Origin of the sequence: Salmonella sp. 32120201201600049SM (genome assembly GCF_017572835.1) — a bacterium.
In the GTDB taxonomy this organism is placed as follows: Bacteria; Pseudomonadota; Gammaproteobacteria; order Enterobacterales; family Enterobacteriaceae; genus Salmonella; species Salmonella enterica.
On record NZ_JAGESA010000017.1, the window covers coordinates 1 to 49,469 of the forward strand.

At 53.4% G+C, this 49,469-nt stretch carries 46 protein-coding genes; 18 read left to right on the plus strand and 28 right to left on the minus strand.

Annotated elements, in window-relative coordinates:
- From J4650_RS21320 to J4650_RS21365, 8 genes are all read left to right on the plus strand, one after another.
- On the plus strand, positions 1 to 438 hold a 438-nt coding region (locus tag J4650_RS21320), incomplete at its 5' end, for a dihydropteroate synthase (RefSeq protein WP_031972817.1).
- Positions 439 to 565: 127 nt separating this feature from the next.
- A complete protein-coding gene (locus J4650_RS21325; protein WP_000376623.1) occupies positions 566 to 1,066 on the plus strand; it encodes a GNAT family N-acetyltransferase in 501 nt (166 codons plus the stop codon).
- Positions 1,067 to 1,572: 506 nt separating this feature from the next.
- Positions 1,573 to 2,337 (plus strand): IS6-like element IS6100 family transposase, encoded by a 765-nt coding sequence (locus tag J4650_RS21335; protein WP_001389365.1) that lies wholly within the window; start codon positions 1,573 to 1,575, stop codon positions 2,335 to 2,337.
- A gap of 347 nt (positions 2,338 to 2,684) precedes the next feature.
- Entirely contained in the window at positions 2,685 to 3,314 is a 630-nt protein-coding gene (locus J4650_RS21345; protein WP_001145449.1) for a hypothetical protein, read from the plus strand.
- Between the two features lie 309 nt (positions 3,315 to 3,623).
- Positions 3,624 to 4,811 (plus strand): MFS transporter, encoded by a 1,188-nt coding sequence (locus tag J4650_RS21350; RefSeq protein WP_000819615.1) that lies wholly within the window; start codon positions 3,624 to 3,626, stop codon positions 4,809 to 4,811.
- Positions 4,780 to 5,739, plus strand: coding sequence for an HTH-type transcriptional regulator YidZ (gene yidZ / locus J4650_RS21355; protein WP_000749366.1), 960 nt, complete (start codon positions 4,780 to 4,782; stop codon positions 5,737 to 5,739). Before J4650_RS21350 ends, yidZ begins: the two co-directional genes overlap by 32 nt.
- A 157-nt stretch (positions 5,740 to 5,896) precedes the next feature.
- On the plus strand, positions 5,897 to 6,652 hold the full coding sequence (locus J4650_RS21360) for a 4'-phosphopantetheinyl transferase superfamily protein (RefSeq protein ID WP_000190678.1): 756 nt from the start codon (positions 5,897 to 5,899) through the stop codon (positions 6,650 to 6,652).
- On the plus strand, positions 6,652 to 7,236 hold the full coding sequence (locus J4650_RS21365; RefSeq protein ID WP_001575173.1) for an NADPH-dependent FMN reductase: 585 nt from the start codon (positions 6,652 to 6,654) through the stop codon (positions 7,234 to 7,236). Before J4650_RS21360 ends, J4650_RS21365 begins: the two co-directional genes overlap by 1 nt.
- Positions 7,237 to 7,280: 44 nt before the next feature.
- On the opposite strand, the gene adeP is transcribed toward J4650_RS21365, so the two are convergent.
- Positions 7,281 to 8,618 (minus strand): adenine permease AdeP, encoded by a 1,338-nt coding sequence (gene adeP, locus J4650_RS21370; RefSeq protein WP_001519317.1) that lies wholly within the window; start codon positions 8,616 to 8,618, stop codon positions 7,281 to 7,283.
- A gap of 168 nt (positions 8,619 to 8,786) precedes the next feature.
- Here adeP and yieH point away from each other — a divergent pair, with 168 nt between their 5' ends.
- The gene (yieH, locus tag J4650_RS21375; RefSeq protein WP_001594165.1) at positions 8,787 to 9,452 is read left to right on the plus strand and encodes a 6-phosphogluconate phosphatase; all 666 of its coding nucleotides are present in this window, start codon (positions 8,787 to 8,789) and stop codon (positions 9,450 to 9,452) included.
- Positions 9,453 to 9,546: 94 nt separating this feature from the next.
- On the opposite strand, the gene phoU is transcribed toward yieH, so the two are convergent.
- The 7 genes from phoU to J4650_RS21410 all read right to left on the minus strand — a co-directional run bounded on the left by phoU (position 9,547) and on the right by J4650_RS21410 (position 16,579).
- Entirely contained in the window at positions 9,547 to 10,272 is a 726-nt protein-coding gene (gene phoU, locus J4650_RS21380) for a phosphate signaling complex protein PhoU (RefSeq protein WP_000377800.1), read from the minus strand.
- A 14-nt stretch (positions 10,273 to 10,286) separates the two neighbouring features.
- Positions 10,287 to 11,060, minus strand: coding sequence for a phosphate ABC transporter ATP-binding protein PstB (gene pstB / locus J4650_RS21385; RefSeq protein WP_000063118.1), 774 nt, complete (start codon positions 11,058 to 11,060; stop codon positions 10,287 to 10,289).
- 86 nt (positions 11,061 to 11,146) lie between these two features.
- Positions 11,147 to 12,037 carry a phosphate ABC transporter permease PstA gene (gene pstA, locus J4650_RS21390; RefSeq protein WP_000212199.1) on the minus strand — a complete coding sequence of 297 codons (891 nt, stop codon included), beginning with the start codon at positions 12,035 to 12,037 and terminating at the stop codon, positions 11,147 to 11,149.
- Positions 12,037 to 12,996: a phosphate ABC transporter permease PstC gene (gene pstC, locus J4650_RS21395; RefSeq protein WP_023993768.1), complete on the minus strand. Its 960-nt coding sequence runs from the start codon at positions 12,994 to 12,996 to the stop codon at positions 12,037 to 12,039. Before pstC ends, pstA begins: the two co-directional genes overlap by 1 nt.
- 135 nt (positions 12,997 to 13,131) lie before the next feature.
- The gene (gene pstS, locus J4650_RS21400) at positions 13,132 to 14,172 is read right to left on the minus strand and encodes a phosphate ABC transporter substrate-binding protein PstS (protein WP_000867131.1); all 1,041 of its coding nucleotides are present in this window, start codon (positions 14,170 to 14,172) and stop codon (positions 13,132 to 13,134) included.
- A 166-nt stretch (positions 14,173 to 14,338) separates the two neighbouring features.
- A complete protein-coding gene (locus J4650_RS21405) occupies positions 14,339 to 15,712 on the minus strand; it encodes a fructose-specific PTS transporter subunit EIIC (RefSeq protein WP_000162545.1) in 1,374 nt (457 codons plus the stop codon).
- 48 nt (positions 15,713 to 15,760) lie between these two features.
- Entirely contained in the window at positions 15,761 to 16,579 is an 819-nt protein-coding gene (locus tag J4650_RS21410) for a shikimate 5-dehydrogenase (RefSeq protein ID WP_000166718.1), read from the minus strand.
- Between the two features lie 94 nt (positions 16,580 to 16,673).
- Here J4650_RS21410 and J4650_RS21415 point away from each other — a divergent pair, with 94 nt between their 5' ends.
- On the plus strand, positions 16,674 to 18,431 hold the full coding sequence (locus tag J4650_RS21415; RefSeq protein ID WP_023993767.1) for an SgrR family transcriptional regulator: 1,758 nt from the start codon (positions 16,674 to 16,676) through the stop codon (positions 18,429 to 18,431).
- 150 nt (positions 18,432 to 18,581) lie between these two features.
- On the opposite strand, the gene glmS is transcribed toward J4650_RS21415, so the two are convergent.
- The 16 genes from glmS to asnC form a co-directional block, all read right to left on the minus strand.
- Positions 18,582 to 20,411, minus strand: coding sequence for a glutamine--fructose-6-phosphate transaminase (isomerizing) (glmS, locus tag J4650_RS21420; RefSeq protein ID WP_000334058.1), 1,830 nt, complete (start codon positions 20,409 to 20,411; stop codon positions 18,582 to 18,584).
- 188 nt (positions 20,412 to 20,599) lie between these two features.
- The gene (gene glmU / locus J4650_RS21425; protein ID WP_000934851.1) at positions 20,600 to 21,970 is read right to left on the minus strand and encodes a bifunctional UDP-N-acetylglucosamine diphosphorylase/glucosamine-1-phosphate N-acetyltransferase GlmU; all 1,371 of its coding nucleotides are present in this window, start codon (positions 21,968 to 21,970) and stop codon (positions 20,600 to 20,602) included.
- 319 nt (positions 21,971 to 22,289) lie between these two features.
- The gene (locus tag J4650_RS21430; RefSeq protein WP_000009904.1) at positions 22,290 to 22,988 is read right to left on the minus strand and encodes a Bax inhibitor-1 family protein; all 699 of its coding nucleotides are present in this window, start codon (positions 22,986 to 22,988) and stop codon (positions 22,290 to 22,292) included.
- Between the two features lie 229 nt (positions 22,989 to 23,217).
- On the minus strand, positions 23,218 to 23,637 hold the full coding sequence (locus J4650_RS21435; protein WP_001251971.1) for a F0F1 ATP synthase subunit epsilon: 420 nt from the start codon (positions 23,635 to 23,637) through the stop codon (positions 23,218 to 23,220).
- 20 nt (positions 23,638 to 23,657) lie between these two features.
- Positions 23,658 to 25,040, minus strand: coding sequence for a F0F1 ATP synthase subunit beta (atpD, locus tag J4650_RS21440; RefSeq protein ID WP_000190499.1), 1,383 nt, complete (start codon positions 25,038 to 25,040; stop codon positions 23,658 to 23,660).
- A 26-nt stretch (positions 25,041 to 25,066) separates the two neighbouring features.
- On the minus strand, positions 25,067 to 25,930 hold the full coding sequence (gene atpG / locus J4650_RS21445; RefSeq protein WP_000896506.1) for a F0F1 ATP synthase subunit gamma: 864 nt from the start codon (positions 25,928 to 25,930) through the stop codon (positions 25,067 to 25,069).
- A gap of 50 nt (positions 25,931 to 25,980) precedes the next feature.
- Entirely contained in the window at positions 25,981 to 27,522 is a 1,542-nt protein-coding gene (gene atpA / locus J4650_RS21450; protein WP_001176751.1) for a F0F1 ATP synthase subunit alpha, read from the minus strand.
- A 12-nt stretch (positions 27,523 to 27,534) separates the two neighbouring features.
- On the minus strand, positions 27,535 to 28,068 hold the full coding sequence (gene atpH / locus J4650_RS21455) for a F0F1 ATP synthase subunit delta (RefSeq protein ID WP_001288957.1): 534 nt from the start codon (positions 28,066 to 28,068) through the stop codon (positions 27,535 to 27,537).
- A gap of 14 nt (positions 28,069 to 28,082) precedes the next feature.
- Complete coding sequence (atpF, locus tag J4650_RS21460) at positions 28,083 to 28,553, minus strand: F0F1 ATP synthase subunit B (RefSeq protein WP_001052212.1); 471 nt, start codon at positions 28,551 to 28,553, stop codon at positions 28,083 to 28,085.
- A 59-nt stretch (positions 28,554 to 28,612) separates the two neighbouring features.
- Positions 28,613 to 28,852 (minus strand): F0F1 ATP synthase subunit C, encoded by a 240-nt coding sequence (gene atpE, locus J4650_RS21465; protein WP_000429386.1) that lies wholly within the window; start codon positions 28,850 to 28,852, stop codon positions 28,613 to 28,615.
- A gap of 46 nt (positions 28,853 to 28,898) precedes the next feature.
- A complete protein-coding gene (atpB, locus tag J4650_RS21470) occupies positions 28,899 to 29,714 on the minus strand; it encodes a F0F1 ATP synthase subunit A (protein WP_000135632.1) in 816 nt (271 codons plus the stop codon).
- Between the two features lie 8 nt (positions 29,715 to 29,722).
- Positions 29,723 to 30,103 carry a F0F1 ATP synthase subunit I gene (atpI, locus tag J4650_RS21475; RefSeq protein WP_000116685.1) on the minus strand — a complete coding sequence of 127 codons (381 nt, stop codon included), beginning with the start codon at positions 30,101 to 30,103 and terminating at the stop codon, positions 29,723 to 29,725.
- A 615-nt stretch (positions 30,104 to 30,718) separates the two neighbouring features.
- On the minus strand, positions 30,719 to 31,342 hold the full coding sequence (gene rsmG, locus J4650_RS21480) for a 16S rRNA (guanine(527)-N(7))-methyltransferase RsmG (protein ID WP_001519938.1): 624 nt from the start codon (positions 31,340 to 31,342) through the stop codon (positions 30,719 to 30,721).
- Positions 31,343 to 31,444: 102 nt separating this feature from the next.
- Positions 31,445 to 33,334 carry a tRNA uridine-5-carboxymethylaminomethyl(34) synthesis enzyme MnmG gene (mnmG, locus tag J4650_RS21485; RefSeq protein WP_000499872.1) on the minus strand — a complete coding sequence of 630 codons (1,890 nt, stop codon included), beginning with the start codon at positions 33,332 to 33,334 and terminating at the stop codon, positions 31,445 to 31,447.
- 378 nt (positions 33,335 to 33,712) lie between these two features.
- Positions 33,713 to 34,156 (minus strand): FMN-binding protein MioC, encoded by a 444-nt coding sequence (gene mioC / locus J4650_RS21490; protein ID WP_001531212.1) that lies wholly within the window; start codon positions 34,154 to 34,156, stop codon positions 33,713 to 33,715.
- A gap of 89 nt (positions 34,157 to 34,245) precedes the next feature.
- On the minus strand, positions 34,246 to 34,704 hold the full coding sequence (asnC, locus tag J4650_RS21495) for a transcriptional regulator AsnC (RefSeq protein WP_000433018.1): 459 nt from the start codon (positions 34,702 to 34,704) through the stop codon (positions 34,246 to 34,248).
- A 150-nt stretch (positions 34,705 to 34,854) separates the two neighbouring features.
- On the opposite strand from asnC, the gene asnA reads away from it, so the two are divergent.
- Positions 34,855 to 35,847, plus strand: a complete 993-nt coding sequence (gene asnA / locus J4650_RS21500) for an aspartate--ammonia ligase (protein WP_000845123.1) — start codon at positions 34,855 to 34,857, stop codon at positions 35,845 to 35,847.
- Positions 35,848 to 35,851: 4 nt separating this feature from the next.
- Here the strand turns inward: asnA and viaA are convergent, their stop codons facing one another.
- Both viaA and ravA read right to left on the minus strand, forming a co-directional pair.
- Positions 35,852 to 37,303 (minus strand): ATPase RavA stimulator ViaA, encoded by a 1,452-nt coding sequence (gene viaA, locus J4650_RS21505; RefSeq protein ID WP_023193363.1) that lies wholly within the window; start codon positions 37,301 to 37,303, stop codon positions 35,852 to 35,854.
- On the minus strand, positions 37,297 to 38,793 hold the full coding sequence (ravA, locus tag J4650_RS21510) for an ATPase RavA (RefSeq protein ID WP_000940975.1): 1,497 nt from the start codon (positions 38,791 to 38,793) through the stop codon (positions 37,297 to 37,299). Before ravA ends, viaA begins: the two co-directional genes overlap by 7 nt.
- A gap of 347 nt (positions 38,794 to 39,140) precedes the next feature.
- Here ravA and kup point away from each other — a divergent pair, with 347 nt between their 5' ends.
- The 7 genes from kup (at position 39,141) to rbsR (ending at position 47,109) form a co-directional block, all read left to right on the plus strand.
- Positions 39,141 to 41,009: a low affinity potassium transporter Kup gene (kup, locus tag J4650_RS21515; RefSeq protein WP_000102338.1), complete on the plus strand. Its 1,869-nt coding sequence runs from the start codon at positions 39,141 to 39,143 to the stop codon at positions 41,007 to 41,009.
- A gap of 217 nt (positions 41,010 to 41,226) precedes the next feature.
- Positions 41,227 to 41,646, plus strand: coding sequence for a D-ribose pyranase (rbsD, locus tag J4650_RS21520; RefSeq protein WP_000715945.1), 420 nt, complete (start codon positions 41,227 to 41,229; stop codon positions 41,644 to 41,646).
- A gap of 7 nt (positions 41,647 to 41,653) precedes the next feature.
- Positions 41,654 to 43,159 carry a ribose ABC transporter ATP-binding protein RbsA gene (rbsA, locus tag J4650_RS21525; protein WP_023993766.1) on the plus strand — a complete coding sequence of 502 codons (1,506 nt, stop codon included), beginning with the start codon at positions 41,654 to 41,656 and terminating at the stop codon, positions 43,157 to 43,159.
- 5 nt (positions 43,160 to 43,164) lie between these two features.
- Positions 43,165 to 44,130 (plus strand): ribose ABC transporter permease, encoded by a 966-nt coding sequence (gene rbsC, locus J4650_RS21530; RefSeq protein ID WP_000211345.1) that lies wholly within the window; start codon positions 43,165 to 43,167, stop codon positions 44,128 to 44,130.
- A gap of 24 nt (positions 44,131 to 44,154) precedes the next feature.
- The gene (rbsB, locus tag J4650_RS21535; RefSeq protein ID WP_001056260.1) at positions 44,155 to 45,045 is read left to right on the plus strand and encodes a ribose ABC transporter substrate-binding protein RbsB; all 891 of its coding nucleotides are present in this window, start codon (positions 44,155 to 44,157) and stop codon (positions 45,043 to 45,045) included.
- Positions 45,046 to 45,177: 132 nt separating this feature from the next.
- Positions 45,178 to 46,107, plus strand: coding sequence for a ribokinase (rbsK, locus tag J4650_RS21540; protein ID WP_023993765.1), 930 nt, complete (start codon positions 45,178 to 45,180; stop codon positions 46,105 to 46,107).
- Between the two features lie 3 nt (positions 46,108 to 46,110).
- A complete protein-coding gene (gene rbsR, locus J4650_RS21545) occupies positions 46,111 to 47,109 on the plus strand; it encodes a ribose operon transcriptional repressor RbsR (protein WP_000224491.1) in 999 nt (332 codons plus the stop codon).
- Here rbsR and mdtD read toward each other — a convergent pair.
- Both mdtD and J4650_RS21555 read right to left on the minus strand, forming a co-directional pair.
- Positions 47,075 to 48,502, minus strand: coding sequence for a multidrug transporter subunit MdtD (gene mdtD, locus J4650_RS21550; protein WP_000202072.1), 1,428 nt, complete (start codon positions 48,500 to 48,502; stop codon positions 47,075 to 47,077). The genes rbsR and mdtD overlap by 35 nt on opposite strands.
- Before the next feature lie 11 nt (positions 48,503 to 48,513).
- Positions 48,514 to 49,218 (minus strand): FadR/GntR family transcriptional regulator, encoded by a 705-nt coding sequence (locus J4650_RS21555; RefSeq protein ID WP_001131144.1) that lies wholly within the window; start codon positions 49,216 to 49,218, stop codon positions 48,514 to 48,516.
- Positions 49,219 to 49,469: the final 251 nt, after the last annotated feature.

The window sequence follows — 49,469 nt, forward strand, 5'->3', positions numbered from 1 at the left end:
ACCCGCACCGGTCACCTTCGACCCGAAGACGCGCTCGACGAGATTGTGCGGTTCTTCGAGGCGCGGGTTTCCGCCTTGCGACGGAGCGGGGTCGCTGCCGACCGGCTCATCCTCGATCCGGGGATGGGATTTTTCTTGAGCCCCGCACCGGAAACATCGCTGCACGTGCTGTCGAACCTTCAAAAGCTGAAGTCGGCGTTGGGGCTTCCGCTATTGGTCTCGGTGTCGCGGAAATCCTTCTTGGGCGCCACCGTTGGCCTTCCTGTAAAGGATCTGGGTCCAGCGAGCCTTGCGGCGGAACTTCACGCGATCGGCAATGGCGCTGACTACGTCCGCACCCACGCGCCTGGAGATCTGCGAAGCGCAATCACCTTCTCGGAAACCCTCGCGAAATTTCGCAGTCGCGACGCCAGAGACCGAGGGTTAGATCATGCCTAGCATTCACCTTCCGGCCGCCCGCTAGCGGACCCTGGTCAGGTTCCGCGAAGGTGGGCGCAGACATGCTGGGCTCGTCAGGATCAAACTGCACTATGAGGCGGCGGTTCATACCGCGCCAGGGGAGCGAATGGACAGCGAGGAGCCTCCGAACGTTCGGGTCGCCTGCTCGGGTGATATCGACGAGGTTGTGCGGCTGATGCACGACGCTGCGGCGTGGATGTCCGCCAAGGGAACGCCCGCCTGGGACGTCGCGCGGATCGACCGGACATTCGCGGAGACCTTCGTCCTGAGATCCGAGCTCCTAGTCGCGAGTTGCAGCGACGGCATCGTCGGCTGTTGCACCTTGTCGGCCGAGGATCCCGAGTTCTGGCCCGACGCCCTCAAGGGGGAGGCCGCATATCTGCACAAGCTCGCGGTGCGACGGACACATGCGGGCCGGGGTGTCAGCTCCGCGCTGATCGAGGCTTGCCGCCATGCCGCGCGAACGCAGGGGTGCGCCAAGCTGCGGCTCGACTGCCACCCGAACCTGCGTGGCCTATACGAGCGGCTCGGATTCACCCACGTCGACACTTTCAATCCCGGCTGGGATCCAACCTTCATCGCAGAACGCCTAGAACTCGAAATCTAACGTCCGTTCGGGCATCGAGGTCCATGTCGGGGTGGGACGGGCCCGTGGCTTCAAGATCACTTGCAGTCCGACCGCGATGTCTTGGTTGCGCGAGAGGTTGTCGATATCCTCCACTTCCATCATCAACCCTGGATAATGCCGCCGCCGTCATCGCCGCCGACGCCCGTGCCGGGCTTTTCGGGCCTGTCAGGCTTGCTCGGCCTTCAGCCTGCCTGGGCGAGATCTCCGGCGGACGGATTAACGGCGGAGCTTCGCCGCCTTTCGTGCGTGTGAAGGCCGAAGATAGTTCTCTCAAAAACATCCGTTTATGAGAGATACCAAATGTCATTTTCAGAAGACGACTGCACCAGTTGATTGGGCGTAATGGCTGTTGTGCAGCCAGCTCCTGACAGTTCAATATCAGAAGTGATCTGCACCAATCTCGACTATGCTCAATACTCGTGTGGGCTCTGTTGCAAAAATCGTGAAGCTTGAGCATGCTTGGCGGAGATTGGACGGACGGAACGATGACGGATTTCAAGTGGCGCCATTTCCAGGGTGATGTGATCCTGTGGGCGGTGCGCTGGTATTGTCGCTATCCGATCAGCTATCGCGACCTTGAGGAAATGCTGGCGGAACGCGGCATTTCGGTCGACCATACGACGATCTATCGCTGGGTCCAGTGCTACGCCCCGGAGATGGAGAAGCGGCTGCGCTGGTTCTGGCGGCGTGGCTTTGATCCGAGCTGGCGCCTGGATGAAACCTACGTCAAGGTGCGGGGCAAGTGGACCTACCTGTACCGGGCAGTCGACAAGCGGGGCGACACGATCGATTTCTACCTGTCGCCGACCCGCAGCGCCAAGGCAGCGAAGCGGTTCCTGGGCAAGGCCCTGCGAGGCCTGAAGCACTGGGAAAAGCCTGCCACGCTCAATACCGACAAAGCGCCGAGCTATGGTGCAGCGATCACCGAATTGAAGCGCGAAGGAAAGCTGGACCGGGAGACGGCCCACCGGCAGGTGAAGTATCTCAATAACGTGATCGAGGCCGATCACGGAAAGCTCAAGATACTGATCAAGCCGGTGCGCGGTTTCAAATCGATCCCCACGGCCTATGCCACGATCAAGGGATTCGAAGTCATGCGAGCCCTGCGCAAAGGACAGGCTCGCCCCTGGTGCCTGCAGCCCGGCATCAGGGGCGAGGTGCGCCTTGTGGAGAGAGCTTTTGGCATTGGGCCCTCGGCGCTGACGGAGGCCATGGGCATGCTCAACCACCATTTCGCAGCAGCCGCCTGATCGGCGCAGAGCGACAGCCTACCTCTGACTGCCGCCAATCTTTGCAACAGAGCCTCCGTCGCCATGCTCACCTCGCTTTGGTGCACACGAGTATTGAGCATAGTCGAGATTGGTGCAGATCACTTCTGATATTGAACTGTCAGGAGCTGGCTGCACAACAGCCATTACGCCCAATCAACTGGTGCAGTCGTCTTCTGAAAATGACAACTTGCTAAGTTATGAACTGTTAAGAAAATGGTGGTTTGTTGAACAAGAAAATAAAAGCTCGGCTCTTTCTCTGAAAAACTTGATCTATATAAATAATCATATATAGTTCTATATATAGTTAATCCTATGGAGGTATTAAGATGCCAGTCACTATTAGCATTTCCGATGATGTGTACCGCAGATTGGAAGCGTTGGCTGTCGGATTCGACACACCAGAGAGAGTTATCGAGCGATTGCTCGACTCGGTTGAGGAGGGCGGACCCAAGTCAAGCGAAAACAAACCGTCCCTAACCTTTGTCCCTGATGAGACTGCTTTCAAAAATGAGCTGATAGCTCGCAAGAAGGCACAGGTCGTTCTTCATTTGAAAAACGGTGAACGAGATGTCATTCATTGGAATGCGTCTAGATTCCAACCCAGTTCAAATCTTCGAGCTAATTTATGGTCTGGCATTCTGAGAAACTGGAAGGATAAAGGGATCACCTCTGCTGAACTTTCGGTTCTACCCAGGAGCCACAATCATCCCGACGACAATACAGATCTATTAATAGCTATTGCCGGAGAAGTTCATTGGACGCTCGAAGAGGTAGAGCAGTACTTCGTTGATTACGATCTGGTAGGCAGTGACGACGGCCATCCTTACTATTACCTAGCGACGTTCAGTGATGAGACACCTGACGAGCTGAAGCGAATTGCAGGGCTGAACAGCTCAAATCAACTTCACATGGGTCTAAACATAGTTCCGGATGAAGATCAGGGAGAATTCGAGTAGAGTAATATCTTCATATAATCAATACTTTATGTGTTTTGTGATTGGTAAGTTTTACTCCACATTTACTCCAAAAAACATATAATTTATTGATTTAAAATAACTAATTACTTTCTGTATTGGTAAGTAACGTTGTATTGCCCGGTGGCGCAATGCTTACCGGGCCTACAAAACCCGTAAGCCGGATAAAGCGTTTATGCCGCCATCCGGCAGCAATGATTTCCCATGCGGAAATCACTGTTGTCCAAATGGCAACTCGTCTCGCGCAACGTCGCCCCGTATTCTTAGCGCCACACTTTTCGTGAGGCCGCTATGAAACGTTTTCTACTGTGTAGTTTTGCCCTGGTTTTACTCTATCCTGCCGGTATTGATATGTATCTGGTCGGTTTACCGCGTATAGCCGCCGATCTGAACGCCAGCGAGGCGCAGTTGCATATCGCCTTCTCCGTTTACCTGGCCGGAATGGCGACGGCCATGCTGTTTGCCGGGAAGATAGCCGACCAGTCAGGCCGCAAGCCGGTCGCGATCGTCGGCGCGCTCGTCTTTATGATGGCCTCACTGCTTTGTTCACGGGCGTCGGAAGGCTCGCTATTTCTGAGTGGACGTTTTCTTCAGGGAGTAGGCGCAGGCGGCTGCTATGTGGTGGCGTTCGCCATTCTGCGCGACACGCTCGACGAGCATCGCCGGGCGAAAGTGCTGTCATTATTGAATGGGATTACCTGTATTGTGCCGGTACTCGCCCCGGTGGTGGGGCATTTGATTATGCTGCGTTTCCCCTGGCAAAGTCTGTTCTATACGATGTCCGCGATGGGCATTATTGTGGGCCTGTTATCACTGTTTATCCTGCGCGAGACGCGCCCGGCAAGGCTGGCTCCACGCGATTTATCACGATCGTCGCCCGCCGCCGAGTCGCTGGTTAACCGTTTTTTCGTTAGTCGACTGGCGATCACCACCCTTAGCGTGTCGGTGATCCTGACCTTCGTCAATGCCTCTCCAGTGCTGCTGATGGAGGTGATGGGATTTAGTCGTGGCGACTATGCCATTACCATGGCGCTCACCGCAGGCGTCAGTATGGTCGTCTCTTTTTCCACCCCTTTTGCGCTTGGGTTATTTAAGCCGCGAACCTTAATGCTCGTCTCACAGGGGCTGTTTTTGACGGCTGGCGTGACGTTAAGCCTTGCTCATACCAATACCGTCACACTCTTTGGCCTGACGCTTATCTGCGCCGGATTCTCGGTTGGTTTTGGCGTCGCGATGAGCCAGGCGCTGGGGCCGTTTTCGCTGCGCGCCGGAGTGGCCAGTTCCACGCTCGGTATCGCGCAGGTTTGCGGTTCATCACTGTGGATTTGGCTGGCGGCAATACTCGGTATCAGCGCGATGAATATGCTGATCGGGATTCTGATTGGTTGTAGCATAGTGAGTATTCTGCTGATCTTCTCCGTCACGCCCAACAGGTCCGTAGCCGAGCATGAAGAAATCCCTTACCAATCTCGACCTTAATTTGCTGTTATGCCTACAGTTACTCATGCAGGAGCGCAGCGTCACTAAAGCTGCAAAACGGATGAACGTAACGCCCTCAGCGGTCAGCAAATCGCTGGCGAAACTCCGGGCATGGTTTGACGATCCGCTGTTCGTCAATACGCCGCTGGGCCTGGCGCCGACGCCGCTGATGGTCAGTATGGAGCAAAGTCTGGCGGACTGGATGCAGATGGGGAATCAACTGCTTGATAAACCACATCATCAAACGCCGCGCGGTTTAAAATTTGAGTTGGCAGCAGAGTCGCCGCTGATGATGATTATGTTTAATTCACTGTCGCAGCAGATTTATCAGCGCTATCCGCAGGCTACCATTAAGGTTCGCAACTGGGATTATGACTCGCTGGAGGCGATTACGCGTGGGGAAGTCGATATCGGATTTACCGGACGCGAAAGCCATCCCCGCTCGCGAGAATTGCTCAGTCTGTTACCGCTCGCGATTGATTTTGAGGTGTTGTTTAGCGATTTACCGTGGGTCTGGCTGCGGGAAGATCATCCGGCGCTGCGCGAAGCGTGGGATCTGGACACTTTTCTGCGCTACCCACATATCAGTATTTGCTGGGAGCAAAGCGATACCTGGGCGCTGGACGATGTCCTGCAAGAAATGGGACGCAAACGCCATATCGCGTTGAGCCTGCCGGGGTTCGAGCAGTCGCTCTTTATGGCCGCCCAGCCGGGTCACACCCTGATAGCAACCGCGCCGCGCTATTGCCAGCACTACAATCAGCTCCACCAGCTACCGTTAGTGGCGCGCCCCCTGCCTTTTGATGCGCAACAGCGGGAAAAGCTGATGGTGCCGTTTACCCTATTATGGCACAAACGTAATAGTCATAATCCCAAGATTGTGTGGCTACGACAGGCTATCAACACGCTCTGCCGTCGCCTTATCTGACCACCTGCGTTGATAAATTAACCTTCCTCTTACCAGAAATGTCACCATCTGATTAAAGAACCTTCTGAAATTGAATTTTTAGCGCGTAAAACCTGTCCATAATTTACGTTAATGTTACTCTCGTCATTATCACGGCCCATTAATCACGGAGCGAAAAATGGCGACTCACTTTGCCAGAGGGATACTTACGGAGGGACAGTTGGTTTCAATTCGTCTCTCTTCGTCTTGCCATATTGAAGCCAGAAACCTGCCTGCTCACCGACGAACGCGTTTTCTCGCCTCCAGAGGCCTTCTTGCCGAACTGATGTTTATGCTGTACGGAATTAGCGAGCTGCCGGAAATCATTATTCAGGCGAAAGGTAAACCCGCGTTTCGTGACAAAAATCTGCCAGGCTTTTCTATTTCCTACGCCGGAAATATGGTTGGCGTGGCGTTGACCACCGAAGGAGAGTGCGGGCTGGATATGGAATTACAGCGCACCTCCCGCGGCTTTCACCATCCACATTCGCTCGAACGCCACCCTTTCTCCCGTAATGAAAACTTATGGGTAGCCAATCAAAACGATCCCAACGAAGCGCGAGCGCAACTCATTACATTGCGCCAGAGCGTGTTAAAACTCACCGGCGATGTCATGAATGACGATCCGCGGGAGCTGCAACTTTTACCCGTTGCCGGACGCCTGAAGTGCGCGCATGTCACGCAGCTTGAAGCCGTGTGCGATGCGGAAGATGTGCTGGTATGGTCCGTAACCGTTACGCCAGCGATAGAAAAATTAAAAGTGTGGGAGTTCGATGGCAAACTGGGCTGGAAAAGCCTGCCCGATATCCAGACGCGCGCCAATGAGCCAACCGGCCGTCTGATGCGATTCGCCCAACTCCCCGCCGCCAAATCGTATACGCTTAATCGTTCATAATGAAAAAAGGGGCACGTATGTCTGAAACGCTGAATGTGGTTACATTGCTGGGAAGTTTACGCAAAGGTTCCTTTAACGGGATGGTGGCGCGTACGCTGCCTAAAGTCGCGCCGGCAGGAATGACGGTATCGCCGCTGCCTTCAATCGGGGATATTCCGCTGTATGACGCCGATATCCAGCAGGAAGAGGGATTTCCAGCCAGCGTAGAGGCGCTGGCGGAGCAGATTCGCAACGCCGACGGCGTCGTCATTGTGACGCCGGAATATAACTATTCCGTTCCCGGCGGCCTGAAAAATGCCATCGACTGGCTATCCCGTCTGCCTGAGCAACCGCTGGCGGGTAAGCCCGTTCTTATCCAGACCAGTTCAATGGGGGCGATTGGCGGCGCGCGCTGCCAGTATCATCTGCGCCAGATTCTGGTGTTCCTTGATGCGATGGTGATGAATAAACCGGAATTTATGGGCGGCGTGATTCAGAATAAAGTCGACCCGCAGACTGGAGAAGTGGTGGATCAGGGAACGTTAGATCATTTGACCGGTCAGTTGACCGCATTTGGCGAGTATATTCAGCGCGTTAAAGCGTAAGTTCGTTAAAAACCCTCCCCCCGATGGGGCGAGGGTTCATTTCATCAGTGTGCGTCAATAAACACAATCTTCAGCACGAATAACAGCGCGACAATCACTACGCACGGGCTAAGGTCGCGCAGGCGACCGGTACCGATTTTCATCACGCAGTAAGAGATAAAGCCCAGCGCGATACCTTCGGTGATCGAGAAGCTAAACGGCATCATTACCGCCGTAATAAACGCCGGGACCGATTCGGTTAAATCCTGCCAGTTTACCCGCGCCAGGCTGGAGGTCATCAGCACGCCGACGTAAATCAACGCGCCCGCCGCCGCGTAAGGCGGCACCATGCCCGCCAGCGGCGACAGGAAGATAACCAGCAGGAACAAAATACCGACCACCACCGCCGTCAAACCGGTGCGACCGCCCACCGAAACGCCGGAAGACGATTCAATATAAGCGGTCACAGAAGAGGTTCCGACAAATGCGCCAGTGACGGAAGAGATACTATCAACAAACAGCGCCTGCTTCATGCGCGGGAATTTGCCTTTCTCATCCGCCAGGCCGGCTTTATCGGTCACGCCAATCAGCGTACCGGAGGAGTCAAACAGGTTTACCAGCATGAAGGAGAAAATAACCCCCGCCAGGCCAAGATTGAACGAGCCTGCCAAATCGACATGCCCTACCACGCTGGTGACGCTTGGTGGCGCGGAGACAATGCCGTTGTAGTGTACATCACCCATCATCCAGCCAAGCAGCGTCGTGACGATGATGGACACCAGCACCGCCGCATGAATGTTGCGCGAAGCGAGAATCGCAATAATAAAGAATCCGAGAACCCCCAGCAGCACGCTGTGCGAGGTCAGGTTGCCGATGCTGACCAGCGTTTCCGGGTTAGCGACGATCACGCCGGCATTTTTCAGCCCCATCATGCCGATAAACAGGCCGATGCCGCTGGTGATGCCCACGCGCAGGCTGACCGGAATGTTGGCGATCATCCAGTAACGCACGCGGAAGATAGTCAGCAATAAAAGACCAACAGCGCCCCAGAAAATGGCGCCCATGCCTACCTGCCACGGCAGTCCCATTGCCTGCACAACCACGAAGGCAAAGAACGCATTCAGCCCCATCGCGGGCGCCAGCGCCACCGGCAGGTTAGCGAACAGACCCATCAGAATACTGCCAAAGGCCGCAATCAGACAGGTGGTCACAAAGACGGCGCTGGTGTCCATGCCAGCTACGCCCAGAATTTGCGGGTTAACAAAAACGATATAAACCATCGTCAGGAAAGTGGTAAAACCGGCGATCACTTCGGTTCGTGCCGTCGTGCCATGTTCGCGCAGTTTAAACACGCGTTCCAGCATACCCTGACCAGAAGCCTGGGTGGTGTGTTGTTGACTCATTATCAATTTCCGGAGAAAGGAGGGAAAATTCGCCGTTATCCTATACCAAAATGCGACACCTGGCGCAGTTGTGTGGTAATTTTTTTCACTCAATTTGTTAGTACGGCAACGATTGCGTCCCCTCATTCAGCATTACGTAAACGTTAAACTTGTTAAAATGGAAATGACATGTCCCAAATCGAAGCAGTGTTTTTTGACTGTGACGGCACGCTGGTCGACAGTGAAGTGATTTGCTCGCGCGCCTATGTCACTATGTTCCGGCAGTTCGGCATTACGCTTGAGCTCACGGAAGTATTCAGACGCTTTAAAGGCGTAAAGCTCTACGAAATTATCGATACCATCAGTAAAGAGCATGGCGTTGCGCTGGCAAAGGCGGAGCTGGAGCCGGTGTACCGCGCGGAAGTGGCGCGCCTGTTCGATACCGAACTGGAAGCGATCGCGGGCGCAAATACGCTGCTGGACAGCATTAAGACGCCCATGTGCGTGGTATCCAACGGGCCGGTCAGTAAGATGCAGCATTCGCTGGGTAAACTGGGCATGTTGCATCATTTTCCTGATTTGCTGTTTAGCGGTTACGATATTCAACGCTGGAAGCCCGATCCGGCACTGATGCTCCATGCGGCGAACGCCATGAAGGTCAATGTTGAGAAGTGTATTCTGGTGGATGATTCCAGCGCAGGCGCGCAGTCAGGAATTGCGGCGGGAATGGAAGTGTTTTATTTCTGCGCCGATCCGCATAACAAGCCGATCGATCACCCTAACGTGACGACTTTTACCGATTTGGCGCAGTTGCCGGGATTGTGGAAAGCGCGCGGGTGGGAGATTACGCGTTAACTGAAATGCCGGATGGCGCTGACGCTTATCCGGCCTACAGCATCTGTACCTGTAGGCCCGGTAAGCGCAGCGCCACCGGGCAAAAGAATGAGATTTACTCTTTTGGGTCTTTCCCCGCCAGCAGCTTATCCAGCTCATCGCCGCCCACGTGACGGAAATCCTGCCCCTTCACGAAGTAGAAGATGTATTCGCAGATATTCTGGCAACGGTCACCGATACGCTCGATAGAGCGCGCGCAGAACAGCGCGGTCAGCACGCTGGGAATGGTGCGCGAGTCTTCCATCATGTAGGTCATCAGCTGACGCACGATGCCTTCGTACTCCTGGTCAACTTTCTTGTCTTCACGGTAGATACGCACCGCTTCGTCGAGATCCATGCGCGCGAACGCATCCAGCACGTCGTGCAGCATCTGCACGGTGTGGCGGCCCAGCGACTCCAGGCTGACCAGCAGCGGCTGGTGCTGCTGGGAGAATTTCTCCAGCGCGGTACGGCAGATTTTATCCGCCACGTCGCCAATGCGCTCCAGTTCGGCGATGGTTTTGATAATCGCCATTACCAGACGCAGATCGCTCGCCGTCGGCTGGCGCTTGGCGATAATACGCACGCAGGCTTCATCGATGGCGACTTCCATCATATTAACCTGATGATCGCCTTCTACCACGCGCTTCGCCAGCTCGCTGTCCTGGTTGTGCATGGCGGTGATAGCGTCAGAAAGCTGCTGCTCCACCATGCCGCCCATGGTCATTACCTGAGTGCGGATGCTTTCCAGTTCGGCGTTGAACTGGCCGGAAATATGTTTATTAAGGTTCAGACTGTCCATTACGCACTCCTGAATTAACCGTAACGACCGGTGATATAGTCTTCTGTTTGTTTCTTCGCGGGCTTGGTGAACAGATCGTCCGTGTTGCTGAACTCAATCAACTCGCCCAGGTACATAAACGCCGTATGATCGGAGCAACGTGCCGCCTGCTGCATGTTGTGGGTCACGATCACCACGGTGTAATCCTGTTTCAGCTCGGTGATCAGCTCTTCAATACGCCCGGTAGAGATCGGGTCCAGAGCTGAGCATGGCTCATCCAACAGCAGCACTTCCGGGCGAATGGCGATACCGCGCGCAATGCACAGGCGCTGCTGCTGACCACCGGAGAGAGAGTACCCGCTCTGGTGCAATTTATCTTTGGTTTCGTTCCATAATGCGGCTTTGGTCAACGCCCACTGCACGCGCTCGTCCATATCGGCACGAGACAGCTTCTCAAACAGACGCACGCCAAAGGCGATATTGTCATAGATGGACATCGGGAACGGCGTCGGCTTCTGGAATACCATCCCCACTTTTGCGCGCAGCAGCGCGATATCCTGGGTGTTGGTGAGAATATTGTCGCCATCCAGCAGAATTTCACCTTCCGCGCGCTGCTCCGGATAAAGCGAGTACATTTTATTGAAGGTACGCAGTAGCGTTGATTTACCGCAGCCGGATGGCCCGATAAATGCCGTTACCTGATTCTTCGCGATATCCAGATTAATGTTCTTCAGGGCATGGAATTTGCCGTAGTAGAAGTTCAAATCACGAACCTGAATCTTACTCGGGGCAGTTTCAACCATACTCATTTCACTCTTTTCCTCATCCAGCGCCGCATCCGTCACGCCGTAAAATAATGCCTGATGGCGCTACGCTTATCAGGCCTACAATGTCTTTAACCGTGTTTTTTCTTCGCGAAAACAACACGCGCCAGAATATTCAGCAGCAGTACGCACAGGGTAATAATCAGCACGCCCGCCCAGGCTAATTGTTGCCATTCGGCAAACGGACTCATCGCGAATTTAAAAATGGTCACCGGCAGGTTGGCGATCGGCTGCATCATGTCGGTGCTCCAGAACTGGTTCGAGAGCGCGGTAAACAACAATGGCGCCGTTTCCCCGGCAATACGGGCAATTGCCAGCAGAATACCGGTCATAATGCCGGAGATAGAGGCTTTCAGCGTAATCGCGGAGATCATCTTCCACTTCGGCGTACCCAGCGCATAAGCGGCTTCACGCAGGCTATCCGGTACCAGCTTGAGCATGTTTTCAGTGGTACGGATAACGATCGGTACCTGCAACAGCGCCAGTGCAATCACCCCAGCCCAACCGGAGAAGTGCTGCATCTGCGCCACCACGATGGTGTAAACAAACAGCCCCACAACAATTGACGGCGCGGAAAGCAGAATGTCGTTAATAAAGCGAATGACTTCGGCGAGCCAGGATTTACGGCCATACTCGGCCAGGTAAATACCCGCCATAATCCCCAGCGGCGTACCCAATACGGTAGCCCAGAGAATCAACAATCCACTCCCCGCCAGGGCGTTCGCCAGCCCGCCGCCCGCCGTGTTCGGCGGCGGCGTCATTTCGGTAAACAGCGCCAGCGACATACCATCAATGCCGCGCGTGATGGTGGACATCAAAATCCAGATCAGCCAGAACAGGCCAAATGCCATCGTCGCCATTGAGAGCGTTAGTGCGATACGGTTCTTCATGCGGCGACGCGCCTGCATCTTGCGACGGGATTCCGCGAGCTGCGCGGTGTTCTGCATATCAAGCGTAGCCATTAACGTGCTCCCTCGTTCTTCGCCAGACGCATAATCATGAACTTAGACGCCGCCAGGACGATAAAGGTGATCACAAACAGGATCAGCCCCAGCTCCATCAACGCTGCCACGTGCAGGCCCGATTCCGCCTCAGCGAATTCGTTCGCCAGCGCGGAAGTGATGCTGTTGCCCGGCATATACAGCGACGCGCTGTCGAGCTGGTAGGTGTTGCCGATGATAAAAGTGACCGCCATCGTTTCACCCAGAGCACGGCCCAGCCCCAGCATAATGCCGCCGATCACGCCATTTTTGGTGAACGGTAGCACGATGCGCCAGATAACTTCCCAGGTAGTACAGCCGATACCGTAAGCGGACTCTTTCATCATTACCGGTGTTTGCTCGAAGACGTCGCGCATAACCGCCGCAATGTAGGGGATGATCATGATGGCGAGGATGACGCCCGCCGCCAGAATGCCGATACCAAAGGCCGGGCCGGAGAACAGCGCGCCGACAAACGGAATGTTGGAAAGAATATTGCCGACCGGCTCCTGGAAGTACGTCGCAAACAGCGGCGCGAAGATAAACAGCCCCCACATGCCGTACACGATACTGGGGATCGCCGCCAGCAGTTCAATGGCGATGCCGAGCGGACGCTTTAGCCAGCCTGGCGCCAGCTCGGTTAAAAACAGGGCAATGCCGAAACTGACCGGAACGGCGATCAGCAGTGCGATTAAGGAGGTCACCAGCGTGCCATAAATGGGCACCAGAGCGCCGTAGATATCGTTTGGCGCGTCCCATTCCTTAGTCCAAAGAAATGAGAAACCAAATTTCTGAATACTTGGCCAGGAGGAGATGATCAATGAGACGATAATACCGCCCAACATCAATAGCACAATCAGCGCAGCCAGTTTTACCAGCGCGCTGAAAATCATGTCGCCTTTTTTACCCGGCGGGTTAAAAGCAGGCTTGGTTGCAGCCATAAATTACTCTTTCCATTAAACGCGTTTTACGACGTTGCCCCTGCCGGATGGCGCTACGCTTATCCGGCCTACAACGTGGGCCTGCGGTCGAAACCGTAGGGCGGATAAGCGTAGCGCCATCCGCCAATTCGTTAATTAATACAGCGCCTTACCGTTGCTGTCTTTTATACTGGTCTTCCAGGCGGTACGAACCTGCTCAACAACGTTATCCGGCAGGCTGGCGTAGTCCAGATCATTCGCCTGCTTAGCGCCATTTTTGTAGGCCCAGTCGAAGAACTTCAGCACTTCAGCACCCTGCTCAGGTTTCTTCTGCGCTTTGTGGACCAGGATAAAGGTGGTGGAGGTGATTGGCCACACATCGTCACCTTTCTGGTTGGTCAGATCCTGCGCGAAGGTTTTGCTCCAGTCTGCGCCTTTCGCCGCATTAGAGAAGCTCTCTTCCGTCGGGCTTACCGGTTTGCCGTCGGCAGAAACCAGTTTGGTGTAGGCCAGGTTGTTCTGCTTAGCGTAAGCGTATTCAACGTAGCCGATAGCGCCTGGCAGACGCTGTACAAATGCCGCGATGCCGTCGTTACCTTTACCGCCCAGACCGGTTGGCCAGTTCACGGTAGAACCCGCGCCCACTTTCGATTTCCACTCGTCGTTGACTTTCGCCAGGTAACTGGTGAACACGAAGGAAGTACCGGAACCGTCAGCGCGACGCACCACAGCGATGTTCTGAGAAGGCAGCTTCACGCCTGGGTTCAATTTGGTGATGGCTTCATCATCCCACTTCTTGATTTTACCGAGGTAGATGTCACCCAGCGTTTTACCATCCAGCACCAGTTCGCCGGATTTGAGGCCTGGAATATTCACCGCCAGCACCACGCCGCCGATCACCGTCGGGAACTGGAACAGGCCTTCCTGATTCAATTTTTCGTCAGACAGCGGCGCATCGGAAGCGCCAAAATCAACGGTATTCGCGGTGATTTGTTTCACGCCGCCGGAAGAGCCTATCCCCTGGTAATTGACTTTGTTACCGGTTTCTTTCTGGTAGGTATCCGCCCATTTGGCATACACCGGCGCAGGAAACGTTGCACCGGCACCTGTCAGGCTTGCTGCTGCAAAGGCAGAGAACGCGCTCATCGATAAGGTCGCGGCGACAACAGTTGCGACAGTGGTACGCATAACTTTCATAATGTCTCCTGCACGGTTTCGGTAAATCGTTGTTTGAGTTGCTACGATGAGCAAAATAGGACAAATTGATGACAGTTATATGTCTTGATTATGACGGTTTGATGACAATGGAAATAAAAAAAGCTGGCCCGGGGAGACACCAGACCAGCCTGCAGGGGGAGATGAATTAGACTGTTTGCGCAACCGCAGACGGTTTCAACAGCGCGTACATCAGACCGCAGACAATCGTGCCCAGGGCAATCGAGAGCAGGTACTGCATCACATGTTCTACCGCATGCGGGATCGCCAGGACAAAGAGACCACCGTGTGGCGCCATCAGTGTACAACCGAAATACATGGACAGTCCCCCGGCGATTGCGCCACCGACCATGGTGGAAGGGATCACGCGCATCGGGTCACGCGCGGCGAAGGGAATCGCCCCTTCAGAGATAAAGCATAGCCCCAGGATAAAAGATGCATTACCCGCTTCATGCTCAGCGGCATTGAATTTCGCTCTTGCCGCCCAGGTTGCGACGCCCATTCCTAATGCCGGTACCATCCCTGCCGCCATAATAGCCGCCATTGGCATATAAGAATGAGAAGCCAGTAAACCGACGCCGAAGGTATACGCAGCTTTATTCACCGGCCCGCCAAGGTCAAAACCTTGCATTGCGCCCAGCAACATTCCCAGCAAGATAGCATTCGTAGAGGTCATATTCCCCAGGAACGTCGTCAGCCCTTCCATCACCGCAGACACCGGGCCACCCACCACGTAAATCATGATTAGGCCGGTAATCAGCGTAGACAGTAGCGGCAGAACCAGTACCGGCTTAAGCGCTTCCATTGACGCTGGCAGCTTAATATTTTGCGCCAGAAACCGTACGCTGTAACCGGCCAGAAAACCGGCCACAATCCCTCCCAGGAAACCAGCGCCGCACAGGCTGGCCAACATCCCGCCAATAAGCCCCGGGGCCAGACCCGGACGATCGGCAATTGAGAAGGCAATAAACCCAGCCAGTACCGGCACCATCAGCGCAAAGGCCGCCTTACCACCGATTTGAAATAACGCAGCCGCCAGCGTGCCCGGCTCATTGAAGGCCTGGATACCGAAGACAAAAGAGAGCGCGATACATAACCCTCCCGCCACCACCAAAGGAAGCATATGGGATACGCCGGTCATTAAATGCTTATAAACGCCGGGTAGCTCTGTTTTACCAGCTGAAGAAGAGCGCCCGGCACTCCCCTGATAGACCTCGGCGCTATTGAAAGCATTATCCATTTCCTGCGCACTCTTTTTTAGCGCCGCGCCGGTACTGGTGCGATAGAGTCTTTTGCCAACAAAGCCTGACAGATCCAGCTCAATATCCGCCGCGATAATCACCACATCCGCTTGCGCTATCTCTTCCGCGGTCAGCGTGTTCTTCGCCCCGACGGAACCGCGGGTTTCAACCTTGATCCAGTCACCACGCTTGCGGGCTTCAATTTCCAACGCTTCTGCCGCCATAAAGGTATGGGCGACGCCCGTCGGACAGGCCGTCACAGCAACAATTTTTTTAGTCATAGTAGGGTACCCTGTTCTTTTAATTTAAAGAAAAAGCGGGAAAAAATGTTACAGGCGTGACCAGGCCGCGGCTTTCTGGAACAGCGCGTCATCCGGGCGAATCCCGGTATAAAGGACAAATTGCTCCACGGCCTGAATAGCAAACACTTCGGAACCGGTAATCACGGTTTTACCGCGTTCACGGGCGTAGCGGATCAGCGGCGTGACGGGCGGTAGCGCCACCACATCAAAGATAACGCTCGCCTTATCCACTTCCTGTTCGGAATAAGAGAGTTTGTCGGCATCATTACCGCCAGCCATTCCGATAGGCGTGGCGTTAATTAACAAATCGGCTTCAATACCCTCGGTATCCGGGCGCCATTCATAGCCATAGAGTTCGGCCAGTTGTTTACCTGACGCTTCATCAATCGCGACAATATAACCACGGGTAAACCCCGCATCCTTCAGCGCGCAGGCCACCGCCTTTGCCATACCACCGCTGCCACGCAAAGCAAACACCAGGTCGGGAGAGACCTTGTAACTCGCCAGCAAGCGAGCTATTGCAATGTAATCGGTGTTGTACGCCTTCAGATGGCCATTGGTATTCACAATGGTATTAACTGAGTGAATGGCCTGAGCAGAAGCATCCAGTTCATCCACCAGCGGAATGCAGGCTTCTTTAAACGGCATAGAGATCGCGCACCCACGGATCCCCAGACCGCGCACGCCGCTAATGGCCTGCGTAAGATCGGTCGGCGAGAAAGCTTTGTAGAGATAATTGAGATCCAGCGCTTCGTACAGATAGTTGTGAAAGCGTGTACCGAAGTTACTCGGGCGTGCCGCCAGGGACATGCAGACCTGAGTATCTTTATTAATGCGCTTTGTCATGATGAATCCTCATAGAAGTTGCGATAGAGAAAATCATCGGCTAAAAAGGGGATATTAAAAATTGCTCATTCCCGTTAGGGAAATTTCACCTTTTATGGCAACCCGGCACACTGAACAAAAATACTTAAAGCTACTCCAGCACTATGGCGACAAGCCTGTTAGCGTGACGCTACAGGAGCTGGCGGATGTGTTGTTCTGCACCCGGCGACATATGCGTAATCTGTTGCTTCAGATGCAGGAGGCAAAGTGGCTCATCTGGCAATCACAGGCCGGACGTGGGCATCGCGCCCGGCTTCACCTGCGCTATAAACCAGAACAGCTGTTAAGCGAAAAGGCGGAGCAGTTGCTGGAGTCTGGTCATGTTGATCAGGCCATTCAACTGCTGGGTAAAAATAAGCACCAGGTGGCGCAACTGCTGCGTTCAAAGCTGGGCTATAGCGTGCGGGCAGACTATCAGCGGCTGTGCATCCCCTATTACCGGACAATGCCGTCGCTGTGCCCCGGCATACCGTTGCGTCGCTCTGAGCAGCATCTGGTCAGGCAGATTTTTAGCGGCCTGACGCGCATAAATGAGGAAAAAGGTGAAGTCGAAGCCGATCTTGCCCACCACTGGCGGCAGATTGATCCGCTGCGCTGGCGTTTTTATCTGCGCCCCGCCGTCCTCTGGCATGATGGTCAGGAGCTGACGATCGACGCGGTTATCGCTTCACTAACTCGCAGCGCTAAGCTGCCGCTGTTCTCGCACTTGCAGACCATTCAGGCCACCGGGCCGCTGAGCCTTGAAATTACGCTGGCGCACCCGGATAACCGACTGCCGCTGCTGCTCAGCCATATTGATGCCATGATCCTACCGCCTGACCATACACAACGCGCTGATTTCCCGGCACATCCTGTGGGGACTGGCCCTTATGAGGTGGTGGAAAACAATGGCTTTCATCTGCAAATGAAGGCCTTTGACCACTATTTCGGCCTGCGCGGGCTGCTGGATGAAGTGGAGGTCTTTATCTGGCCGAATTTAACGGAGACAGACAACCTGGCGGAATCGCTGTCGGATAACGACACGGCAGCCTGGCTCAGCTCCAGCCTGAGCGATGAGGATTACGTTTCCGGACGGCTTAGCCAGGTATCAGGCAAACCTTCTGACAACCTGCGCGAGATGTTTCTTGAGCGTGGAGGATATTTTTTATTATGCGACAGCCGCTCCCCGCACTGGCATACCGCCGAACATCGCCGCTGGCTACGGGAAACACTCAGCCCTTACACCATACTCCAGCATCTGAGTGAGGCAATTCGCCCCTTCTGGGTACCGGGCGGCAGCCTGCTGTCCTCCTGGTTTCATACTATTGAGGCGGGCCCGGCCTGTTCACCTTTTATCTCGTCGTCGCCCTACGCAAAACTGCGTCTGGCCTATCACGATCAGCACCCTGAATTTCCAATGCTCCTGGATATCATGCAAGAGATCATGCGCCAGCAGGGCATTTTACTTGAGGGCGTTGAGCTGAATTATGATGACTGGGCGAATGGCAAAGCCAATGTGGATCTCTGGCTGGGGACGGTCAATTTCCCCATTCCCGAAGAGTGGAACGTCGGTACATGGCTACTGGGCTCCCCTTTACTGCGCCATGCCATCAGCGGTGGGGATGATGCGCTGCTGGCCCAATGGGAAACCCAGTGGCATGCCGAAACCATCAGCGCGGAACAACTGGTCAGGGAAACCACCCGTTCAGGCTGGCTACAGCCGCTGTTTCACCACTGGATGCGACTCAAAAGCCCCGACCGGGCCAGGGGGATCCACCTGAATAACCTGGGATGGTTTGATTTCCGATCCACCTGGATTGAGCCAGGGCCTTAAAGAAGAGAATGTGACCGGGTGCCCGTAGCGCAGGCAGGCGTAGCACCTCTTAGTCGCTCTTCAGCCACCATAGAGAAAGAACAGCGCCTGTCACGGCGCACAAAAAAAGGCCGTCTATCGACGGCCTTCTGCCTGGTACTACATTTGTACTTACTCTACGGTAACCGATTTCGCCAGGTTACGCGGCTGGTCAACGTCGGTGCCTTTAATCAGCGCCACGTGATACGCCAGCAGTTGCAGCGGAACGGTGTAGAAGATAGGCGCAATGACCTCTTCCACATGCGGCATCTCGATGATGTGCATGTTGTCGTTGCTGACGAAACCCGCATCCTGATCGGCGAAGACGTACAACTGACCGCCACGTGCGCGAACTTCTTCGATGTTGGATTTCAGTTTCTCCAGCAGTTCGTTGTTCGGCGCCACCACAATCACCGGCATATCGGCGTCAATCAGCGCCAACGGCCCGTGTTTCAGCTCGCCTGCAGCATAGGCTTCCGCGTGAATGTAAGAGATCTCTTTCAGCTTCAGCGCGCCTTCGAGCGCAATCGGATATTGATCGCCACGCCCCAGGAACAGCGCATGGTGTTTGTCAGAGAAATCTTCCGCCAGGGCTTCGATACGTTTGTCCTGCGACAGCATCTGCTCAATACGGCTCGGCAGCGCCTGTAGGCCATGCACGATATCATGCTCAATGGACGCATCCAGACCTTTCAGACGCGCCAGTTTCGCCACCAGCATCAACAGCACGGTTAACTGGGTGGTGAAGGCTTTGGTAGATGCTACGCCAATTTCCGTACCCGCGTTGGTCATCAGCGCCAGATCGGATTCACGCACCAGCGAAGAGCCCGGCACGTTACAAATGGCCAGAGAGCCCAAATATCCCAGCTCTTTCGACAGACGCAGGCCAGCCAGGGTATCTGCGGTTTCGCCAGACTGGGAGAGCGTGATCATCAGGCTGTTACGGCGCACGGCAGATTTGCGATAGCGGAATTCAGAGGCGATTTCAACGTCGCACGGAATACCTGCCAGCGATTCAAACCAGTAACGGGAAACCATACCGGAGTTGTAAGACGTACCGCAGGCGAGGATCTGAATATGCTCAACCTTCGACAGCAGTTCGTCGGCGTTCGGTCCCAGCTCGCTTAAATCCACCTGACCGTGGCTGATGCGCCCGGTAAGGGTGTTTTTGATCGCGTTCGGCTGTTCGTAGATCTCTTTCTGCATGTAGTGGCGGTAAATACCTTTATCGCCCGCGTCATATTGCAGATTGGATTCGATATCCTGACGTTTTACTTCCGCGCCGGTGTTATCGAAGATATTTACCGAACGGCGAGTGATTTCAGCGATATCGCCCTCTTCAAGGAAGATAAAGCGACGAGTCACTGGCAACAGCGCCAGCTGGTCAGAAGCGATAAAGTTTTCGCCCATACCCAGGCCAATCACCAGCGGACTACCAGAACGTGCAGCCAGTAGGGTATCCGGGTGACGGGTATCCATGATTACCGTACCATATGCGCCACGCAGTTGCGGGATAGCACGCAGAACAGCCTCACGCAGAGTACCTCCCTGTTTCAGTTCCCAGTTTACCAGGTGTGCAATCACTTCGGTGTCGGTTTCAGAAACGAAGGTATAGCCACGCGCTTTTAACGCTTCACGCAGCGGTTCATGGTTTTCGATGATGCCGTTATGCACCACCACAATGTGTTCAGAAACATGCGGATGCGCGTTAGCTTCTGAAGGTTCACCGTGCGTCGCCCAGCGAGTGTGAGCAATACCGGTGCCGCCATGCAGAGGATGTTCTTCCGCTGCCTGAGCCAGCATCTGGACTTTACCGAGGCGACGCAGGCGGGTCATATGACCTTCTGCATCCACCACGGCCAGACCGGCAGAGTCATATCCGCGGTATTCCAGACGACGTAAACCTTCGAGAAGGATTTCAGCTACATCACGCTGCGCGATAGCGCCAACAATTCCACACATAGTTTTATTTCCTGATTATGGCATTACGCCATGCGTTGTCGCTGACCTGTATGCCCGTCGTTGCGGGCGCCCCGAGCCTTGTAGAGAGTGGGGTTATTTTTATAAGTACTGCTCATGGAGCGGAGGATTATTTTATCCTCTCATCTCCGGTCTGCCGGATGGCGCTGACGCTTATCCGACCTACAAAATCACTTTTTCTTCACCGGACGCTGCCAGCCTTGCTTATGCACCTGCGGCACGCGGCTTAATACCAGTTCATTGTCGGCTACATTACGGGTGACGGTAGTCCCTGCGGCGATGGTGGCTCCTTTACCAACAGTAACCGGCGCCACCAGTTGGGTATCGGAGCCGACAAACACATCGTCGCCAATAACCGTTTTGAATTTGTTCGCGCCATCATAGTTACAGGTGATGGTCCCCGCGCCGATATTCACGTTGTCGCCAATTTCCGCATCGCCCAGGTAGGTCAGATGGCCGGCTTTAGAACCTTTACCGAGACGCGCTTTTTTCATTTCAACGAAATTGCCGACGTGAGCGCCCGCTAACAGCTCCGCGCCGGGACGCAGGCGAGCAAACGGACCGATGGTGCAGGCCGCTTCCAGATGCGCATCTTCCACCACGCTGTATGGGCTAATTTCGCAGTCATCGCCAATAACGCTGTTTTTAATAATGCAGCCCGCGCCGATCTTCACGCGGTGACCGAGCGTTACATAACCTTCGATGATAACGTTAGCGTCAATTTCCACATCCATTCCACAATGAAGGGTGCCGCGAAGATCAAAACGTGCCGGATCGCGCAACATAACACCGGATAACAGCAGTTTCTCCGCCTGTTCGGCCTGGTAAATACGCTCCAGACGAGAAAGCTGTAGACGGTTATTCACGCCGTCCGTTTCGCTGATGCGAGCCGGATGCACCGCGGCGATTTCCCGTCCTTCCTGATAAGCCAGCGCGATGATATCTGTGATGTAATATTCACCCTGCGCATTATTGTTAGTCAGCTTAGACAACCAGCGTTTCAGGTCCGCGCCGTTGGCGATCAGAATACCAGTGTTAATTTCCTGGATCTGACGCTGTTCATCAGTGGCGTCTTTATGTTCAACGATGCCGGTCACTTTACCGTTTTCACGCGTAATACGGCCATAGCCGCTCGGATCGTCCAGCTTCACGGTTAATAACCCAATACCACCCTGCGGTTTGGCATCGCGCAGGCGCTGTAAGGTTTCAACCGAAATCAGCGGCACGTCGCCGTAAAGCATTAAAATATCTTCATCGTCGCTAAAAAAGGGCGCGGCCTGCTGCATTGCGTGACCTGTTCCCAACTGTTCCGCCTGAAGCACCCAGTTCAGCTTGTCATCTTTCAGGGTCTGTTTTAACAACTCGCCACCGTGGCCATAGACCAGATGAACCTGTGCGGCCCCTAATTTAGTAGCTGCATCAATGACATGCTGCACCATGGGTTTACCCGCCAGCGTGTGCAGCACTTTAGGAATATCGGAATACATGCGTGTGCCTTTACCTGCGGCAAGGATCACTACGCTCATAGCACTATTTAACATACGCGTCCTGACTGTAATTTGAGAACGAATTTATACTGTTTCACGTTGAAAATACTACATTTTTTTCATCGTAAAATGGAAGAAGGATAAAACGCTCACCGGGATAAAATCCCCGCCTGCTAATGAATCATTTTCGTTCATTACCGCGCCTCTTGTCTCCTGAAAAGTAAAAACACCCGCGTATTGGCAACGTAGTCCGATGTTTTTGCTGTTTTTTTACTCCATAAATAAAGAAGATAACGTAATAAAGCGCAGGGGAGTCAGAAAAGCAAAAACCAGCGACAGAGGCCGCTGGTTTTCCGTTGCGCGTATTTTTTACTTAATTACGCGACATAAAAATCCGCAAAATATACCAGAACATGGTCGCGATAGAAGCAAACAGATGTAATGCCGCGCCAGCAGGGCGATCGGTAGGGTAATGGTGAATAATGTTAGAAGTATCGTAAAGTATAAACCCGGCGCACAGCAGTACCATCAGCGCAGAAAACCAGACGCCCAGCGAGAAGCCGCAGATGACGCTGGCAATAATCGCGCCAAAAGCAATGAACCCAGCCATAGTCAGAAACGAGCGCAGAAAAGAAAAGTCTTTTTTTATAGAAAAAGCGGTAAACGTCAGGCCGCCGACCAGCAACAGAGTCGTTATTGCCGCCGCGCCAATGCTCGACGGGTTAATATACGCCGCCACCGTTAACAGGGGGGCAAAAATCAGGGATTCTGCCAACACATAAATCCCCAGCCCGATAAGTTGCGTTTGATTATTCCCCGCATTATCCGCCAGACGGGTCGCCAGCATTCCCACCAGCATAAAAGCGCCGAGAACAACCAACCAGCTATATCTTCCACCAGCCAGCAGCACATCAAGCGCATACTCCCCGACCCCTATAAAACTCCACGCCGCGCTCAATACGATAAAACCGACGATGGCGACGGCGAGATGAAGATAAGCACGACGAATAAAGGTAGTACGATCAATCCTTGAGTCGGGTTGTGGACCCGCAAAGGATGGCTGAAATGACATAGTAATAATCCCTCATTTTATGCAATAAAAACGCATCCATTCCTCCCTTCTTCGCACAATGTGCAGATGCCAATGACAGAAAGAAGGATTTAATGAAAACAGCGCTGTCGCTGAAAACGCGTCGCCTTCAGCCGCTTGTTTTTGTCGTTGCTAGTTTATCGAATAAAAATTGAGAGGATAAAAAAAAACCAGTCCGCAATCAGACTGGTTTTATGCTTTCAAGCCGGTGTTACATCGCTTTTTTGGTCAACTCGATAACGCGCAGTTTAGCGATCGCTTTGGCCAGTTCCGCAGACGCCTGAGCGTAATCCACGTCACCGTGCGAGCTCTTAATGTGCTCTTCGGCTTTACGCTTCGCTTCCAGGGCTCGCGCTTCGTCGAGATCCTGACCGCGAATCGCGGTATCCGCCAGAACGGTCACGCTGCCAGGCTGCACTTCCAGAATGCCGCCGGACAGATAGATAAACTCTTCATGACCGTGCTGCTTAACGATGCGAATCATACCAGGCTTAATGGCGGTGAGTAGCGGCGCGTGCCCCGGGTAAATCCCCAGTTCGCCTTCGCTACCCGTAACCTGGATTTTCTCGACCAGACCGGAGAACATTTGTTGCTCCGCGCTGACGACATCCAGGTGGTAAGTCATTGCCATATCACCCTCCGATTAAGGCGTTAAAGTTTTTTGGCTTTTTCCACGGCTTCGTCGATGGAACCGACCATGTAGAACGCCTGCTCCGGCAGGTGATCGTATTCGCCTTCCATGATGCCTTTAAAGCCACGGATGGTGTCTTTCAGGGAGACGTATTTGCCCGGAGAACCGGTAAATACTTCCGCCACGAAGAACGGCTGGGACAGGAAGCGCTGGATCTTACGCGCGCGAGCTACCACCAGTTTATCTTCTTCAGACAGTTCATCCATACCGAGGATGGCGATGATGTCTTTCAGTTCCTGATAACGCTGCAGGATGGACTGAACGCCACGCGCGGTGTCGTAGTGTTCCTGACCAACAACCAGCGGATCCAGCTGACGGCTGGTGGAATCCAGCGGGTCAACGGCCGGGTAGATACCCAGGGATGCGATCTGACGGCTCAGTACCACGGTTGCATCTAAGTGCGCAAAGGTGGTGGCTGGAGACGGGTCAGTTAAGTCATCCGCAGGTACGTATACCGCCTGTACGGAGGTGATAGAACCGGTCTTGGTGGAGGTGATACGTTCCTGCAGAACGCCCATCTCTTCCGCCAGAGTCGGCTGGTAACCTACTGCGGAAGGCATACGGCCCAGCAGTGCGGATACTTCCGTACCGGCCAGGGTGTAACGATAGATGTTATCGACGAACAGCAGGACGTCACGACCTTCGTCACGGAATTTCTCCGCCATGGTCAGACCGGTCAATGCAACGCGCAGACGGTTTCCCGGCGGCTCGTTCATCTGGCCATACACCAGGGATACTTTATCGATAACGTTGGAGTCGGTCATTTCGTGGTAGAAGTCGTTACCCTCACGAGTACGTTCACCTACGCCCGCAAACACAGAGTAACCGGAGTGCTCGATCGCGATGTTACGAATAAGCTCCATCATGTTTACGGTTTTACCTACACCCGCACCACCGAACAGACCGACTTTACCGCCCTTCGCGAACGGACACATCAGGTCGATAACTTTGATACCGGTTTCCAGCAGTTCCTGAGAGTTTGACAACTCTTCGTAGGAAGGTGCTGCGCGGTGAATCGCCCAACGCTCTTCTTCGCCGATCTCGCCTTTCATGTCGACCGGTTCGCCCAGGACGTTCATGATACGACCCAGCGTGGCTTTACCTACCGGGACTTCGATCGGGTGTTCGAGATCTTTTACATCCAGACCGCGACGCAGACCGTCAGAAGACCCCATCGCGATGGTACGCACGATACCGCCGCCAAGCTGCTGCTGAACTTCCAGCACCAGCTTCTCATTACCATTCTGCACCTCAAGGGCATCGTACACGCGTGGTACGGCATCCTGAGGGAACTCGACGTCGACCACGGCGCCGATTACCTGGACAATCTTTCCAGTAGCCATCTTAAATCCTCTACGAAATAACCTGGTTAAACCGCGGCGGCCCCCGAGACGATCTCGGTGAGTTCCTGAGTAATGCTGGCCTGACGAGCTTTGTTGTATACCAACTGCAGCTCTTTAATCAGGCTGCCGCCATTATCGGTTGCGGCTTTCATCGCCACCATTCGTGCGGCCTGCTCGCTGGCCAGGTTTTCTACCACGCCCTGATAAACCTGAGACTCCACATAACGACGCAGGAGAGTATCCAGCAGCGCTTTCGGGTCTGGTTCATACAGGTAATCCCAGGCTTTACGCTTCAGATCATCATCTTCTGACGCCGGCAGCGGCAGCAGTTGAGTGATCGTCGGCACCTGAGACATGGTGTTAATAAATTTGTTGCTGACAATGTAAAGCTTGTCCAGACGGCCTTCGTCGTAGGCCTGCAACATCACTTTAACCGGACCGATCAGTTCGGACAGAGAAGGGTTATCCCCCATACCTGTCACCTGAGCGACAACGTTGCCGCCTACGGAATTAAAGAATGACACGCCCTTAGAGCCGATCATTGCGAGTTCGCACTGAACGCCTTTATCGGACCATGCCTTCATATCCGCCAGCAGCTTTTTGAACAGGTTAATGTTCAAGCCACCGCACAAACCACGGTCGGTCGACACTACCAGGTAGCCCACGCGTTTAACGTCGCGCTCTTCCAGGTAGGGGTGCTTATATTCCAGATTACCGTTCGCAAGGTGACCAATCACTTTGCGCATGGTCTCTGCATAAGGACGGCTGGCCGCCATGCGATCCTGCGATTTACGCATTTTGGAAGCGGCGACCATCTCCATCGCTTTAGTGATCTTTTGCGTGTTCTGGACGCTTGCGATCTTACTACGTATCTCTTTTGCGCCGGCCATGAGCTTCTCCTCAATGCCTTACGGCCTGCCCTAAGGCAAGCCGCCAGACGTTACCAGGACTGGGTTGCTTTGAAGGAATCGAGGATGCCTTTCAGCTTGCCTTCGATTTCGTCGTTATAGCCACCGGACTGGTTGATCTCTTGCATCAGCGGAGCGTGATCACGGTCGACGTAAGCCAGCAGTGCGGCTTCGAAGCTACCGATTTTCGCCAGTTCAACATCCGCCAGATAACCACGTTCTGCTGCGAACAGAACCAGAGACTGCTGCGCGACGGACATCGGCGCATACTGTTTCTGTTTCAGCAGTTCGGTCACTTTCTGACCGTGGTCAAGCTGTTTACGGGTGGCATCGTCAAGGTCGGATGCAAACTGAGAGAACGCCGCCAGTTCACGATACTGCGCCAGCGCGGTACGAATACCACCGGACAGTTTTTTCATGATCTTGGTCTGGGCTGCGCCACCTACACGGGATACCGAGATACCCGGGTTAACCGCAGGACGGATACCGGCGTTAAACAGGTTAGATTCCAGGAAGATCTGACCATCGGTAATGGAAATTACGTTAGTCGGAACGAACGCGGAAACGTCACCTGCCTGCGTTTCGATAATCGGCAGCGCAGTCAGTGAACCGGTTTTCCCTTTCACTTCACCTTTAGTGAAGGCTTCGACGTAGTCGGCGTTAACACGCGCAGCACGCTCCAGCAGACGAGAGTGGAGGTAGAATACGTCGCCCGGGAATGCTTCACGTCCTGGCGGACGACGTAGCAGCAGGGAGATCTGACGGTAAGCAACAGCCTGTTTAGACAGGTCATCGTAAATGATCAGCGCATCTTCGCCGCGGTCGCGGAAGTATTCGCCCATTGCGCAACCGGCATACGGTGCCAGATATTGCAGAGCAGCGGATTCAGACGCGGTCGCCACCACAACAATGGTGTTAGCCAGCGCGCCGTGTTCTTCCAGTTTACGCACCACGTTAGAGATGGTGGACGCTTTCTGGCCGATAGCGACATAGATACATTTGATGCCGGAGTCACGCTGGTTGATGATGGCGTCGATAGCCAGCGCGGTTTTACCGGTCTGACGGTCACCGATGATCAGTTCACGCTGACCACGACCGATTGGGATCATGGAGTCAACGGCTTTATAGCCGGTCTGCACCGGCTGATCGACAGACTGACGATCGATAACGCCCGGCGCAATCGCTTCAACGGCAGAGAAGCCGTCATTATCAACCGGACCTTTACCGTCGATTGGCGCACCCAGGGTGTTCACCACACGTCCCAGCAGGCCGCGGCCAACCGGAACTTCCAGGATACGACCCGTACATTTAACCTTCATGCCTTCGGCAAGGTCAGCGTATGGCCCCATGACTACCGCACCCACGGAGTCGCGCTCCAGGTTCAGTGCGATAGCGTAACGGTTACCCGGCAGGGAGATCATTTCACCCTGCATACAATCGGCCAGGCCGTGAATGCGGATAACACCGTCACTGACAGAAACAATAGTACCTTCGTTGTGAGCTTCGCTCACCACATTGAACTGAGCAATGCGCTGCTTGATCAGTTCGCTGATTTCGGTGGAATTCAGTTGCATGCTCCAGTCCCCTTAAGACTGCAAGACGTCTGCAAGGCGCTCAAGACGGCCGCGTACGCTGCCATCAATGACCATATCACCCGCCCGGATGATAACGCCTGCCATTACAGACTTATCGATTTTGCAATTCAGCTTCACTTTGCGTGACAGACGTTTTTCCATCGCGGCGCTGATTTTCGAAAGCTGCTCTTCACTCAATGCGGTTGCCGACGTAACTTCTACCTCGGAGGTAGCTTCACTGGCGGCACGCAGATGAATAAACTGCTCCAGAACATCCGGGAGCGCGTTCAGACGATTATTTTCAGCCATCACCCGAATCAGGTTCTGACCGTTTTCGTCTAACTGCTCACCGCAGACTGCGATAAACGACTCAGCGAGCGTTTCCGGCGCCAGCGCGCCAGAGAGAAGCTCTGCCATTTGTTCGTTCTTGGTTACCTCGGCGGCAAACGCCAGCATATCCTGCCAGCGCTCTACACTTTGGTGTTCAACGGCAAAGTCAAAAGCTGCTTTGGCGTAGGGGCGAGCTACCGTAACAAATTCAGACATCAGCCCCTCCCTCCTTACAGTTCAGCGACAAGTTTATCCACGATGTCGCTGTTAGCAGCTTCATCCACGGAACGTTCGATGATCTTCTCGGCGCCAGCAACAGCCAGGATAGCAACTTGCTTACGCAGCTCTTCACGGGCGCGTTTACGCTCGGCTTCAATTTCCGCCTGCGCCTGCGCCACGATTTTAGTACGTTCCTGCTCTGCTTCAGTTTTGGCTTCGTCCAGGATCTGAGCGCGGCGTTTGTTTGCCTGCTCAATGATTACCTGAGCTTCCGCTTTCGCTTTTTTCAGCTGGTCGGTCGCGCTGGCCTTTGCAAGGTCAAGATCCTTATGTGCTCGTTCAGCAGAAGCGAGACCGTCAGCAATTTCTTTCTGACGTTTCTCGATGGCTGCCATTAACGGCGGCCATACGTACTTCATGCAAAACCAGACAAAGAGAATAAACGCGATGGCCTGGCCGAGGATTGTTGCGTTAAGATTCACAGCACAATGCCTCTATCTAGTTAACCTTCTGATATTGCTCTTAATTCAAGCAACGCTTACTACGCGACAGCGAACATCACGTACAGACCCAGACCTACAGCGATCATCGGGATAGCATCCACCAGACCCATAACGATAAAGAACTGAGTACGCAGCAGAGGAATCAGATCAGGTTGACGCGCCGCGCCTTCCAGGAATTTACCCCCGAGGATGCCGATACCGATCGCAGCACCGATTGCCGCCAGACCCATCATCACAGCGGCAGCCATGTACAGCAGATCCATATTCAGGTTTTCCATGACAGTCTCCAGTTTGTTTCAGTTAAAACGTAGTAGTGTTGGTAAATTAATGCTCTTCGGACGCCATCGACAGATAGACAATCGTCAGAACCATGAAAATGAAGGCTTGCAGCGTAATAATCAGGATGTGGAAAATGGCCCACGGCACATTCAGAATCCACTGTGACCACCACGGCAACAGACCAGCAATCAGAATGAAAATCAGCTCACCGGCATACATGTTGCCGAACAGTCGCAGACCGAGAGAAACCGGTTTGGACAGCAGACTTACCCCTTCAAGGATTAAGTTGACAGGAATGAACGCCCAGTGATTGAACGGCTGCAGCGTCAACTCTTTTGCGAAGCCGCCGATGCCTTTCATTTTGATGCTGTAGAACAGAATAAGGATGAATACGCCCAGCGCCATCGACAGGGTGATGTTGACGTCAGCAGACGGCACCACGCGCGTTGCCGGCAGACCCAGCCAATGCTCAGCGATATACGGCAGCAGGTCGATAGGCAGTAAGTCCATCAGGTTCATAAGGAATACCCAGACGAAAATCGTCAGGGCCAGCGGCGCAATCAGCTTGCTTTTGCCATGGTACATGTCTTTGACGCTGCCATGCACAAAGCCGACTATCAGCTCAATCGCGGTCTGAAACTTGCCTGGCACGCCGCTGGTCGCTTTTTTAGCAACGCTACGGAACATCACCAGAAACAACAGACCCAGCACCACCGAGAAGAACATGGAGTCAATATTGAGCGTCCAGAAGGTGGCTGGGGGGTTCTGCGGATCCACCAGCGAGAAAGTACGCAGGTCCAGCTGAAGGTTATTCAGATGGTGTCCTATGTATTCCTGCGGCGTCATATTTTCTGAAGCCATGATGCCTTTTACCCTTTGTTGTTAATTACAGCCGGCGCCAGTATCTGAACCACCAGCACCAAAACCCACGTAACGATCAGCGGCAAAAACACCGCCTTTAAAACCGCCAACGCCACCACCAGTAAAACCAGCATCGCTAACACCTTGAAGGCTTCACCGAAGGCGAAAGTCCAGGACACGCGGCCCTTAGCAGGTGTATGCGCCTGGTGACGCCAGGCAAATATCATAAACAACATATTAGGCAGTGCCACTGCCAATCCCCCACATACTGCGGAGATGCCCCAGAAGGGGTCTTTGAGGCAAAACAGCAATCCACTTGCTATTACCGCCAGAAACTGAATGAACAGAAGCTTACGAGCAACGTTTCGACTCACGAGCGACACAGACATCACGTTTTTACTCCTGCTCACTTCGAGGTATGCCGCGTGTCGTATAAAACGTTCTTTAAGACTTAGAGTCAAGCATCAAAAAGCGGTCAAATTATACGGTGCGCCCCCGTGATTTCAAACAATAAGTAGCCAAAAGGTGAATAAATGTTTAAATATTTTTCTCTGGCCCGCATTTTTAACTTTTAGCCAAAGTGTGAACGATCGTACAAAACTGCAAATAGCGCGAAAACACTGGCGATAAAGCGTGCACCAGATCACACATTAAACATATTCATGCTTACGCAATTCATTTACGTGTCAATTCATGCCTTTTCATCTTTTTGATATTTAAGCGTAAAACCAGGTACTGTTTTAAAAATACCAGCTTACACCTTAAAAACGCCCCATTGACATTTATAATAAAAATTTAACAAGCAAAAGTGATTTTTCGATTCGATTTTTAGCAGACTGATATTTACAAAGTTGATTACTCTCTGTTTTAACAAAAGAAGCGACGTTGTCATGTTGAAACGAAACCGTAAATCCAGAGTTAAATGTAACAACGCTGAAATGCGTTATACCTGTCGATTTTTAACACAAGCCGCGTCGTTTTTTTCCTATTTTTTTTGATAAAAATTAAACTTTGTTTGACTTAATAATCACCAGATGCCGCTCGCCTTCCAGTTGCGGAACGCGTAATTTTTCAACAGATTCGACGCTAAAATTGTCAGGTAGTGAGGCAATTTCATCCCCTGGCAATTGCCCTTTTAAGGCATAAAAACGCCCTTTCTCTCCCGGCAGATGGTGACACCAGCTCACCATATCATTCAACGATGCGAAAGCGCGGCTGATAACGCCATCAAACGGTGGTTCGGAGGGATAGGCTTCAACGCGGCTTTGAACCGGCGTGATGTTTTCCAGTTTCAGTTCGTGCTGGACCTGACGCAGAAAACGTACCCGCTTGCCCAGGCTGTCGAGTAAGGTGAAATGCGCGTCAGGGAGAACAATAGCCAGCGGGATGCCCGGCAGCCCCGGTCCTGTTCCTACGTCGATAAAACGCTGTCCCTGAAGATACGGCGCAACGACTATGCTGTCGAGAATATGGCGTACCAACATTTCGTTGGGATCCCGCACTGACGTCAGGTTGTATGCTTTGTTCCATTTGTGCAGCATATCAACGTAGGCGACCAGCAGCGTTTTCTGGTGATCGGTAAGAGAAATACCGGCATCAGCCAGCAGACGAGAGAGTTTGTTGAGCACGGTCATTACCTGTTAATAATCAAATGCCCGATGCGCTTTCGCTTATCGGGCCTACAAATTTGTAGGGCGGGCAAGCGAAGCGCCCCCGCCAAATTAGTGTTATCAAGCGCTACGACGCAGCATACCTTGTTTTTTCAGCCATACCAGCAGAATGGAGATTGCCGCTGGCGTAACGCCGGAGATACGCGATGCCTGGCCGATAGACGCCGGTTTATGATCGTTCAGCTTGGCGATAACTTCGTTCGACAGACCGGAAACCTGACGATAATCCAGCGTGGCAGGCAGCAACGTATTCTCGTTACGTAGTTGTTTTTCAATCTCATCCTGCTGGCGAGCGATATAGCCTTCGTATTTGACCTGGATTTCCACCTGCTCAGCGGCTTGCTCATCTTCAAGCGCAGGCGCGAATGCGGCAAGCGAAGTGAGCTGCGCGTAGGTCATTTCCGGACGACGCAACAGATCTTCGCCGCTGGCCTCACGGGAGAGAGGCGTGGTCAAATGCGCATTCACTTCATCGGCGGATTCCGCAGACGGCGTTACCCATGTCGATTTCAGCCGCTGACGTTCGCGTTCGATATTTTCCAGCTTCTCGTTGAAGCGCGCCCAGCGTTCATCATCCACCAGACCCAGCTCGCGGCCCATTTCAGTCAGACGCAGATCGGCATTGTCCTCACGTAGCATCAGACGATATTCGGCACGGGAGGTAAACATGCGATACGGCTCTTTGGTGCCCAGCGTACAGAGATCGTCCACCAGCACGCCGAGATAAGCCTGAGAACGCGCAGGCGCCCAGCCCTCTTTGTCGGCGGAAAGACGCGCGGCATTCAGACCAGCGAGCAAGCCCTGCGCCGCAGCCTCTTCATAGCCGGTAGTACCGTTGATTTGACCAGCAAAGAACAGGCCGTGAATAAATTTACTTTCCAGAGTCGGTTTCAGATCGCGCGGGTCGAAGAAATCATACTCAATCGCGTAACCAGGGCGAACGATCTTCGCGTTCTCCATACCCTGCATGGAACGGACAATCTGCATCTGCACGTCAAACGGCAGGCTGGTGGAGATACCGTTAGGGTAAATCTCGTTAGAGGTCAGTCCTTCCGGCTCAAGGAAGATCTGATGCTGGTTACGATCGGCAAAACGCATCACCTTGTCTTCGATCGAAGGACAGTAGCGTGGGCCGATCCCTTCGATCACGCCAGCGTACATTGGGCTACGATCGAGGTTATTACGAATCACGTCATGGGTTTTCTCATTGGTATGCGTGATGTAACACGGCACCTGTTGCGGATGCTGAGAAGCATTCCCCATAAACGAGAAAACCGGCATCGGGTTATCGCCATGCTGTTGAGCCAACACGCTGAAATCGATAGTACGCGCATCAATACGCGGCGGTGTGCCGGTTTTCAGGCGGCTGACGCGTAGCGGAAGCTCACGCAGACGGCGAGACAGCGGGATGGATGGCGGATCGCCAGCACGACCGCCGCTGTAGTTATCCAGACCAATATGAATTTTGCCATCCAGGAAGGTTCCGACGGTCAGTACCACCGCTTTCGCGCGGAATTTGAGCCCCATTTGGGTCACGGCGCCGACAACGCGATCGTTTTCGACAATCAGATCTTCAACAGCTTGCTGGAAGATCATCAGATTCGGCTGATTCTCCAGCGCGGTACGCACCGCCTGGCGGTATAAGACTCGATCCGCCTGAGCCCGGGTAGCGCGAACGGCCGGACCTTTGCTGGCGTTTAGTATCCTAAACTGAATACCTGCCTGATCGATCGCTTTCGCCATCAGACCGCCGAGCGCATCCACCTCTTTTACCAGATGTCCCTTTCCAATACCGCCGATCGCCGGGTTGCAGCTCATCTGTCCCAACGTGTCAATATTGTGTGTCAAAAGCAGAGTCTGTTGACCCATACGCGCTGCGGCCATCGCGGCCTCAGTGCCTGCATGACCCCCGCCAATAATAATGACGTCAAAAGGATCCTGATAAAACATGGTAATTGCCTCGCATAACGCGGTGTGAAAATGGATTGAAGCCCGGGCGGTGGATTCTACTCAACTTTAGCCGATGGAGAAAGCCCCGGGATCCGGGCTATTAAAAAGAAGATCTTTTTATTTAGAGATCTGTTCTATTGTGATCTCTTATTAGGATCGCGCCAGGCTGTGGATAACCCGGATCCTGTAATAAAGATCAATGCGTTGGAAAGGATCACTAGCTGTGAATGATCGGTGATCGTGGCCCGTATAAGCTGGGATCAAAACGGGTACTTATACACACCTCAAAAAGTGAATAACGGTTATTCTTTGGATAACTACCGGTTGTTCCAAGCTTTCCACCAGATTTATCCACAATGGATCGCACGATCTTTACACTTATTTGAGTAAATTAATCCAGGATCCGAGCCAAATCTCCGCTGGATCTTCCGGAATCTCATGTTCAAGGATGTTGATCTTCAGTGTTTCTCCAACCTGTTTTGCGCCAGCGCCTTTCAGTTCCGCTTCTATTTTCTCAATCGCGCCGCAAAACGTGTCGTATTCTCGACTACCAATGCCAATTGCGCCGAAACGTACCGCGGAAAGATCGGGTTTCTGCGTCTGAAGGTCTTCATAGAAAGGGGTCAGGTTGTCCGGAATGTCTCCGGCACCGTGCGTTGAGCTGATTATCAGCCAGATCCCGGAAGTTGACAGATCCTCGAATAACGGACCGTGCACCGTTTCGGTTGAAAAACCGGCAGCTTCCAGCTTTTCCGCCAGATGTTCCGCGACGTATTCGGCGCCGCCCAGGGTGCTGCCGCTGATAAGAGTAATGTCTGCCATTGATCGCTCGCTCAGGTAAAGAGGCTGCATTGTACTCTGTGAACGAGCTGGGATCTACCTGTGGAAAAATGTGGGATTAAAAAAGCCGATCATGGCTTGATGGTGCGCATGATCGGGTTCTGCAAGACGATCAGTGTCTCAGTGGACTGAATTTCATCAATTGTTTGGATCTTGTTGATAAGTACGTGCTGAAGCGCGTCGATTGATTTGCACATCACTTTTATAAAGATGCTGTAGTGACCGGTGGTGTAATACGCTTCCGTCACCTCATCCAGGCTTTCCAGCCGGGCCAGTGCGGAGGGATAGTCTTTGGCGCTTTTGAGGATGATGCCAATAAAGCAGCCCACATCGTAGCCCAGCTGTTTAGGGCTGACGTCAATCCGTGCGCCCGTAATGATCCCGGCCTGCTTCATTTTCTCGACGCGAACGTGAATGGTTCCAGGGCTAACGCCAAATTGTTTGGCCAGTTCGGCGTAGGCAGTGCGGGCATTTCCCATTAAGGCGTCAAGGATGCCGCGGTCCAGATTGTCGATCTGATAATTTTCCATCGCTTTTTCTTATGCAGATTAATGATTATCTCTATTTTAGCCATTATTTTTAACGAATCAAAACCGAAGTTAGCTTTTTATCTGTTGATTATTGAATAGTGCTCTCGTTTTGTTGCTTAATCATAGGCAACAGGACGCAGGAGTAAAAAAATGAAAACCGCTTACATTGCCAAACAACGTCAAATTAGCTTCGTGAAATCACATTTCTCTCGCCAGCTGGAGGAGCGTCTGGGTCTGATTGAGGTCCAGGCGCCGATCCTGAGTCGCGTAGGGGATGGTACGCAGGATAATTTGTCCGGCTGTGAAAAAGCGGTGCAGGTAAAAGTGAAAGCGTTGCCTGACGCCCAGTTCGAAGTGGTGCATTCACTGGCGAAGTGGAAACGTCAAACCCTGGGGCAACATGACTTCAGCGCGGGCGAAGGGCTGTACACGCACATGAAAGCCCTTCGCCCCGATGAAGACCGACTCTCTCCGCTCCACTCGGTCTATGTGGATCAGTGGGACTGGGAGCGTGTCATGGGCGATGGCGAGCGCCAATTTTCCACCCTAAAAAGCACAGTAGAGGCTATATGGGCAGGAATTAAGGCGACGGAAGCGGAAGTGCATAAACAGTTTGGTCTGGCGCCGTTCCTGCCAGAGCAAATTCAGTTTGTTCACAGCCAGGAGCTGTTGTCTCGCTATCCGGATCTGGATGCGAAAGGGCGCGAACGCGCGATCGCCAAAGAACTTGGCGCCGTTTTTCTGGTGGGGATCGGCGGTAAACTGAGCGATGGCCACCGCCATGATGTACGCGCGCCGGATTATGATGACTGGAGCTCCGCATCTGAGCTGGGCTACGCCGGTCTGAACGGCGATATCCTGGTGTGGAACCCGGTGCTGGAAGATGCGTTTGAGCTTTCCTCTATGGGTATCCGCGTAGATGCCGATACGCTGATGCGCCAGCTGGCGTTGACCGGTGATGAAGATCGCCTGCAACTGGAGTGGCATCAGGCGCTGCTGCGCGGCGAAATGCCGCAGACCATCGGCGGCGGGATTGGGCAGTCGCGTCTGACGATGTTGCTGCTGCAATTGCCGCATATTGGTCAGGTGCAGTGCGGCGTATGGCCCGCGCAGGTTCGCGAAAGCATTCCTGCTATTTTATAAGCCGTTAGCGCCGCCAGCGTCTCAGCAGGCGGCTTCGCATCCCGGTGTCAAAGCGCCAGATATGATCGAAAATGCGCATGATGCCGGGTTTGCCGTGCGCCGACATCGCCACCGCATGGAATCGATGCTGGTGAAGACGCTGCAACTCTCCCACTTTGCTCACCACGTCATCCGGCAAGCGCTGGGCGATAAAATCCGAAATGACCACCGCATCGGCATCAAACCATTCCCGTCCCTGCATTCTTTCAATAATGGCGCGAAAACAGCTGGCGATATCCGTGCCGCCGCGAAAACGTTGACTTAAAAAGCGGATGGCCTGCTCGATACCTTCCGGGCCGGAGAGTTCATAACGCACAACGTCAGTGGAAAACAGCATAATAAAGCAGCGGCGGTTATCCGCCAGCGCAACGCGCATCAACGCCAGGCAGAACGCTTTTGCGCACTGCTCGTTAAATCCTCCCATCGAGCCTGAAGTATCGACGCAGACAATAAACGGTCCGCGCGGCTGCTCGTCGACATCCTGGTGTACTACCGGCCGTTCGGTCACTTTCTCACGCCACGCTTCGCCATGCAGGCGATAGGTGAGGAGCTGTTTTTCCACTAACCGGCGGTAAAATTCATATTCCAGCTCGGTGATGCCGAGCGTCGCCAGCTCTGGAGGCAACAGGCGCAGAATATCATCGCCTTGCTGAATACCGTCAACCTGCTCCGGCACCGTTGCGGGTTCGCGTACCAGTGTACGAAAGGTTTCCATCGGCGCGTCTTTTTTCGGTACCGATTTGGCTTCCCGCGAACGTCCCAGTTGTTCCGCCAGTTGCATTAGCTCCGGCTGGGCGGCGAGAAATTCGCCGTATTTTACGATCAGTTGATAATCACCACGTTTAAGCTGGCCCGTGCTCATATCCCACAGGCGGCCTGCGGCATTATCATTTTCCGCCAGCGTCGGTTCCAGTTGCCCGCTCAGCGTCATCCGTTCCTGAACGTCACTCAGCAACTGCTCGCGCTCTTCTTCCAGTAGTTGCTGGTTTAACGTGGTGGCCTGCACGACCAGACTTAACCGCCAGCGTTGCAAAAAAAGCGTGTGTAGCGCAGGGGTAAAGGTACTGTTGCTCTCCGTCAACTGCTTCGCCTGCGCGGCATACGGTGAATGCAGGCGATGAAGCAACGCCAGTATTTGCGGCAGTTGCACGATGAACTGTGGTGTAGAGAGAAGTTGGCTTTGCTGATAACACATGACCTCTTCCGTGAGTTCCGGCGGAACGCGTGCGTCTTTAAGACGGCTGCGTAGCGCTTCCCGCCAGCGCGGGAGATCGGCGGTCACGGCGTTTTTTAAACGCGGAAACTTTTCAAAGAAAATGACCAGCTGTGGGGAAGCCAGTAGCGCGAGGATCATCTCTTCGACCATTCCCTCTTCGCTGACGGCCAGCATGGTATTTAGCGTATCCAGCGTCAGCATTGTTGCGCCTGGCGGATCTGTTCTCCTACATCCTGCAGGCTGGCCTCAATGCGCCCTAACCAGTCGCTGTGAATAAACAGGCAATGTTGCTGCTCGCTGAAGCGGGTATGCTGTTGGCGCCAGTCGTTTTCTAACGTTTCCAGCTGCTGTTTGATCTCCGCAGGCATACTGTCTTCAGCCGCTCCCGGTAACGCCAGACGGGTACCTTGTAGACTGATGTCGCGCACCACCAGATGTTGAGCGTTATCGACTTCCATATTCAGCGTTTGGGCAAAGCCGATCCCGTTCAGTTTGCCGCGGATCTCGCCGCCTTTGGTCAGCCAAAGTTCCAGCGCGCTGCGGTCAAAGGTAATATGGATCACTTCCATATCATGCAGTTTTAGCGGTTTTTGTAGCAATAACGTCAACGTTGATGCACTGGCTTCCGGCGGTAAAGTGTAATGCGGGCGGCGGCTGAACATACCGCCTTCTTTAATGACGGTGAAGGCGGTTTTATCGCTTTGCTGTTGCTGCAACTGGAGGCGGCGCTGGACGATACCGCCGAGGCGAGTCAGCATGGCCTGCTGCTGCCAGGCGTGTCCGGTCATCAATATTTCTAGTTGCTGTTGCATGAGATTCAGACTCTGCGCGTCATACCACAAGCAATCTTTTAGCAGGATAAGGTCAATCGGCGCAACCGCGTCGCGTCCGCTAAAGAAGGCGCTGGCCTGTAACAGGCGGATGGCTTTCTTCCAGCGACGGTCGGAGACATAAGGCGCATTCGGCAAATTATCCAGCTGTTGGCGCAGAGTAAATATCAGCTCAAAGACCGGATCAGGCAGTGAAATTGCGCCGATATCTTTTTGCCACTGTTGATATTCTTCGTCGCTAACCTGTAACGAGGCGGGGACCGGGTTATCACTCTCATCCTGCTGACTAATCAGCATGGAGCGGAAATTGGCTTTATCCTGAACTTTATCCAGCCACAGACGAATCAACATTCGGTCGTACAAGGCTTCCAGGCTGCTGTCCGCTTCGGGCAATTCGTTAGAGGCCGCCACCAGCAGCCGCATCGGAATTTTTTCCTCAAATGCGCCGTTGCGGAAATGGCGTTCGTTAATTGCGGTCAGCAATGTGTTCAGGATAGCGGGCCCGGCTTTCCAGATTTCATCCAGAAAAACGATTTCGGCTTCGGGAAGATAGCCGGTCGTTAAGCGTTCATAGCGACCTTCATCTTTCAGCGCCTGAATAGAGAGCGGGCCAAACACCTCTTCCGGCGTGGAAAAGCGTGTCATCAGATATTCAAAAGCGCGGGCGCGCTGGAAAGCAAACTTCAGGCGGCGGGCAATCAGACTCTTGGCGATACCGGGCGGGCCCAACAAAAAGACGCTCTCACCGCTTAACGCCGCCAGTAGGCAAAGGCGTATGGCGTGACTACGTTCATACAGCCCCTTCTCAAGGGCGCTGCTCAGACGGGAAATTCTTTCCGCTAATAAATGTGGGTGAGCCATAATAAAGAGGCGTCCTTTCGACAAATGGATCATGCTAATTGCGAGTATAGACGTTTCACCACCGGGGCTGTAATCGTCTGACGCGCTGTTTATTTTTCTTTGAGCCAGGTTAATCTGGCTTCATTTAGGGGTACGATTTTATGATTAATCGTGCATACTGTGCGCTTTTTTGTGGGCCAAGGGACTAAGCACACATTTCATATCTATACACTCATTCATTCAAACTACATCAAGGCGGCAAAGGAGTGAATCCCCTGGCACTGACTTAAACGTGTGACTGGGGTAAGCGAATGCAGCCGACAAGGAGGTAGGGTGAAGGGTGACGTGTATAAACGAAAGATGAGTCTATGAGCACTGATAATAAGCAATCGTTGCCTGCGATTACCCTCGCAGCTATTGGGGTTGTCTACGGTGATATTGGTACCAGCCCGCTTTATACGCTTCGTGAATGTTTGTCCGGTCAGTTTGGTTTTGGCGTTGAACGAGATGCCGTGTTTGGTTTTCTGTCGCTGATCTTCTGGCTACTCATCTTTGTGGTTTCCATCAAATATCTCACCTTCGTGATGCGCGCCGATAACGCGGGTGAAGGTGGAATTTTGACGCTGATGTCGCTTGCCGGGCGTAATACCTCGGCGCGCACCACATCCATGTTAGTTATCATGGGACTGATAGGCGGCAGCTTTTTCTATGGCGAAGTGGTCATTACGCCGGCGATTTCGGTGATGTCGGCGATTGAAGGCCTGGAGATTGTCGCGCCGCAGCTGGACACCTGGATTGTCCCGCTCTCCATTATTGTGCTGACTCTGTTGTTTATGATTCAGAAGCACGGTACGGGAATGGTAGGGAAACTCTTTGCGCCGATCATGCTGACCTGGTTTTTAATCCTGGCGGTACTTGGCCTGCGCAGTATTATCGCCAATCCCGAAGTGTTACATGCGCTGAATCCTGTCTGGGCGGTACGTTTTTTCCTTGAATATAAAACCGTATCGTTTATTGCGTTGGGCGCGGTGGTGCTGTCGATTACCGGCGTAGAGGCGTTGTACGCCGATATGGGACACTTCGGTAAGTTCCCGATTCGCCTGGCGTGGTTTACCGTGGTATTGCCGTCGTTAGTACTGAACTACTTTGGTCAGGGCGCATTGCTACTAAAGCATCCGGAAGCGATTAAAAACCCCTTCTTCCTGTTGGCGCCGGACTGGGCGTTAATTCCGCTGCTGATTCTGGCCGCGCTGGCGACGGTGATCGCCTCCCAGGCGGTCATTTCCGGCGTCTTTTCGCTGACGCGTCAGGCTGTGCGTCTTGGCTATTTGTCGCCAATGCGCATTATCCATACCTCCGAGATGGAGTCCGGTCAGATCTATATCCCTTTCGTTAACTGGCTGCTTTATTTCGCGGTCGTGGTTGTTATTGTTAGCTTTGAGCACTCCAGCAACCTGGCGGCGGCCTATGGCATCGCCGTGACCGGCACGATGGTGCTGACGTCTATTCTTTCTACGACCGTGGCGCGTAAGAACTGGCACTGGAACAAATATTTTGTCGCGCTGATCCTCATCGCGTTCCTGTGCGTGGATATCCCGCTGTTCTCGGCTAACCTCGATAAATTGTTGTCCGGTGGTTGGCTGCCGCTGAGCCTGGGCCTGATCATGTTCACGATCATGACCACCTGGAAGAGCGAGCGTTTCCGTCTGTTGCGTCGTATGCATGAACACGGTAATTCGCTGGAAGCGATGATTGCTTCACTGGAGAAGTCACCGCCGGTTCGGGTGCCGGGTACTGCCGTATACATGTCGCGCGCGCTCAGTGTGATCCCTTTTGCTTTATTGCATAACCTGAAGCACAACAAAGTGTTGCATGAGCGCGTAATCTTACTGACGTTGCGTACGGAAGATGCGCCTTATGTGCATAACGTTCGCCGGGTGCAGATTGAGCAGTTGTCTCCGACATTCTGGCGCGTGGTGGCTAGCTACGGCTGGCGCGAAACGCCAAACGTTGAAGAGGTGTTCCACCGCTGCGGTCTGGAAGGGCTTAGCTGTCGGATGATGGAAACGTCGTTCTTTATGTCGCACGAGTCGTTGATTGTCGGCAAACGCCCGTGGTATTTGCGTCTGCGCGGCAAGCTGTATTTGTTGTTGCAACGCAACGCCCTGCGCGCGCCGGATCAGTTCGAGATCCCGCCTAACCGCGTGATTGAGTTAGGAACGCAGGTCGAGATTTAACCTCCCATCAACATGCCGGGGGCCGCGTTGGCTTACCCGGCCTGGCCAATCCGTAGATTCCCACAAGATAATCGCCTGATGGCGATTATCTTCACCTGATTTCCGCTAGCGAAACGTTTCGACGGCGATCACAATTCTGTTACGTCATGATGGTTTTATGAACACATCCAGGGTTACACTGCGGCCAGCGAAACGTTTCGCTAGTGGAGCAGAAAAAATGAAGAAAGGCACCGTACTCAACTCTGAAATCTCGTCGGTCATTTCCCGTCTGGGGCATACTGATACTCTGGTGGTCTGTGATGCGGGTTTACCCATCCCGAATAGCACCGCGCGTATCGATATGGCACTAACCCAGGGCGTACCTTCTTTTATGCAGGTGGTGGATGTCGTGACCCGGGAAATGCAGGTTGAGTCGGCGATTCTTGCAACGGAAATCAAACAACAGAATCCGCAGCTCCACGAAACGTTGCTCACTCACCTTGAGCAACTGCAGCAACACCAGGGAAACACCATAAAAATTAGTTATACGACACACGAACAATTCAAAAAATTGACTGCAGACAGTCAGGCGGTGATTCGCAGCGGGGAGTGTTCCCCGTATGCGAACGTCATTCTTTGCGCTGGCGTCACGTTCTGAGGCCGCTATGGACGCATTACTGCAACTCAAAGGGATCGATAAAGCGTTCCCCGGCGTGAAGGCTCTCTCCGGCGCCGCGTTAAACGTTTATCCTGGCCGCGTTATGGCGCTGGTGGGGGAAAACGGCGCCGGAAAATCCACCATGATGAAAGTATTAACCGGCATCTATACGCGAGATGCGGGATCGTTGTTATGGCTGGGTAAAGAGACCACCTTTAATGGGCCTAAATCGTCTCAGGAAGCCGGGATCGGCATTATTCATCAGGAACTGAACCTGATCCCGCAGTTGACCATTGCGGAAAACATCTTCCTGGGCCGTGAGTTTGTGAATCGCTTTGGCAAAATCGACTGGAAAAAGATGTATGCCGAAGCCGACCACCATTTAGCCAAACTCAATCTGCGTTTTAAGAGCGATAAGCTGGTGGGCGAACTCTCTATCGGCGATCAGCAAATGGTGGAAATCGCCAAAGTGCTGAGCTTCGAATCCAAAGTCATCATTATGGATGAACCGACCGATGCGCTGACCGACACTGAAACCGACTCTCTGTTCCGCGTTATCCGCGAATTAAAATCGCAGGGGCGCGGCATTGTCTATATCTCCCACCGTATGAAAGAGATCTTCGAAATTTGCGATGACGTGACGGTCTTCCGCGATGGGCAATTTATCGCCGAGCGTGAAGTGGCCACGTTGACCGAAGATTCTCTTATCGAAATGATGGTGGGACGTAAGCTGGAAGATCAGTACCCGCATCTGGATAACGCGCCGGGTGAGATTCGCCTGAAGGTCGATAATCTGTGCGGACCGGGCGTGAATGATGTCTCTTTTGTGCTGCGAAAAGGCGAGATTCTTGGCATCTCCGGCCTGATGGGCGCCGGTCGCACCGAGCTGATGAAAGTATTGTACGGCGCGATGCCGCGAACCAGCGGTTACGTGACGCTCGATGGACACGAAGTGGTGACGCGTTCTCCGCAGGACGGGCTGGCCAATGGCATCGTTTATATCTCTGAAGACCGTAAGCGCGATGGACTGGTGCTCGGCATGTCAGTTAAAGAGAATATGTCGCTGACTGCGCTGGATTATTTCAGCCGCGCTGGCGGAAGCCTGAAACACAAAGATGAGCAGCAGGCGGTGGGGGATTTTATCCGTCTGTTCAACGTCAAGACGCCGTCAATGGAACAGGCGATAGGCCTGCTTTCTGGCGGTAATCAGCAAAAAGTGGCGATTGCTCGCGGGTTGATGACGCGCCCGAAAGTGCTCATTCTCGACGAGCCGACCCGCGGCGTGGACGTCGGCGCCAAGAAAGAGATTTATCAGCTTATCAACCAGTTTAAGGCCGACGGCCTGAGCATCATTCTGGTCTCATCTGAGATGCCAGAAGTATTAGGCATGAGCGATCGCATCATCGTCATGCATGAAGGGCATCTCAGCGGTGAATTTACTCGCGAGCAGGCCACCCAGGAAGTGTTAATGGCTGCCGCAGTGGGCAAGCTTAATCGCGTGAATCAGGAGTAAAAAAGATGACAACCCAGGCTGTTTCTGGTCGCCGTTATTTCACTAAAGCGTGGCTTCTTGAGCAGAAGTCGCTCATTGCCCTGCTGGTGCTGATCGCGATTGTGTCGACGTTAAGCCCCAACTTTTTTACCGTTAATAATCTGTTCAATATTCTTCAACAGACCTCCGTTAACGCCATTATGGCGGTGGGGATGACGTTGGTGATTCTGACATCGGGGATCGATCTGTCCGTCGGTTCCCTGCTGGCGCTCACCGGTGCGGTTGCCGCTTCAATCGTCGGCGTTGAAGTGAATGCGCTGGTCGCGGTTGCCGCCGCGCTGGCGCTGGGCGCTGCGATTGGCGCCGTCACTGGCGTTATCGTCGCGAAGGGCCGCGTACAGGCGTTTATCGCTACGCTGGTGATGATGCTGCTACTGCGTGGCGTGACGATGGTTTACACCGACGGTAGCCCGGTCAACACCGGCTTTACCGATAACGCCGATCTGTTTGGCTGGTTCGGTATCGGTCGTCCGCTGGGCGTTCCTACGCCGGTCTGGATCATGGCTATCGTCTTTATCGCCGCCTGGTATATGCTGCATCACACTCGTCTGGGACGCTATATCTACGCGCTGGGCGGTAACGAAGCGGCGACGCGTCTGTCTGGCATTAGCGTGAGCAAAGTGAAAATTATCGTCTATTCACTTTGCGGCCTGACAGCATCGCTGGCGGGCATCATTGAAGTGGCGCGCCTCTCTTCCGCGCAGCCGACGGCGGGTACCGGCTATGAGCTGGATGCTATTGCCGCCGTGGTGCTGGGCGGCACCAGCCTTGCAGGCGGTAAAGGACGCATTGTTGGGACATTGATCGGCGCATTGATTCTCGGCTTCCTTAATAATGGTTTGAATTTGTTAGGTGTTTCCTCCTATTACCAGATGATCGTCAAAGCGGTGGTGATTTTGCTGGCGGTACTGGTAGACAACAAAAAGCAGTAACAACGACTACAGGACATCTGAAATATGAACATGAAAAAACTGGCTACCCTGGTATCTGCTGTTGCGCTGAGCGCCACCGTGAGCGCGAATGCAATGGCGAAGGACACCATTGCGCTGGTGATCTCTACCCTCAATAATCCCTTCTTCGTGTCGTTAAAAGACGGGGCGCAAAAAGAGGCGGATAAACTGGGTTATAACCTGGTGGTGCTGGACTCCCAGAACAACCCTGCCAAAGAGCTGGCGAACGTGCAGGATTTAACCGTTCGCGGGACCAAAATTCTGCTGATCAACCCGACTGACTCCGATGCGGTGGGTAACGCGGTGAAGATGGCTAACCAGGCGAAGATTCCGGTTATCACGCTTGACCGCCAGGCAACCAAAGGTGATGTCGTCAGCCATATCGCGTCTGATAACGTGCTGGGCGGTAAGATCGCTGGCGACTATATCGCGAAAAAAGCTGGCGAAGGCGCCAAAGTGATTGAGTTGCAAGGCATTGCCGGAACATCTGCGGCGCGTGAGCGTGGCGAAGGTTTCCAGCAGGCGGTAGCCGCTCACAAATTTAATGTCCTGGCCAGCCAGCCTGCCGATTTCGACCGTACTAAGGGTCTGAACGTCATGCAGAACCTGCTGACCGCGCATCCGGATGTTCAGGCTGTCTTCGCCCAGAACGATGAAATGGCGCTGGGCGCACTGCGCGCGCTGCAAACTGCCGGTAAAGCAGATGTGATGGTGGTTGGATTTGACGGTACGCCGGATGGCGAAAAGGCCGTAAAAGATGGCAAACTGGCAGCGACTATCGCTCAGTTACCGGATCAAATCGGCGCCAAAGGCGTTGAAGTGGCGGATAAGGTGCTGAAAGGCGAAAAAGTTCAGGCCAAATATCCGGTTGACCTGAAACTGGTCATCAAGCAGTAATAAACGACACGGGTCAACTATGGCCTGATGGCGACAGAAATACGCGAGCCTCCGCTGAGGTGAACGTAAAAAAAGAAAAGCAGGGCACGCGCCACCCTAACCGGTGGCGCACTTTGACGTGGAACCCCGAATATGAAAACCGCAGGTAATCTCATCGTCCTTGGCAGCATTAATGCCGATCATATCCTTAATCTTGAGTCCTTCCCTACCCCGGGTGAAACGGTAACCGGTAGCCATTATCAGGTCGCGTTTGGCGGGAAAGGCGCGAATCAGGCGGTTGCTGCGGGACGTAGCGGGGCAAATATTGCGTTTATCGCCTGCACGGGCGATGACGATATTGGCGACAGTATTCGTAAACAATTAGTCAGCGATCGTATTGATATCGCGCCAGTTAGCGTTATTAAAGGCGAGTCTACCGGGGTGGCGCTGATTTTCGTTAATGGCGAAGGCGAGAACGTCATCGGTATTCATGCCGGAGCGAATGCCGCGTTATCGCCGGCGTTGGTTGATGCGCAGCGTGAACGTATCGCGCAGGCGGATGTGTTACTGATGCAACTGGAATCGCCGCTGGAAAGCGTACTGGCGGCGGCGAAAATCGCCCATCAACATCATACTACTGTTGCGCTTAACCCGGCGCCTGCCCGTGAGTTACCGGATGAACTGCTGGCGCTGGTGGACATCATCACGCCAAATGAAACGGAAGCTGAAAAGCTGACGGGCGTGCGTGTGGAAAATGACGACGATGCCGCGAAAGCTGCGCAGGTTTTGCATGATAAAGGCATTCGAACCGTATTAATTACCTTAGGAAGCCGTGGCGTCTGGGCCAGCGTAGACGGCGAGGGCCGCCGCGTTCCTGGATTTAGCGTTGAGGCTGTCGATACCATTGCTGCCGGAGATACGTTTAACGGCGCCTTTATCACCGCGATACTGGAGGAGACGCCGTTGCCGGAAGCGATTCGCTTTGCCCATGCCGCCGCCGCGATTGCCGTAACGCGTAAAGGCGCGCAACCTTCCGTTCCGTGGCGCGAAGAGATAGAAGCGTTTTTACATCAGCAGGGGTAACGCTTGGCTACTATGAAAGATGTTGCCCGCCTGGCGGGAGTCTCTACATCGACGGTCTCTCACGTTATTAACAAAGATCGCTTTGTGAGTGAGACGATAACCGAAAAAGTTGAAGCGGCGATTAAATCACTTAACTATGCGCCTTCTGCGCTGGCGCGAAGCCTCAAGTTAAACCAGACCCGCACGATTGGTATGCTGATTACCGCCAGTACCAACCCTTTTTATTCCGAACTGGTGCGCGGCGTTGAGCGAAGCTGTTTTGAGCGCGGTTATAGTCTGGTGCTGTGCAATACCGAAGGCGACGAGCAACGGATGAACCGCAACCTGGAGACGCTGATGCAAAAACGGGTAGACGGTTTACTGCTGCTGTGTACCGAAACGCATCAGCCTTCTCGTGAAATCATGGAGCGTTATCCGTCTATTCCTACCGTCATGATGGACTGGTCGCCGTTTGATGGTGAGGGCGATAGCGATCTCATTCAGGATAATTCGTTGTTAGGCGGCGATCTTGCCACCCAATACCTTATCGATAAAGGATTTACCCGAATAGCCTGTATTACCGGCCCGCTGGACAAAACGCCAGCGCGTTTGCGGCTGGAAGGGTATCGGGCGGCGATGAAACGCGCAGGGTTGGCTATTCCGCAAGGCTATGAGATCACCGGCGATTTTGAATTTGGCGGCGGCTTTGACGCCATGCAGGCGTTACTCGCCCATCAACAGCGACCGCAAGCGGTTTTTACCGGAAACGATGCGATGGCTGTCGGCGCCTATCAGGCGCTATATCAGGCGGGGCTTCGTATCCCGCAAGATATGGCAGTCATTGGCTATGATGATATTGAGCTGGCGCGCTATATGACGCCGCCGCTGACGACTATCCATCAGCCGAAAGATGAATTGGGTGAGCTGGCTATTGATGTGTTGATTCATCGGATGGCGCAGCCCGCCTTGCAACAACAGCGACTTCAGCTTACTCCGGTTTTGACGGTGCGTGGGTCGGTTTAGATTTATGCCGTTCTTTAATCAGATTGTTGCCGTCTTTGACTCTTAGCAGCATAAACATCAGCGCGGACACGATAGTGATCGCCCCCATCGTGATAAAGGTATAGTGGAACTGTTCCACGGTACTGGTGCCCGCAAAACCTTCATAAATACGTAACACCGCCGCGCTGATCGCCACGCCTAAACTGATAGACAATTGCTGCGTAACCGCCAGAACGCTGTTGCCGCTGCTGGCGTTATCGTCTGTCAGATCCGCAAGAGTAATCGTATTCATTGCCGTAAATTGAGTGGACATCGCCATTCCAAGAATGAATAGCGGCAGCACGAGCATCCAGATCGGCATGGCGGGAGATTGAAACGAAAACTGGGCAATCATCAGACCGATAAATACCGTAATGCCGACCAGAGTCTTCCGGTATCCCAAACGTCGTAAAACCTGCGTTACGGTCGATTTCGCGATAATAGAACCCAAAGCCGTCGGTGCCATCATGCAGCCGGCGATCAGAGCCGGGTAGCCAAAACCAACCTGTAGCATTAACGGCATCAAAAAAGGTACGCAGCCTGTCCCCAGACGCGTGGCGAGGTTGCCGGCAATACCGACGGAAAATGTGCGTGTCTTAAACAGCGATAGTGATATTAACGGTGTCGGATGACGGCGGGCGTGGCGGATATAGGCCAATAGTAGAACGATACTGCAAAAAATAATGGCGGATGCGATCCATGTCGCCACAATCTTTTCGCCAAACAGTTCCATTCCGCTGGAAAATAAAACCAGACTTAACCCAAAAAGAAAGAAGCCGGTCATGTCAAACTTGCGACGCGGCGTGGTGAAGTTGGGCATATATTTGCGGGCATACAGAATGCCTGCAACACCAATGGGAATATTAATCAGGAAGATCCAGTGCCAGCTTGCCCAGGTCACCAGTACGCCGCCTAATACCGGCCCCAGAATCGGACCTACCAGCCCCGGCATAGTGACAAAGTTAAGAACGGGCAGCAGCTCACTACGCGGATAGGCTCGCAATAACGCCAGCCGCGCCACTGGCATCATCATCGCTCCGCCGACGCCTTGTACGACGCGAAAAATAACCAATTCAGATAGTGAACTGGAGAGCGCGCAGGCCAGCGAGCCTAACGTAAACAGGCTTACGGCGACCATAAAGACGCGACGCGTACCGAAGCGGTCAGCCAACCAGCCGCTTACCGGAATTAACATGGCTACTGTCAGGGTATAACTGATAATAGCGGACTGCATGGCGAGTGGGGAACGGTTAAGGCTATGCGCAATAGCCGGTAAAGCGGTATTCAAAATGGTGGCGTCTAGCGCCTGCATAAAGAAGGCCATTGCCGCGATCCACGGCAGGCCAGCCATACTGCGCGCTTTTTTGCTGGTCATTCAATATCCTGTTAATTATCTGGTCTCTCATTGGGCGCTATTAACAACGCCTGGCAGGCCTGGAAAGCGCGTTCGCCGTCGCCATCAGCGATGGCATCAACAATGGCCTGGTGCAAATCCAGCTTTACCACCTCGTTATAGGTGATTGAGGTAAAGTAAGTGTGATAAACCGAATGAAATAGCGTAGCAAAAGAGATTAGAAAGGGATTGGCGCTCATTTCGTAGATATGCTCGTGCCACGCCATATCCACTTCAATCCAGCGTTCACGCTTAAAATGCTTTTTCAGCGCGACCATCTCTTCCATTAAGGCATTAAGCCGCGCTTTCTGCTCCGGTGTGCCAAGAGTCGCCGCCAGCAGGCAGGCTTGCGGCTCCAGGCTAATACGCATCACCAGAAAATGATCTACCACCTGATGAAAATTTTCTTCCGTCATCCACCAGGTCAGCAGTTCTTGATCCAGAAAGTTCCAGTTTCCCTGCGGCATCACCCGCGTACCAATGCGCGGACGGGGTAGCACCATACCTTTAGCCGTCAACGTTTTCACCGCTTCGCGAACTGCCGTTCGACTTACGCCGTACTGCTCGCCCAGTTCTATTTCGCCGGGAAGAATCGTACCGGGGGCGTAGTCACCCTTTAATATCCGCTGCGCCAGCTTTTCAGCCAGAACATAGGATAGATTTTTCTGTGCGGCTAATTGTTGTGCGCTTAAAGGCATGAATTTTCTTCCTTTCTCTTTCGTTTGGTTATTAGTATGCCACCTGGAAGTGTGATTGCAGTTGCATTAACGGCAATTTGCTTATTTTATGGCACGTTAAGCACGCCATTGATGAAAAAAGAGACACTCAGAAAATTATTTTAAATTTCCTCTTGTCAGGCAGAAATAACTCCCTATAATGCGCCACCACTGACACGGAACAACGGCACACAGGCCGCCGGGTCAGCGGGGTTCAGACCAGAACCTCACGG

Bases quoted from the DNA above. Each gene is read 5' to 3' on its own strand.
- glmU (WP_000934851.1), bottom strand. From the start codon at position 21,970: ATGTTAAATAGTGCTATGAGCGTAGTGATCCTTGCCGCAGGTAAAGGC.
- rbsB (WP_001056260.1), top strand. From the start codon at position 44,155: ATGAACATGAAAAAACTGGCTACCCTGGTATCTGCTGTTGCGCTGAGC.
- atpB (WP_000135632.1), bottom strand. From the start codon at position 29,714: ATGGCTTCAGAAAATATGACGCCGCAGGAATACATAGGACACCATCTG.
- J4650_RS21415 (WP_023993767.1), top strand. From the start codon at position 16,674: ATGGCAACCCGGCACACTGAACAAAAATACTTAAAGCTACTCCAGCAC.
- rbsC (WP_000211345.1), top strand. From the start codon at position 43,165: ATGACAACCCAGGCTGTTTCTGGTCGCCGTTATTTCACTAAAGCGTGG.
- J4650_RS21555 (WP_001131144.1), bottom strand. From the start codon at position 49,218: ATGCCTTTAAGCGCACAACAATTAGCCGCACAGAAAAATCTATCCTAT.
- phoU (WP_000377800.1), bottom strand. From the start codon at position 10,272: ATGGACAGTCTGAACCTTAATAAACATATTTCCGGCCAGTTCAACGCC.
- J4650_RS21405 (WP_000162545.1), bottom strand. From the start codon at position 15,712: ATGACTAAAAAAATTGTTGCTGTGACGGCCTGTCCGACGGGCGTCGCC.
- viaA (WP_023193363.1), bottom strand. From the start codon at position 37,303: ATGCTGACGCTGGATACGCTAAATACCATGCTGGCCGTCAGCGAAGAG.
- atpD (WP_000190499.1), bottom strand. From the start codon at position 25,040: ATGGCTACTGGAAAGATTGTCCAGGTAATCGGCGCCGTGGTCGACGTC.
- pstC (WP_023993768.1), bottom strand. From the start codon at position 12,996: ATGGCTGCAACCAAGCCTGCTTTTAACCCGCCGGGTAAAAAAGGCGAC.
- J4650_RS21360 (WP_000190678.1), top strand. From the start codon at position 5,897: ATGGCGACTCACTTTGCCAGAGGGATACTTACGGAGGGACAGTTGGTT.
- rbsA (WP_023993766.1), top strand. From the start codon at position 41,654: ATGGACGCATTACTGCAACTCAAAGGGATCGATAAAGCGTTCCCCGGC.
- J4650_RS21435 (WP_001251971.1), bottom strand. From the start codon at position 23,637: ATGGCAATGACTTACCACCTGGATGTCGTCAGCGCGGAGCAACAAATG.
- atpI (WP_000116685.1), bottom strand. From the start codon at position 30,103: ATGTCTGTGTCGCTCGTGAGTCGAAACGTTGCTCGTAAGCTTCTGTTC.
- atpE (WP_000429386.1), bottom strand. From the start codon at position 28,852: ATGGAAAACCTGAATATGGATCTGCTGTACATGGCTGCCGCTGTGATG.
- atpH (WP_001288957.1), bottom strand. From the start codon at position 28,068: ATGTCTGAATTTGTTACGGTAGCTCGCCCCTACGCCAAAGCAGCTTTT.
- J4650_RS21345 (WP_001145449.1), top strand. From the start codon at position 2,685: ATGCCAGTCACTATTAGCATTTCCGATGATGTGTACCGCAGATTGGAA.
- J4650_RS21430 (WP_000009904.1), bottom strand. From the start codon at position 22,988: ATGTCATTTCAGCCATCCTTTGCGGGTCCACAACCCGACTCAAGGATT.
- yidZ (WP_000749366.1), top strand. From the start codon at position 4,780: ATGAAGAAATCCCTTACCAATCTCGACCTTAATTTGCTGTTATGCCTA.
- atpA (WP_001176751.1), bottom strand. From the start codon at position 27,522: ATGCAACTGAATTCCACCGAAATCAGCGAACTGATCAAGCAGCGCATT.
- pstA (WP_000212199.1), bottom strand. From the start codon at position 12,037: ATGGCTACGCTTGATATGCAGAACACCGCGCAGCTCGCGGAATCCCGT.
- pstS (WP_000867131.1), bottom strand. From the start codon at position 14,172: ATGAAAGTTATGCGTACCACTGTCGCAACTGTTGTCGCCGCGACCTTA.
- rbsK (WP_023993765.1), top strand. From the start codon at position 45,178: ATGAAAACCGCAGGTAATCTCATCGTCCTTGGCAGCATTAATGCCGAT.
- J4650_RS21335 (WP_001389365.1), top strand. From the start codon at position 1,573: ATGACGGATTTCAAGTGGCGCCATTTCCAGGGTGATGTGATCCTGTGG.
- J4650_RS21350 (WP_000819615.1), top strand. From the start codon at position 3,624: ATGAAACGTTTTCTACTGTGTAGTTTTGCCCTGGTTTTACTCTATCCT.
- J4650_RS21325 (WP_000376623.1), top strand. From the start codon at position 566: ATGGACAGCGAGGAGCCTCCGAACGTTCGGGTCGCCTGCTCGGGTGAT.
- mioC (WP_001531212.1), bottom strand. From the start codon at position 34,156: ATGGCAGACATTACTCTTATCAGCGGCAGCACCCTGGGCGGCGCCGAA.
- adeP (WP_001519317.1), bottom strand. From the start codon at position 8,618: ATGAGTCAACAACACACCACCCAGGCTTCTGGTCAGGGTATGCTGGAA.
- mnmG (WP_000499872.1), bottom strand. From the start codon at position 33,334: ATGTTTTATCAGGATCCTTTTGACGTCATTATTATTGGCGGGGGTCAT.
- ravA (WP_000940975.1), bottom strand. From the start codon at position 38,793: ATGGCTCACCCACATTTATTAGCGGAAAGAATTTCCCGTCTGAGCAGC.
- kup (WP_000102338.1), top strand. From the start codon at position 39,141: ATGAGCACTGATAATAAGCAATCGTTGCCTGCGATTACCCTCGCAGCT.
- asnA (WP_000845123.1), top strand. From the start codon at position 34,855: ATGAAAACCGCTTACATTGCCAAACAACGTCAAATTAGCTTCGTGAAA.
- J4650_RS21410 (WP_000166718.1), bottom strand. From the start codon at position 16,579: ATGACAAAGCGCATTAATAAAGATACTCAGGTCTGCATGTCCCTGGCG.
- asnC (WP_000433018.1), bottom strand. From the start codon at position 34,704: ATGGAAAATTATCAGATCGACAATCTGGACCGCGGCATCCTTGACGCC.
- glmS (WP_000334058.1), bottom strand. From the start codon at position 20,411: ATGTGTGGAATTGTTGGCGCTATCGCGCAGCGTGATGTAGCTGAAATC.
- J4650_RS21365 (WP_001575173.1), top strand. From the start codon at position 6,652: ATGAAAAAAGGGGCACGTATGTCTGAAACGCTGAATGTGGTTACATTG.
- yieH (WP_001594165.1), top strand. From the start codon at position 8,787: ATGTCCCAAATCGAAGCAGTGTTTTTTGACTGTGACGGCACGCTGGTC.
- mdtD (WP_000202072.1), bottom strand. From the start codon at position 48,502: ATGACCAGCAAAAAAGCGCGCAGTATGGCTGGCCTGCCGTGGATCGCG.
- pstB (WP_000063118.1), bottom strand. From the start codon at position 11,060: ATGAGTATGGTTGAAACTGCCCCGAGTAAGATTCAGGTTCGTGATTTG.
- atpG (WP_000896506.1), bottom strand. From the start codon at position 25,930: ATGGCCGGCGCAAAAGAGATACGTAGTAAGATCGCAAGCGTCCAGAAC.
- rbsD (WP_000715945.1), top strand. From the start codon at position 41,227: ATGAAGAAAGGCACCGTACTCAACTCTGAAATCTCGTCGGTCATTTCC.